Annotated in this window: 48 protein-coding genes and 1 pseudogene (1 of these 49 running past the window's edge); 26 read left to right on the forward strand and 23 right to left on the reverse strand. The window is 72.2% G+C overall.

Translation table 11 applies throughout. The features are described from left to right. Positions 1–140 precede the first annotated feature (140 nt). The 5 genes from ACIRPK_RS10785 to ACIRPK_RS10805 all read right to left on the reverse strand — a co-directional run bounded on the left by ACIRPK_RS10785 (position 141) and on the right by ACIRPK_RS10805 (position 7,416). Positions 141–2,267, reverse strand: coding sequence for a 3-hydroxyacyl-CoA dehydrogenase NAD-binding domain-containing protein (locus ACIRPK_RS10785; protein ID WP_403035984.1), 2,127 nt, complete (start codon positions 2,265–2,267; stop codon positions 141–143). A gap of 2 nt (positions 2,268–2,269) precedes the next feature. Next, positions 2,270–3,487, reverse strand: a complete 1,218-nt coding sequence (locus tag ACIRPK_RS10790) for a thiolase family protein (RefSeq protein ID WP_403035987.1) — start codon at positions 3,485–3,487, stop codon at positions 2,270–2,272. A gap of 254 nt (positions 3,488–3,741) precedes the next feature. Then, complete coding sequence (locus ACIRPK_RS10795) at positions 3,742–4,992, reverse strand: ribonuclease D (protein ID WP_403035989.1); 1,251 nt, start codon at positions 4,990–4,992, stop codon at positions 3,742–3,744. Positions 4,993–5,717: 725 nt separating this feature from the next. Continuing rightward, a complete protein-coding gene (locus ACIRPK_RS10800) occupies positions 5,718–6,434 on the reverse strand; it encodes a response regulator transcription factor (RefSeq protein ID WP_057229902.1) in 717 nt (238 codons plus the stop codon). 331 nt (positions 6,435–6,765) lie between these two features. Continuing rightward, positions 6,766–7,416: a DUF3000 domain-containing protein gene (locus ACIRPK_RS10805; RefSeq protein ID WP_403035992.1), complete on the reverse strand. Its 651-nt coding sequence runs from the start codon at positions 7,414–7,416 to the stop codon at positions 6,766–6,768. A 206-nt stretch (positions 7,417–7,622) separates the two neighbouring features. Between ACIRPK_RS10805 and hemE the strand changes: the two genes are divergently transcribed. Then, complete coding sequence (gene hemE / locus ACIRPK_RS10810; RefSeq protein ID WP_403035994.1) at positions 7,623–8,711, forward strand: uroporphyrinogen decarboxylase; 1,089 nt, start codon at positions 7,623–7,625, stop codon at positions 8,709–8,711. 55 nt (positions 8,712–8,766) lie between these two features. On the opposite strand, the gene ACIRPK_RS10815 is transcribed toward hemE, so the two are convergent. Together ACIRPK_RS10815 and ACIRPK_RS10820 are read right to left on the reverse strand one after the other, a co-directional pair. Then, complete coding sequence (locus tag ACIRPK_RS10815; protein WP_403035996.1) at positions 8,767–9,789, reverse strand: DUF4349 domain-containing protein; 1,023 nt, start codon at positions 9,787–9,789, stop codon at positions 8,767–8,769. Positions 9,790–9,987: 198 nt separating this feature from the next. Next, complete coding sequence (locus ACIRPK_RS10820; protein WP_403035999.1) at positions 9,988–10,611, reverse strand: SDR family oxidoreductase; 624 nt, start codon at positions 10,609–10,611, stop codon at positions 9,988–9,990. Positions 10,612–10,766: 155 nt separating this feature from the next. Between ACIRPK_RS10820 and ACIRPK_RS10825 the strand changes: the two genes are divergently transcribed. Genes ACIRPK_RS10825 through hemQ form a run of 3 tightly spaced genes read left to right on the forward strand, consistent with a single transcriptional unit; the run spans position 10,767 to position 13,499 of the window. After that, positions 10,767–11,354: a Uma2 family endonuclease gene (locus ACIRPK_RS10825; RefSeq protein WP_403036002.1), complete on the forward strand. Its 588-nt coding sequence runs from the start codon at positions 10,767–10,769 to the stop codon at positions 11,352–11,354. A gap of 34 nt (positions 11,355–11,388) precedes the next feature. Further along, complete coding sequence (gene hemG / locus ACIRPK_RS10830) at positions 11,389–12,789, forward strand: protoporphyrinogen oxidase (RefSeq protein WP_403036004.1); 1,401 nt, start codon at positions 11,389–11,391, stop codon at positions 12,787–12,789. Further along, the gene (gene hemQ, locus ACIRPK_RS10835) at positions 12,786–13,499 is read left to right on the forward strand and encodes a hydrogen peroxide-dependent heme synthase (protein ID WP_403036006.1); all 714 of its coding nucleotides are present in this window, start codon (positions 12,786–12,788) and stop codon (positions 13,497–13,499) included. The genes hemG and hemQ overlap by 4 nt, the downstream gene beginning before the upstream one ends. Before the next feature lie 55 nt (positions 13,500–13,554). On the opposite strand, the gene ACIRPK_RS10840 is transcribed toward hemQ, so the two are convergent. From ACIRPK_RS10840 to ACIRPK_RS10860, 5 genes and pseudogenes are all read right to left on the reverse strand, one after another. Next, positions 13,555–14,670, reverse strand: coding sequence for a hypothetical protein (locus tag ACIRPK_RS10840; protein ID WP_403036008.1), 1,116 nt, complete (start codon positions 14,668–14,670; stop codon positions 13,555–13,557). Positions 14,671–15,284: 614 nt separating this feature from the next. Continuing rightward, complete coding sequence (locus ACIRPK_RS10845; RefSeq protein WP_403036010.1) at positions 15,285–16,082, reverse strand: TIGR04222 domain-containing membrane protein; 798 nt, start codon at positions 16,080–16,082, stop codon at positions 15,285–15,287. Positions 16,083–16,174: 92 nt separating this feature from the next. Next, on the reverse strand, positions 16,175–17,104 hold the full coding sequence (locus tag ACIRPK_RS10850) for a TIGR04222 domain-containing membrane protein (protein ID WP_403036012.1): 930 nt from the start codon (positions 17,102–17,104) through the stop codon (positions 16,175–16,177). Positions 17,105–17,126: 22 nt separating this feature from the next. Then, positions 17,127–18,158 (reverse strand): TIGR04222 domain-containing membrane protein, encoded by a 1,032-nt coding sequence (locus ACIRPK_RS10855; protein WP_403036015.1) that lies wholly within the window; start codon positions 18,156–18,158, stop codon positions 17,127–17,129. A 290-nt stretch (positions 18,159–18,448) separates the two neighbouring features. Then, positions 18,449–19,697, reverse strand: a pseudogene (locus tag ACIRPK_RS10860) (DUF692 family multinuclear iron-containing protein). A gap of 221 nt (positions 19,698–19,918) precedes the next feature. On the opposite strand from ACIRPK_RS10860, the gene ACIRPK_RS10865 reads away from it, so the two are divergent. Then, a complete protein-coding gene (locus tag ACIRPK_RS10865; RefSeq protein WP_403036018.1) occupies positions 19,919–20,830 on the forward strand; it encodes a GNAT family N-acetyltransferase in 912 nt (303 codons plus the stop codon). A 21-nt stretch (positions 20,831–20,851) separates the two neighbouring features. Here the strand turns inward: ACIRPK_RS10865 and ACIRPK_RS10870 are convergent, their stop codons facing one another. The 5 genes from ACIRPK_RS10870 to ACIRPK_RS10890 form a co-directional block, all read right to left on the reverse strand. Continuing rightward, positions 20,852–23,062: a restriction endonuclease gene (locus ACIRPK_RS10870; protein ID WP_403036021.1), complete on the reverse strand. Its 2,211-nt coding sequence runs from the start codon at positions 23,060–23,062 to the stop codon at positions 20,852–20,854. Positions 23,063–23,483: 421 nt separating this feature from the next. Beyond that, on the reverse strand, positions 23,484–23,888 hold the full coding sequence (msrB, locus tag ACIRPK_RS10875; RefSeq protein ID WP_403036024.1) for a peptide-methionine (R)-S-oxide reductase MsrB: 405 nt from the start codon (positions 23,886–23,888) through the stop codon (positions 23,484–23,486). A gap of 19 nt (positions 23,889–23,907) precedes the next feature. Continuing rightward, positions 23,908–25,290 (reverse strand): UDP-N-acetylmuramate--L-alanine ligase, encoded by a 1,383-nt coding sequence (gene murC / locus ACIRPK_RS10880; RefSeq protein WP_403036356.1) that lies wholly within the window; start codon positions 25,288–25,290, stop codon positions 23,908–23,910. A 113-nt stretch (positions 25,291–25,403) separates the two neighbouring features. Further along, entirely contained in the window at positions 25,404–25,862 is a 459-nt protein-coding gene (locus ACIRPK_RS10885; protein ID WP_403036027.1) for an indole-3-glycerol phosphate synthase, read from the reverse strand. A gap of 111 nt (positions 25,863–25,973) precedes the next feature. After that, positions 25,974–26,756, reverse strand: coding sequence for a pyrimidine reductase family protein (locus tag ACIRPK_RS10890; RefSeq protein WP_403036029.1), 783 nt, complete (start codon positions 26,754–26,756; stop codon positions 25,974–25,976). On the opposite strand from ACIRPK_RS10890, the gene zapE reads away from it, so the two are divergent. The 9 genes from zapE to ACIRPK_RS10935 all read left to right on the forward strand — a co-directional run bounded on the left by zapE (position 26,755) and on the right by ACIRPK_RS10935 (position 36,944). Beyond that, positions 26,755–27,861 carry a cell division protein ZapE gene (zapE, locus tag ACIRPK_RS10895; RefSeq protein WP_403036032.1) on the forward strand — a complete coding sequence of 369 codons (1,107 nt, stop codon included), beginning with the start codon at positions 26,755–26,757 and terminating at the stop codon, positions 27,859–27,861. The two genes, ACIRPK_RS10890 and zapE, sit on opposite strands and share 2 nt — an antisense overlap. A gap of 317 nt (positions 27,862–28,178) precedes the next feature. Continuing rightward, positions 28,179–28,778, forward strand: a complete 600-nt coding sequence (locus ACIRPK_RS10900; protein WP_403036035.1) for an RNA polymerase sigma factor — start codon at positions 28,179–28,181, stop codon at positions 28,776–28,778. Continuing rightward, positions 28,775–29,602, forward strand: coding sequence for a zf-HC2 domain-containing protein (locus ACIRPK_RS10905; protein WP_403036038.1), 828 nt, complete (start codon positions 28,775–28,777; stop codon positions 29,600–29,602). Before ACIRPK_RS10900 ends, ACIRPK_RS10905 begins: the two co-directional genes overlap by 4 nt. A 20-nt stretch (positions 29,603–29,622) precedes the next feature. Then, positions 29,623–30,432, forward strand: a complete 810-nt coding sequence (locus tag ACIRPK_RS10910) for an ABC transporter ATP-binding protein (RefSeq protein WP_403036041.1) — start codon at positions 29,623–29,625, stop codon at positions 30,430–30,432. Continuing rightward, a complete protein-coding gene (locus ACIRPK_RS10915) occupies positions 30,429–31,829 on the forward strand; it encodes a hypothetical protein (RefSeq protein WP_403036043.1) in 1,401 nt (466 codons plus the stop codon). Before ACIRPK_RS10910 ends, ACIRPK_RS10915 begins: the two co-directional genes overlap by 4 nt. Beyond that, on the forward strand, positions 31,826–32,401 hold the full coding sequence (locus tag ACIRPK_RS10920) for a hypothetical protein (RefSeq protein WP_403036046.1): 576 nt from the start codon (positions 31,826–31,828) through the stop codon (positions 32,399–32,401). Before ACIRPK_RS10915 ends, ACIRPK_RS10920 begins: the two co-directional genes overlap by 4 nt. Positions 32,402–32,819: 418 nt before the next feature. Then, positions 32,820–34,910 carry an excinuclease ABC subunit UvrB gene (gene uvrB / locus ACIRPK_RS10925; protein WP_403036049.1) on the forward strand — a complete coding sequence of 697 codons (2,091 nt, stop codon included), beginning with the start codon at positions 32,820–32,822 and terminating at the stop codon, positions 34,908–34,910. A gap of 226 nt (positions 34,911–35,136) precedes the next feature. Then, positions 35,137–35,715: a TerD family protein gene (locus ACIRPK_RS10930; protein ID WP_403036052.1), complete on the forward strand. Its 579-nt coding sequence runs from the start codon at positions 35,137–35,139 to the stop codon at positions 35,713–35,715. Between the two features lie 233 nt (positions 35,716–35,948). Beyond that, positions 35,949–36,944, forward strand: a complete 996-nt coding sequence (locus ACIRPK_RS10935) for a TerC family protein (protein WP_403036055.1) — start codon at positions 35,949–35,951, stop codon at positions 36,942–36,944. A gap of 62 nt (positions 36,945–37,006) precedes the next feature. On the opposite strand, the gene ACIRPK_RS10940 is transcribed toward ACIRPK_RS10935, so the two are convergent. From ACIRPK_RS10940 to ACIRPK_RS10950, 3 genes are all read right to left on the reverse strand, one after another. Next, positions 37,007–37,966, reverse strand: coding sequence for a TauD/TfdA dioxygenase family protein (locus tag ACIRPK_RS10940; protein WP_403036057.1), 960 nt, complete (start codon positions 37,964–37,966; stop codon positions 37,007–37,009). A gap of 298 nt (positions 37,967–38,264) precedes the next feature. Next, positions 38,265–38,915: an MBL fold metallo-hydrolase gene (locus ACIRPK_RS10945; protein ID WP_403036060.1), complete on the reverse strand. Its 651-nt coding sequence runs from the start codon at positions 38,913–38,915 to the stop codon at positions 38,265–38,267. A 50-nt stretch (positions 38,916–38,965) separates the two neighbouring features. Then, positions 38,966–39,745, reverse strand: coding sequence for a maleylpyruvate isomerase family mycothiol-dependent enzyme (locus ACIRPK_RS10950; RefSeq protein ID WP_403036061.1), 780 nt, complete (start codon positions 39,743–39,745; stop codon positions 38,966–38,968). Positions 39,746–40,049: 304 nt separating this feature from the next. On the opposite strand from ACIRPK_RS10950, the gene uvrA reads away from it, so the two are divergent. The 12 genes from uvrA to ACIRPK_RS11010 all read left to right on the forward strand — a co-directional run bounded on the left by uvrA (position 40,050) and on the right by ACIRPK_RS11010 (position 54,268). Beyond that, positions 40,050–42,959: an excinuclease ABC subunit UvrA gene (gene uvrA / locus ACIRPK_RS10955; protein WP_403036063.1), complete on the forward strand. Its 2,910-nt coding sequence runs from the start codon at positions 40,050–40,052 to the stop codon at positions 42,957–42,959. 119 nt (positions 42,960–43,078) lie between these two features. Beyond that, positions 43,079–43,528: a Rieske (2Fe-2S) protein gene (locus tag ACIRPK_RS10960; RefSeq protein WP_403036066.1), complete on the forward strand. Its 450-nt coding sequence runs from the start codon at positions 43,079–43,081 to the stop codon at positions 43,526–43,528. A 147-nt stretch (positions 43,529–43,675) separates the two neighbouring features. Next, a complete protein-coding gene (locus ACIRPK_RS10965) occupies positions 43,676–44,704 on the forward strand; it encodes an ArsR/SmtB family transcription factor (RefSeq protein WP_403036068.1) in 1,029 nt (342 codons plus the stop codon). Between the two features lie 151 nt (positions 44,705–44,855). Beyond that, entirely contained in the window at positions 44,856–46,838 is a 1,983-nt protein-coding gene (gene uvrC / locus ACIRPK_RS10970) for an excinuclease ABC subunit UvrC (RefSeq protein ID WP_403036070.1), read from the forward strand. A gap of 56 nt (positions 46,839–46,894) precedes the next feature. Continuing rightward, positions 46,895–47,779, forward strand: a complete 885-nt coding sequence (rapZ, locus tag ACIRPK_RS10975; protein WP_403036073.1) for an RNase adapter RapZ — start codon at positions 46,895–46,897, stop codon at positions 47,777–47,779. Positions 47,780–47,971: 192 nt separating this feature from the next. Then, positions 47,972–48,949 carry a uridine diphosphate-N-acetylglucosamine-binding protein YvcK gene (yvcK, locus tag ACIRPK_RS10980; protein WP_403036359.1) on the forward strand — a complete coding sequence of 326 codons (978 nt, stop codon included), beginning with the start codon at positions 47,972–47,974 and terminating at the stop codon, positions 48,947–48,949. Further along, positions 48,940–49,920 (forward strand): DNA-binding protein WhiA, encoded by a 981-nt coding sequence (gene whiA, locus ACIRPK_RS10985; protein WP_057240357.1) that lies wholly within the window; start codon positions 48,940–48,942, stop codon positions 49,918–49,920. The genes yvcK and whiA overlap by 10 nt, the downstream gene beginning before the upstream one ends. A gap of 287 nt (positions 49,921–50,207) precedes the next feature. Next, positions 50,208–51,212, forward strand: coding sequence for a type I glyceraldehyde-3-phosphate dehydrogenase (gene gap, locus ACIRPK_RS10990; protein ID WP_057240355.1), 1,005 nt, complete (start codon positions 50,208–50,210; stop codon positions 51,210–51,212). Positions 51,213–51,350: 138 nt separating this feature from the next. Next, positions 51,351–52,556, forward strand: a complete 1,206-nt coding sequence (locus ACIRPK_RS10995) for a phosphoglycerate kinase (RefSeq protein WP_403036077.1) — start codon at positions 51,351–51,353, stop codon at positions 52,554–52,556. A gap of 4 nt (positions 52,557–52,560) precedes the next feature. After that, entirely contained in the window at positions 52,561–53,346 is a 786-nt protein-coding gene (gene tpiA / locus ACIRPK_RS11000) for a triose-phosphate isomerase (protein WP_403036080.1), read from the forward strand. Positions 53,347–53,432: 86 nt separating this feature from the next. Further along, positions 53,433–53,669: a preprotein translocase subunit SecG gene (secG, locus tag ACIRPK_RS11005; protein WP_403036083.1), complete on the forward strand. Its 237-nt coding sequence runs from the start codon at positions 53,433–53,435 to the stop codon at positions 53,667–53,669. Between the two features lie 263 nt (positions 53,670–53,932). Beyond that, on the forward strand, positions 53,933–54,268 hold the full coding sequence (locus ACIRPK_RS11010; RefSeq protein WP_082598926.1) for an RNA polymerase-binding protein RbpA: 336 nt from the start codon (positions 53,933–53,935) through the stop codon (positions 54,266–54,268). Between the two features lie 123 nt (positions 54,269–54,391). On the opposite strand, the gene pgl is transcribed toward ACIRPK_RS11010, so the two are convergent. The 3 genes in view from pgl to zwf are tightly spaced (each overlapping or abutting the next) and all read right to left on the reverse strand, a layout consistent with a single transcriptional unit that may run on beyond the window. Next, positions 54,392–55,168, reverse strand: a complete 777-nt coding sequence (gene pgl, locus ACIRPK_RS11015) for a 6-phosphogluconolactonase (RefSeq protein WP_403036086.1) — start codon at positions 55,166–55,168, stop codon at positions 54,392–54,394. Then, the gene (opcA, locus tag ACIRPK_RS11020) at positions 55,165–56,283 is read right to left on the reverse strand and encodes a glucose-6-phosphate dehydrogenase assembly protein OpcA (RefSeq protein ID WP_403036089.1); all 1,119 of its coding nucleotides are present in this window, start codon (positions 56,281–56,283) and stop codon (positions 55,165–55,167) included. Before opcA ends, pgl begins: the two co-directional genes overlap by 4 nt. Continuing rightward, on the reverse strand, positions 56,280–57,671 hold the 3' portion of the coding sequence (zwf, locus tag ACIRPK_RS11025) for a glucose-6-phosphate dehydrogenase (protein ID WP_403036092.1). It continues 174 nt past the right edge of the window; only the last 1,392 of its 1,566 coding nucleotides appear in the window; its start codon lies off the right edge, out of view — the gene reads right to left on this strand; the stop codon is at positions 56,280–56,282. The genes opcA and zwf overlap by 4 nt, the downstream gene beginning before the upstream one ends.

Here is a 57,671-nt window from a genome sequence, read left to right on the forward strand (position 1 = left end):
CGTGGGTGGGGGGGGGGGCCCCCCGCCCCCCGTGGTGTCCCCGGCTCCACTCCCCGGGGCCCGCGGGGGGGCGGGGGGGGGGGGGCGCCCCCCCCCCGGGGGGGGGGCCGGGCCCCCGGCCCTTCCGGCTGACGGTCCGACTACTCCGGGACGGAGGCCAGGCCGGGAGCCAGGAACTTCTTGCCGTTCACCCGCTCCGAGACGCCCGCCCGGTCCAGGTACGGGGTGATCCCGCCGAGGTGGAAGGGCCAGCCCGCGCCGGTGATCATGCAGAGGTCGATGTCCTGGGCCTCGCCCACGACGCCCTCGGCCAGCATCAGGCCGATCTCCTGGGCCACCGCGTCGAGCGAGCGGTCCAGCACCTGCTGCTCGGTCAGCACGCTGTCGCCGAAGGTCAGCAGCGCCAGCACCTCGGGGTCGAGGACCTGCTGGCCGTCCACCCAGACGTAGAAGCCGCGCTTGCCGGCCTTGACCACCTTGCCGAGGTTCTCGGAGACGCCGAAGCGCTCCGGGAAGGCCCGGTTCAGGGTCTCCGAGACGTGCTGCGCGATGGCCGGGCCGACCAGTTCGAGCAGGACGATCGGGGACATCGGCAGGCCGAGCGGCAGCACGCCCTTCTCGACCGTCTCGATCGGGGTGCCCTCGTCGATGATCGCCTGGATCTCGCCCATGAAGCGGGTCAGGATCCGGTTGACCACGAACGCCGGGGCGTCCTTGACCAGCACGGCGGTCTTCTTGAGCTTCTTGGCCACGCCGAAGGCGGTGGCCAGCGAGGCGTCGTCGGTCTGCTCGCCGCGGACGATCTCCAGCAGCGGCAGGATGGCGACCGGGTTGAAGAAGTGGAAGCCGACGACCCGCTCGGGGTGCTGGAGCTTCGAGGCCATCTCGGTGACCGAGAGGGAGGAGGTGTTGGTCGCCAGCACGCAGGTCGGCGAGACCACGGCCTCCAGGTCCGCGAAGACGGTCTGCTTGACGCCCATCTCCTCGAACACCGCCTCGATCACGAAGTCGGCGTCGCCGAAGGCCGCGGCCTTGTCCAGCGAGCCGGTGACCAGGGCCTTCAGGCGGTTGGCGTTGTCCGGGTTGACCCGGCCCTTGGCCAGCAGCTTGTCGATCTCGGCGTGCACGTAGCCGACGCCCTTGTCGATCCGCTCCTGGTCGATGTCGGTGAGCACCACCGGCACCTGGAGCCGACGGGCGAACAGCAGCGCCAGCTGGGAGGCCATCAGGCCGGCACCCACGACGCCGACCTTGGTGACCGGACGGGCCAGCGCCTTGTCCGGCGCACCGAACGGACGCTTGGCCCGGCGCTGCACCAGGTTGAAGGCGTACAGGCCCGCGCGCAGCTCGCCGGTCATGATCAGGTCGGCCAGCGCCACGTCCTCGGCGTCGAAGCCCGCCTGGAGGTCCTGGTCCTTGACCTGCTCGATGATGTCGAGCGCCTTGTACGCGGCCGGAGCGGCCCCGTGCACCTTGGCGTCGGCGACCAACCGGCCCCAGGCGACGGCGTCGTCCCAGGCCTTGCCCCGGTCGATCTCCTCGCGCTCCACCACGGTCGCGCCGGTGAGCACCTTGGCGGCCCACAGGATCGACTGCTCCAGGAAGTCGGCCGGCTCGAAGATCGCGTCGGCGATCCCCAGGTCGAACACCTCCTGGCCCTTGAGCTGCTTGTTCTGGCTCATCGAGTTCTCGATGATGACCTTGATCGCCTTCGAGGGGCCGATCAGGTTCGGCAGCAGGGTGCAGCCGCCCCAGCCGGGGACCAGGCCGAGGAAGACCTCGGGCAGCGAGAAGGCCGGGACACCGGAACTGACGGTGCGGTAGCTCGCGTGCAGGCCGACCTCGACGCCGCCGCCCATCGCCGCGCCGTTGTAGAAGGCGAAGGTCGGGACGGGCAGCGCGGCGATCCGCTTGAAGACGTCGTGGCCGCCCTTGCCGATGGCCAGCGCGTCGCTGTGCTCCTTGAGCACCTCGACGCCCTTGAGGTCGGCGCCGACCGCGAAGATGAACGGCTTGCCGGTGATCGCGGCGGCGACGATGTCACCGGCGGCGGCCTCGGCCTCGACCTGGTCCAGCGCCTCGGACAGCTTGGCCAGCGAACCCGGGCCGAAGGTGGTCGGCTTGGTGTGGTCGAAGCCGTTGTCCAGGGTGATCAGCGCCAGCCGGCCGGCGCCGAGCGGCAGGTCCAGATGACGGACGTGCGCGGTGGTGACCACCTCGCCCGGGAACAGCTCGGCCGCGCGCTTCAGCAGCTCAGTGGTGCTCATGGTCACTTACCACCCTCGAAGTGCGGGTTCTCCCAGATGACGGTCGCGCCCATGCCGAAGCCGACGCACATGGTGGTCAGGCCGTAGCGGACGTCCGTGCGCTGCTCGAAGCTGCGGGCCAGCTGGTTCATCAGGCGCACGCCCGAGGAGGCCAGCGGGTGGCCGAAGGCGATCGCGCCACCGTACGGGTTGACCCGCGGGTCGTCGTCGGCGATGCCGTAGTGGTCGAGGAACGCGAGCACCTGGACCGCGAACGCCTCATTGACCTCGAAGGCCTGGATGTCGTCGATCGTCAGACCGGCCTTGGCCAGCGCCTTCTCGGTCGCCGGCACCGGGCCGATGCCCATCACCTCGGGCTCGACACCCGCGAAGGCGTAACTGACCAGACGCATCTTGACCGGGAGACCGAGCTCCACGGCGACGTCCTCGGCGGCGAGCAGCGAGGCGGTCGCACCGTCGTTCAGACCGGCCGAGTTGCCCGCGGTGATGTTGCCGTGCGGGCGGAACGGGGTCTTCAGACCGGCCAGCGACTCCATCGAGGTGCCCGGGCGCATCGGCTCGTCCGAGGTGGCCAGGCCCCAGCCGGTCTCGCCGGCCTCGGGGTTGGTGTTGCGGATCGTGATCGGCACCAGGTCCGGCTGGATGTCGCCGTTGGCGTACGCCTTGGCGGCCTTCTCCTGCGAGCGGACCGCGTACGCGTCGCAGCGCTCCTTGGTGATGTGCGGGAACCGGTCGTGCAGGTTCTCCGCGGTCATCCCCATGAACAGGGCGGACTCGTCGACCAGCTTCTCCGAGACGAAGCGCGGGTTCGGGTCCACGCCCTCGCCCATCGGGTGCCGGCCCATGTGCTCGACGCCACCGGCGACCACGACGTCGTACGCGCCGAAGGCGATGCCGCCCGCGGTCGCGGTGACGGCGGTCAGCGCACCGGCACACATCCGGTCGATGGAGTAGCCGGGGACGGACTTCGGCAGACCGGCCAGCAGGGCGGCGGTCCGGCCGATCGTCAGGCCCTGGTCGCCGATCTGGGTCGTGGCCGCGATGGCGACCTCGTCGATCCGGTCGGTCGGCAGGCTCGGGTTGCGGCGCACCAGTTCACGGATGCACTTGACGACCAGGTCGTCGGCGCGGGTCTCGTGGTAGATGCCCTTCGGGCCGGCCTTGCCGAACGGGGTGCGGACGCCGTCAACGAAGACGACGTCCCTCGAGGTACGAGGCACGGGGGCTCTCCTCCCAGGGGACATGACGTTGGGTGGCAGACCACGTCCCATGACGGAGCGGCTCTGCTTCACCGCCATGCTACCCGCCGGTAACTACCTTGCCCAGACTCGCCACCCCATGTGTCCCAGGGCACATGATGCGGAAGACAGGGGCTCGGGGAGACGGCGACGCCGAGCTCGGCAGGGTCACGTGACCCGCTTCCCTCCGGGGACGCTCCCGAGCTCGGCGTCGCCGTCTCCCCGAGCCCCTGGTCTCAGGTGGTTTCGACCGAGGGGACCTTCGCGTTGACGAAGGCGTCCGCGATCACCGGGGCGACCAGGTCGACCTGCCACTGGCGGGCGCCGAGCTTGCGCAGGGCGGCTCCGACCGACTCGGCGTCGGGCTCGGCCGGCGGCTCCCAGGAGACCCGGCGGACCAGGTCGGGGGTGATCAGGTTCTCGGCCGGCACGTTGTGCTGCTCGGCGAGCTCGGAGACGGCCGCCCGCGCGCCGGAGAGCCGGGCCGCCGCGATCGGGTCCTTCTCGGCCCAGGCGCGCGGCGGCGGCGGACCCTCGTGCGGCGCGGTGGACGGCGGCAGCTCGGCCTCCGGGATCTCCCGGGCCCGCTGCAACGCGGCCATCCACTGGTCGAGCTGACGGCGGTTCACCCGGGGCCCGAAGCCCTGGACGGCCTGCAGCGCGGGGACGTTCAACGGCATCGCCAGCGCGGCGTTCACGATCGCCACGTCGGAGAGCACCCGCCCGGGCGAGACGTCCCGCTCGCGGGCGATCCGGTCCCGGGCCAGCCAGAGCTCGCGGACCGCGGCCAGCTGCCGGCGGCGGCGGACCTTGTGCAGCTGGGAGGTCCGGCGCCACGGGTCGGTCCTGGGCGCGGGCTTGGGTGCCGCGACGATCGACGCGAACTCCTCCTTCGCCCAGCCGAGCTTGCCCTGGGCGTCCAGCTCCTGCTCGAGTGCGTCGCGCAGCTCGACCAGCACCTCGACGTCCAGGGCCGCGTAGCGCAGCCACGGCTCGGGCAGCGGGCGGGTGGACCAGTCCACCGCGGAGTGCTCCTTGGCCAGCGAGAGGCCGAGCACGTTCTCGGTCATCGGGCCCAGGCCGACCCGGGGGAAGCCCGCGATCCGCCCGGCCAGCTCGGTGTCGAACAGCTCCCGGGGCTTCATCCCCACCTCGGCCAGGCAGGGCAGGTCCTGCGACGCGGCGTGCACCACCCACTCGGCGTCGGCCAGTGCCTCGCCGAGCTCGGAGAGGTCCGGGCACGCGATCGGGTCGATCAGGGCGGTGCCCGCACCGGCCCTTCGGAGCTGGATGAGATAGGCCCGCTGGCCGTAGCGGTAGCCGGAGGCCCGCTCGGCGTCGACAGCGACCGGGCCGCTGCCCGCCGCGAAGGCGGCGATGGTCGCGGCGAGCGCGGTCTCGTCCACCACGACGGGCGGGAGCCCCTCCCTCGGTTCGAGGAGCGGGACCGGGGCTGTCTCTTCTGGAATGGCTACGGCGTCGGTCACCCACCAAGGGTACGACGGTACCCGCACACCGGAAGGTCCGCGGACTGGTCAGCACCGCTCCCGACATATGCCACCCCTGGCCGGGCACCTCTACTCGGGCTCCGCCAGGCACCATCAGGGGCTCGGGGCTGTGCTGTTGTGCGGCTCCGCCGCGTGGGCGAGGCCGACTTTTTGCAGGTGCTCAGCCCGCTACGGAGCCAGGGGCTCGGGGCTGTGCTGTTGTGCAGCTCCGCCGCGTGGGCGACGCCGGCTTTTTGGCAGGTGGTCAGCCCGCTGCGGAGTCCGGGGCTCGGGGCTGTGCTGTTGTGCGGCTCCGCCGCGTGGGCGACGCCGACTTTTTGCAGGTGCTCAGCCAGCTACGGTCCAGGGGCTCGGGGAACTGCGACGCCGGCCTCGGTAAAGGTGATCGTCGCGTGGGTGGTCAGGGACTTTCGCAGTGACCCGAACGCCAGATCTCCTCGCAGTTCCCCGAGCCCCTGGGTAGTCGACCGCTGAGCGCCTGCCAAAAGTGCAGCCCCGAGCCCCTGGGGAGTGCAACCGGACGCCCTGCCAATGGCGCAGTCCCGAGCCTCTGGGTAGTGCGACTGAACGCCCTGCCGAAAGTGCAGCCCCGGGCCCCTGAGCGGGTGCGAAAGGCAGGGGCCCGGAGGAAACGTTCCTCCGGGCCGCCACCTGCGGTGCTTCCGGGCCGTGGATCGGCTGACGGAGTGTCGGCTGACCAGGGATCAGTGGATGATGCCGGTCCGCAGCGCGACCGCCACCATGCCGGCCCGGTCGCCGGTGCCCAGCTTGCGGGCGATCCGGGCCAGGTGGCTCTTCACGGTGAGTGCGGAGAGGCCCATGGCCACGCCGATGGCCTTGTTGGACTGGCCCTCGGCCACCAGGCGGAGCACCTCGACCTCGCGGCCGGAGAGCTCCCGGTAGGTGGTGGGCTGGACGCCCGGGGCCCCGGGGGCACCGGGAGCGCCCGGAGCACCGGCCGCACCGGGCATCCCCGGCATGCCGGGACGCCGCATCCGGCCGGCCAGGCCACCGGCGCCGATCGGCAGACCGGGGCGGCCGGGCATGGCCACGTTGGTCCGGGTGCCGGTGACCACGTAGCCCTTGACGCCGCCGGCCAGTGCACTGCGCACCGCGCCGATGTCGTCGGCGGCCGACAGGGCCAGGCCGTTGGGCCAGCCCGCGGCCCGGGTCTCGGCCAGGATGGTCAGGCCGGAGCCGTCCGGGAGGTGGACGTCGGCGACGCAGATGTCACGCGGGGTCGAGACCCGGGGGCGGGCCTCGGCGATGGAGGAGACCTCGATGACGTCCCGGACACCGAGCGCCCAGAGGTGCCGGGTGACGGTGTTTCGGACGCGGGGATCAGCGATGACCACCATGGCGGTGGGCTTCGTCGGACGGTAGGCGACCACGCTTGCGGGGTGTTCGAGAAGGACCGACACCGTGCCTCCTGGGGGAGTGGCGGACGGAACCCCGATGGGGGCGGTCGGAGCGTTCCGCGTTTGGAAAGGGTCACAGACACCTTCGGCATCATCAGTGCCCGGCTTTAGCGAATGATCACGATCTGGTGAGTAACAATACGGACAAATCGCGCAGGTGACTGATACGACATGCCCTGGAATCGAACGAAATCGGTCGCGTTCGGAGTCGGAACGACCAGCTCCTGCCGATCAATTGACAGTGCGGGCAGTGCAGGTCACGCCCTGTCAGTCCTGGGGGTGGTGTTCGGCCCGCTCGCGGACGAAACACTCCTGGAGGGGAGAGCGCGAGGTGTCAGTGGGAGCGCGGACGGCGCCGCGCGGGCATCGGGACCACTCCGCCGAGTGACGGCGCGTCGGCCAGCGAGAGCGGTGCCGGCGTGGTCGGCGGCAGTCCGGCGCAGACGCAGAGCAGGTCGGCCCAGGCGGCCAGGTGCCGGTCGAACCGGCCGTCGGCGGGGGTCCAGGAGGCCCGGATCTCGATCTCGGTGGACGGCTCCCGGTCGCCGAGGCCGCCGAAGTACTGCGAGGCGCACCTGGTCACGGTGCCGCTCGGCTCGGCGTACCCGGCGCCGTGCGCGCCCAGCGCGTCGGTCAGCCAGGCCCAGCCGACGTCCGAGAGCATCGGGTCGCCCGCCATCTCCGGCTCCAGCTCGGCCCGGGTCATCGAGACCAGCCGGAACTCGCCGTTCCAGGCGTCCTGCCCGGCCGGGTCGTAGAGCAGCACCAGCCGGCCGTCGGCCAGCTCCTCGCCGTCCACCTCGACCGTCGCGGTGAGCGCGTACGTGAAGGGGGCCATCCGCCGGGGTGCCGGAGCGGGGGAGAGCTCGATCTCGGGACGCAGCCGCGCCCCCGCCAGCGCCTCGACCGCATCGCGGAACTCGATCGGCGCCGACTCCTTGCCTGTTCCGCCACCTTGTGCGGGGTGCCCGCCGACCGCTGCCATGACCGAGAGCCTAGGTCGGCCGGGCCCGCAATCCGAGTGATTTCGGCCGGTGTGGCGTGACGGTTGTCCGATCGTGCCTTGGACCGCCCGGTAGTTGGGGCCGGCGAAGGGGGTCGAGGACGGCTCCGCCGGTGCCCGTCCGGTCCTGGAGGAACCCACGAGCGGTTGGTGACGGCCGGGCCGGGGGCGCGTGCGAAGATTTGGGCGTGAGTGAGACAACCGCAGCCCAGTCCGGTCAGCAGCCCGCCGCGCGCCGTGGCGCCGCGCACGACTCCGCGTTCCTGCGCGCCGCCCGCCGGGAGCCGGTGCCGCACACCCCGGTCTGGTTCATGCGCCAGGCCGGCCGCTCCCTCCCCGAGTACCTCAAGGTGCGCGAGGGCATCCCGATGCTCGACTCCTGCATGCGGCCCGAGCTGGTCAAGGAGATCACCCTGCAGCCGGTCCGCCGGCACAAGGTGGACGCCGCGATCTTCTTCAGCGACATCGTGGTGCCGCTCAAGGCGGTCGGCATCGACGTGGACATCAAGCCCGGCGTCGGCCCGGTGATCGCGGACCCGATCCGCAGCTTCGCGGACCTGGAGCGGCTGCGACCGCTGGAGCCGTCCGACATGCCGTACATCACCGAGGCGGTCGGCCTGCTGGTGGACGAGCTCGGCTCGACCCCGCTGATCGGCTTCGCCGGGGCCCCGTTCACGCTGGCCAGCTACCTGGTCGAGGGCGGCCCGTCGAAGAGCCACGAGAAGACCAAGGCGATGATGTACGGCGCCCCCGAGCTGTGGGCCGCGCTGGTCGACCGGCTCGCCGACATCACCTCGATGTTCCTGAAGATCCAGATCGAGGCGGGTGCCTCGGCGGTCCAGCTGTTCGACTCCTGGGTCGGCGCGCTCGCCCCGGCGGACTACCGCCGCTCGGTGATGCCCGCCAGCACCAAGGTGTTCGACGCGGTCGCCGGGTACGGCGTGCCCCGGATCCACTTCGGGGTCGGCACCGGTGAGCTGCTCGGCCTGCTCGGCGAGGCGGGCGCGGACGTGGTCGGCGTGGACTGGCGGGTGCCGCTGGACGTGGCCGCCGAGCGGGTCGGCCCCGGCAGGGCGCTGCAGGGCAACCTCGACCCGGCGGTGCTGTACGCGCCGACCGAGGTGGTGGAGGCCAAGGCCCGCGAGGTGCTGGACGCCGCCGCCGCAGTGGGCGACACCGGCCACATCTTCAACCTCGGCCACGGCGTGATGCCGAGCATGGACCCGGACGCGCTGAGCCGGCTGGTCGACTTCGTGCACCGCAGCTCCGCCCGCTGAGCCACCGGCCCGGCCGACGGTCCGTCACCTCGACGGACCGTCGGTCGGGCCGCGCTCACTCCGCCGGGTCCCGGTCCGGCCGCTCCGGGACGACCGGCGCCTCGGCCGCGGGTGCGGCCGACGAGGCCGGCCCGGCCTGGCTGCGGCGGCGCAGCCACCAGAGCAGTGCCCCGACCGGCCCCAGCACCAGCAGGAACGGCGCGACCGCCGCGACCGCCATCAGCAGGCCGCGGACGACCGCCACCAGCACGTGCCAGCCACCGCTCAGCGCGCCGCCGACCGACGCCCAGAAGCCGTCCTTCCGCTCCGCCGCCTTCGGCGCCGGGCCGGACTCGGCGAACACCTGGAGCGTGATGGTGGACAGCGAGGTCCGGGCCGTGAGCCCCTGCCGACGCTGCTGCAACGACTCCAACTCGGCCTCGCGGCGGCTCAGTTCGCTCTCCAGCGAGACCACCTCGGTCAGCGTTTTGGCCTCCGCCATCAGCTTCCGGACCCGGTCCACGCTGGCCTGCTGGGTCTTCAGTCGGCTCTCCACGTCGGCCACCTGCTCGGTCAGGTCGTCCGCCTGGCTGCTCCGGGAGAGCACCTCGCCCATCCCGGCCAGCCGGTCCAGGCTCTGCTGGTAGGTCGCCGAGGGCACCTTGAGGGTCAGCCGGGCGTCGGTCGTCGCACCGTCCCCGCCCTTGCCGCCGAGCTGCTCGCCCGCGACGTAGCCACCGGCCGCCGTGGCCAGGTCCCGGGCCTCTCCCAGCGTCCTGGCCACCTCCTTGCTGCGCAGCGTGAGCTGGGCGGTGTACGCGATCAGCCGCGGCGCCACCGGGGCCTCGGTGGCCCCCGCCGGGGCGGCGGAAGCCGCGGCCGCCCCCGACTTGGCGTCGCCCGCGGTGGCGGGCGCCCCCGCGGCCGGTGCCGCGCCCTCGGCCATCTTCTGGGTCTGCGCCTGCGGCGCGGCGGCCGCGTCCGAGGAGTTCCGGCTGCCCCCGTCCGCCCCGCACCCACTGAGCAGGACCGTCACGGCGGTGGCCGCCCCCGCCACCGCCAGCCCGGCCCGCCGTCTTCCGTACCCCGTGCCCGCCATGGTCCGAATCCCTCCCTGGAACGACTCCGTCCCGCCTTGGACGCGGCCCGCCCCGACCGGGATCCGCCCCGGCGATCGCAAGTCGGTCACGGCCCGGTCGCGTTGCGGTCAGGCATCGGCGAGCCGTGTCCGCTCAGCGGGCCACCTCGGCCGCCAGGCACTCCTCCCAGCTCCGCACCCCGTCCGCGTTCGGTGTGGTCAGCGCGCGGCTGCGGAAGCCGGCCCCGGCCCGTCCCGCACCCGGACGGCCGGCACCCGCCGCCGCTTCCCGGCCGCCGCCAGCCAGCTCCCGGCCAGCCGCTCGGCCGGGTACACCGTCGGCCCGCCCAGTTCGGGCGCCTGTCCGACCGGCGCCCCCTGCGCCAACTCGGCCAGCCGCTCGGCCACTTCGCGCTGGTCCACCGGCTGGCAGACCGTGCCGCTCGGCACCAGCAGCAGCCCCGGCAGCCTGGACGGCACCCCGAACGCGGAGTCCAGCAGGGTCGGGAACTGGGTGGCCCGCAGATTGCTCCAGCCGATCCCGGAGTCCGCGAGCAGCCGCTCACCGGCGAGCTTGATCCGGTAGTAGAAGTACGGGATCCGGTCCACCCCGACGATCGAGATGTTCACGACGTGGCCCACCCCGGCGGTCCGGGCCGCCGCGAGCAGCCGCTCGATGCCCGGCAGGTCGTTCTTCGGGTGCCGGATGTCGGTCGCGCAGTGGATCACCGCCCGCACCCCGGCGAACGCCGTCGCCAGCCCGTCCCCGCTCAGCAGGTCCCCCCGCACCCACTCCAAGCCCTCACCCACCGGCAGCTCCGCCCGCCGGGTCAGCGCCCGCACCGGCATCCCCCCGCCCGCGCCCGTGCCACCACCTCCCGCCCCAGCACCCCGGTCGCCCCGGTCAGCAGCACCACGTCCGCCATGACAGTCTCCCTCGATCGACACTTCTGCGAGGAGGAAGGGGACAGCCCACGGGTTTGTGACAGGCTTGAGTCATGAGCGTGCTGCCCGACTGGATGTACCCACCGCGTGAAGAGGGTTGGTTCGCGGAGGACCTCGACAGCCTGACCGAGGCGCCTCGGCACACCGAACTGATCGACGGAGCACTGATCTTCATGATGTCTCCCCAGCGCGCCTGGCACAGTCGGGTGGTCTCCGGTCTGACCTTCGAGCTGCAGCTCCAGGCGCCTGACGGGATTGATGTCGAGCGGGAGATGACGATCCGGCTCGATCCGCGCAATCGGCCTGAACCGGACCTGCTGGTGGTCGATGCGGAGTACCGAAGGAGCCGGACCTGGTTCGCGCCCGATGAGGTGTTGCTGGTCGTCGAGGTCGTCTCGCCGGAATCCGAGCACCGGGACCGGACGGTCAAGCATCGGAAGTACGCGGAGGCGGGTATTCCCCACTACTGGCGGATCGAGGAAGAGGGGGACGGGGTGGTGGCGCACGTCTACGAGCTGGACCTGGCCACCGCCACCTACTTCACGGTGGGAATCTTCCGGGGAAAGCTCGAACGGCCCGTCCCTTTCCCGGTCACGCTGGATCTGGACACGCTGGAGCGAAGCCGCCGGCGTCCTGATTGATGGGTTTTGCGGCGGCTCTGCGAGACTGCGGGACATGGCAGAGACGCGGGTCGTGGTGATCGGTGGCGGTATCGCGGGGCTGACCGCGGCGTGGCTGGCGAGCGGGGCGGCGCAGGTCACCTTGCTGGAGGCGAGCGGGCGGTTCGGCGGGAAGCTGTGGGGCGGTGAGGTCGGCGGGGTCCGGGTGGACCTCGGGGCCGAGTCGATGCTCGCGCGGCGTCCTGAGGCGGTGGAGCTGGCCCGGGAGGTCGGGCTGGCGGAGGAGTTGGAGCCGCCGAGTACGGCGAAGGCGGCGATCTGGACCAGAGGGGCGCTGCGGCCGCTGCCGGGCGGGCAGTTGATGGGTGTGCCGGGGGATCTGACGGCGCTGGCGGCGTCCGGGGTGCTCACCGCCGAGGGGGTGGCGCGGGCCGGGCAGGAGGGTGCGGCCGAGGTCGGGGCGGACGTCTCGATCGGGTCGTACGTGGCCGCGAAGCTGGGCCGGGAGGTGGTGGACCGGCTGGTGGAGCCGCTGCTCGGCGGGGTGTACGCGGGGCACGCGGACGAGATCTCGCTGCGCGCGGCCGTCCCGGCGCTGCTGCCGATCGCGCAGCGGGGCGGTTCGCTGGCCGCCGGGGTGCGGGAGCTGATCGCCCGGCCGAGCAACGGCGGACCGGTGTTCCAGGGGCTGCGCGGCGGTCTCGGCACCTTCCCGGAGGCGGTCGCCGCGGCCTGCCGGAAGAACGGGGCCGAGCTGCGTACCGACAGCCCGGTGCAGGAGCTGCGCCGCACGCCCGAGGGCTGGCGGGTCGTCAGCAACGGCGAGGTGCTGCACGCCGACGCGGTGGTGCTGGCGGTGCCGGCCCCGCAGGCGGCGGCGCTGCTGGCGGCCGACGTCCCCGGTGCGGCGGCCGAGTTGACCACGGTGGAGTACGCCGGCATGGCGCTGGTGACGATGGCGTTCCGGCGGGCCGACCTGGACGCGGCGCCGGCCGGCAGCGGCTTCCTGGTGCCGCCGGTGGACGGCCGGCAGATCAAGGCGTCCACCTTCTCCTCCAACAAGTGGGGCTGGCTGGAACGTTCGGCGCCCGACAGCTTCCTGCTCCGCACCTCGCTCGGCCGGCACCGGGAGGAGGCCGCGCTCGGCCGGTCGGACCAGGAGCTGGTGGCCCGCTCGCTGGCCGACCTGGCCGAGGCGGTCGGCCTGCGGGCGAAGCCGTACGACACCGCGGTGACCCGCTGGGCCGGCGGGCTGCCGCAGTACCCGGTCGGGCACCTGGACCGGGTGGCCCGGATCCGGTCGGCGGTGGCGGGGGTCGGCGGCCTGGCGGTGTGCGGGGCCGCGTACGACGGGGTGGGCATCCCGGCCTGTGTGGCCAGTGCCCGGCGCGCCGTCAACGAGGTGTTGACCCCGGGCGCCGGTGCGCCCGTCACGGAAGGGAGAATGGGCGCATGACTGAGTCCACTGAACAGCAGCCCGCGAAGAAGAAGGCCCGCGACCTCAACCAGGTCATCCGCTACACCATGTGGTCGGTGTTCAAGCTCAAGACCGAGCTGCCCGAGGACCGGACCGCGCTGGCCGCCGAGGTCGACGAGCTGTTCGCCCAGCTCGCCGCCAAGGACGTCACGGTGCGCGGCAGCTACGACGTCTCCGGCCTGCGGGCCGACGCGGACCTGATGATCTGGTGGCACGCCGAGGACTCGGACGACCTGCAGGAGGCGTACAACCGCTTCCGCCGCACCGCCCTGGGCCGCCGGCTGGAGCCGGTCTGGTCGAACATGGCGCTGCACCGCCCGGCCGAGTTCAACAAGTCGCACATCCCGGCGTTCCTCGCCGACGAGGAGCCGCGCGAGTACGTCTGCGTGTACCCGTTCGTGCGCTCCTACGAGTGGTACCTGCTGCCGGACGAGGAGCGCCGCGCGATGCTCGCCGAGCACGGCAAGATGGCCCGGGGTTACCCGGACGTGCGGGCCAACACGGTGGCCTCGTTCGCGCTCGGCGACTACGAGTGGCTGCTCGCCTTCGAGGCGGACGAGCTGCACCGGATCGTCGACCTGATGCGCGACCTGCGCCCGTCCCGGGCCCGGCTGCACGTCCGCGAGGAGGTCCCGTTCTACACCGGCCGTCGCAAGCCGATCGCGGACCTGCTCAACGGCCTGGCCTGACCGGTGCGAGCCGGGCCCGGGTGACCGGGCCCGGCTCACGGTGCGTCAGAACGCCTCAGAAGGCCGAGGTGTAGGCGGTCAGGAACGGGGACGCGACCGGCGAGCCGGCGGTGCTGAAGCAGATCGTCGAGAGCTTCACGGTGCCCGCGCTCCGGGTCCACGGCGTGGTGAGCCCGCACCAGCCCGGGCCGGCGCCGTACGCGGTGGCCTGCGCGGTGTCCGGGACGACGGCCACCCCGGGCAGGGTGACGGTGTACGGCGACGAGCCGGCCAGCGTGTTCACCGCACCGCTGGAGTTGAAGTTGGTCGCCGCGGGCACCCCGCCGTTGAACCACAGGTAGCCGAAGGACTTCGGCGGGAACGCCGGTCCGTGCACCGCCCGCTGGAGCGAGTAGCTCAGCGTCCACTGGGTGTCGTACGGGGCGTTGACCGCGTTGAAGCAGGTCACCACCACGGTCTGTCCGGTCGACCCGGGCACCCAGTCGGCCACCTTGCAGCGTGCGCCCTGCACCGGGTCCATCGCGGTGACCTCGATGTTGCCGGCCTGGGTGGACAGCCCGAGGCCGGGCAGCCAGGCCTTCCAGATCCCGGTCGAGCCGTGGCTGACCGAGTTGACCCCGCCGGCCGAGTTGTACTGGGCGAGCACCGCGCCGCTGACCGCCGAGTAGGTGTAGCCGTAGCTGCCACCGGCCGGCGCGGGCACCCCGCTGCTGGTCGTGTAGAGCACGGTGAACAGGCTGTTCACGGGGGCGCCGCCGAGCTTGTGGCAGTTCACCGCGACGTCCTGCCCGGTGCCCGCGGTGGACCAGCCCTTGATCTGGCACCAGTCACCGGTGCGGCCGACCGCGGTCACGTGGGCGATGCCGCCCGGCCCGGCGATCAGCGGGAAGTGCACCACGTACTTGCCGACCGCGAGCTGGTCCACCTTGACCGGGTTGGCGGCGGGGGAGGGCCAACTGCCCCACTGCCTGGTCAGGTCGGGGACGTACCCCGGCGGCGGGGTCGGGTTGTCCAGGAACGCGAAGCCCCAGCGGTCCGGCACGGTGGCCCGGGCCACCCCCGCCGTGGGCAGGGCGGCGGCCAGCAGCGCGGCCAGCATGGCCAAGACGAGCAGGACGGCGCGGACGGGTCTGACGGAGCGTACGGACGGTGCGACGGTGCGGCCGGGCATGGGCGTACTCCCTGGGGTGGTGAGGACGGGTGTGCGGCTCGCGCGGCCTGACGGCGCCTCACATCATAGGAGCGCACATCCGTTCGGCCCAGGCCACCGGCAGGATCCGGTGGGCGGTTGTCGGCCTTTGCGGAACCCGTCCCACCGCCCCTGCGGGGACCCACCGGCCCCTCGGGCACCGCCGCCCGCCCGTCCTCCGTCCCCGCCCGCCCCGGCGCTCGTCCGCCGCCCCTGCACTCCCCGACCCGGGGTGCCGGACGATGGCCGGAACCCAACTTCCGTCTCTGCTCAAGGAACTCGACGGCGCTGGTGCCGCCTCCGTAGCGGCTCAGCCGGCGCAGCCGGGCGCCGTCGAGGTACGAGATGCCGGTCGAGCTGTGGTACCCGTACCGTCGCCTGGCCCGGACCTTGCCGGGGCCCAGGTCCAGCAGGGTCACCCGGGGTGGGCGTCCCGGGTACGTGCGGCGAACCGGGTTCCTGGGGTGTGGGCACGCAGGAGTGGAGTGCCGGCACCGAGTCGCCCGCCGGCCGCAGGCCGAGCAGCTCCCGGTCCGACAGGTCGGCGAGCGGCGGGGCGGTCTCCACGGGGTCCTGTCGGGAGGGGCGGGGGCCGGTCAGTTCCGCAGGGCGGCCCGGAGGCGGGCGTCCGGGAGTGCGGCCGGGCCCACCACGGCGACGGCGGTGAGGAGTTCGCGCTCGGCCGCGTCGGGCAGGCCCGGGGGCGGCTCGTCGGGGGCGCCGGCCTGGTGCGGGAGGCGGGCGGCGGTCAGCAGCTCCTGGCCGGCCGGGGTGGCCCAGCGGGTGTACGGGTGGACGTCCACCCGGGCCATCAGCAGGGTGCCGCTGGTCAGGATGATCGGCAGCGAGAACCAGGCCACCGCCGACCCGGCGTCACCGGTGCCGGGGGCCGCCACGGCCAGCGCGGCGCCGAGCAGGGCCACCGACAGCAGCAGCGCCTGCCGGACCTGACGGACCGCCAGCGAGGTGCTCTCGCGGACCGTCCGGGGGGTGGCCAGCCCGGCCTGGACCAGACGGCCGCCGATCTCCAGCACGATCGGGTGGCTCGCCAGCCGGTCCCGGAGCTCGCCGGTGCGGCACTGGCCCTCGGGGCCGATCGCGGCGATCAGCGCGCGCTCCAGCCGGCTCCGGCCGTGCGGGTCGACCACCGAGGTCCACCCGGTGTGGGCCAGGTGCAGCCGCCCCCGGCCGGTCATCAGCACCAGGGCCAGTTCGACCACCCGGACCGGTCCGCCGGCCAGGTAGGCCGTCTCGTAGAGGCCCACCCCCACCGGCTCCACGGGGTGCGACCGGGCCGGTCCGGCCAGCGAGTCCGCAGTGGCCGCGGCCCGGACCAGCCGCAGGCAGGAGAGTACGGCCGCGAGCAGGGCAGGGACGAGCAGGAGCAACCACATGGCCTTGTTCTAGACCGCTACCTGCGCCGAGGGAAAGGGTTCCCGGACTGCGGTACCGAACTGTGACTGTCCGTCCGGTCCCGGCGGTGGGGTCAGTCGCCGCCCCCGCCGGAACCGCAGCTCGAACCGCAGCCGTCGCCGCCGCCCGCGTACGCCGCCCCGCCGTCGCCGTAGGCCGTCCCGCCGGAGTCCGCCGACCAGTCGGCGGGGTCCTCGGCCAGCGTGCCGTAGAGGACCAGCTCGGCGATGGCCGAGCCGTGCTGCTCCCCGGAGTTCGGTGCCGAACCCAGTGTCGGGGTGCTGGGCCGGGCGGCCCGGAGACGGGCCGCGGACGGCACGGCGGCGGCCCGGTCGGAGCCCGGGCGGGCGGTGCCGGTGCGCAGGTGCTCCAGCTGCTCCCGGCCGGCCCGGGTCAGCCGTCCCCGGCCCGGGGCGGTCCGGTGCCGGTGCAGCAGCCCGGCCGGCAGCAGGACCAGGAAGGCGAGCAGCGGCAGCAGGCCCTCGCCGGGCGCGAGCAGCCGCCGGACCACGGCGGTCACCGCGAGCGCGGCCGCCAGACCGAGCGCGCCGATCAGCAGCCGGTGCGCCCGGCGGGCGGCCCGCAGCCGCCGGGGCTCGTGAAGCAGGCCCCGGTCGGTCAGCCGCCGGTCGATCCGGCCCAGCTGATGGCTGGTCAGCACCGCCCGCCGCAGGGTGGCCGGGTGCGCCCGACCGCTCGGGCCGACCACCCGGATCAGGTCGGCCTCGACCGGGTCGTGCGAGGTGCGGTCGGTCAGGGTGGCCTGGCCGAAGCGGGGGACGATCAGGCGCCCCTCCTGCTCCATCCGGGCCAGCACGGTGTCCGCGACCCGGACCGGCCCGCCGGCCAGGTAGGCCACCTCCAGCAGCGGCAGCCCGTTCTGCGGGGTGCGCTGCCGGTTCCTCGGGTGCTTCAGCCGTCGGTCGGCGACCGCGGCCCAGAGTCCCGTGGCAGCCAACAGGCTGATGGCGGTGACGAGTTCGGCGTACTGCATGTGGATCATCCCCCGATCGGTCGGCCCTGGGTCAGCTGCCGCAGCTGCTTCCACCACAGCTGCTCGACGAGCCGCAGCTGGACGAGCTGGACGAGCCACAGCTGGAGGAGCTCGACGAACCGCAGCTGGACGAGCTGGAGGAACCGCAGCTGCTGGACGAGCCGCAGCCGGAGCCGCCGGAACCACAGCTGGACGAGTCGCCGGAGCTGCCCGGGTCACCCGAGGAGCACCAGGTGGTCGACCCGCTCGAGTCCGAGGAGCCGTTGGAGCCGGTGGTGGAGGCCGCGCGGGCCGCCATGGCCGCCCGCAGCTCCTCGTCCTCCAGGGCGCCCACGCCCTCCAGCGCCAGCGCGCCGACCACCACGGCGCCACCGACCATCGCCAGGTCGTGCGGCTGCCACGGGCGGGCGCCGGTCCGCATCAGCTCCAGCTGCCGCACCCCGGCCGGGGTAATCCGGCTCCGCTCGGGCCGGGTGGCGGCCAGCCAGAACAGGCCGACCAGCAGCAGGCCGAGGAACGGGAAGAACGGTGCGACCTCGGTGCCCTGCTCCAGCAGGGACGTCCCGAACCACTGCACCGCGGCCACCACCCCGAGGGCGAACACCAGGAAGGTGGCGAACCGGAGCAGGTTCCGGGCGGCCATCGCCTTCCGGTACAGCTCGGGGCGCCGCATCAGCCCCCGGGCGGCCAGGCCGTCGCCGATCCGCTGGACGTGCTCACTGCGGCTCACCGTCCGGCGCAGCGAGGACAGTTCGGCCCGGCCTGACCCACCGGCGGCGGCGATCAGCACCGCCTCGACGGCGTCCCGGGCGCTCCGGTCGGTCAGCGTGACCTGACCCGACCGCGAGACGATCAGCCGGCCCTCCTGCTGCATCCGGACCACCACGGTGTCGACCACCCGGGCCGGACCCCCCGACAGGAACGCGGTCTCCAGCAACGGCAGCCCCCGCCCCGGCAGCCCCTGGGGCTGCGGGACGTGGCGCAGACGGCGCAGGGCGCGGGACGCGTTGACGCCCGCCAACAGCACGGCGCCTGCGGCGACGGCGTATTCGGTGTACCACATGGACTTTCCCCCGTGTCTTCGGTTCTCTGCTGCTCAACTTTTGACGGACGCTTCGGACGGCAGGCGCTCGGCCCGCTACGGTCCAGGGGCTCGGGGAACTGCGACGCCGGCCTCGGAACAGGTGATCCGTTCCGGGGTGGTCAGGCACTTTCGTAGTGACCCGAACGCCAGATCTCCTCGCAGTTCCCCGAGCCCCTGGGTCGTAGATGGGTGAGCGCCTGCCTACGGCGCAGCCCCGAGCCCTGGGTAGTGCGACTGAGCGCCCTGCAAAGGGTGCGCCCCGGCGCGGTTCAGCTGCGGTGCCACCAGCGTTGGGACGGGCCCTTCGGGCGGAGGTGGCGTTCCAGGGCGGGACGCCAGGTCGCGGTGGGTTCGGCGGTGAGGGCCCACTCCGCGAAGGCGCGGGCGTCGGTGCGGTAGCCCCCGGCCATCGGGTGGGCTGTGGCGTACCGCAGGAAGAGCGGGCCGTACTCGTGACCGAGGATCAGTTCCAGGGTGGGATCGACCCGGGAGACGGTGTCGCGCCGCTTCGCGGCCAGGCCGTGGATCTGGACCCGGACCCGCTGCTCGTCGAAGCCGGCCGGGACCGGTCCGCCGGCCACCAGTGCTGTGAGCAACTCGCCCTGGCGACGGGCAAGTTCGGCGCGGGCCAGCACCAGCTCCGGATCGCCGGTCCTGATCAGGTACTCGTCGTGCTCAGACATGGTGCGGCGCCCCTTCCAGGACCCGGCGGATCGCGTCCAGCTCACCCGCCAGCTCGGCGGGCGGCGGGAAGTTGTCGTCCCGCTCCAGCAGTACGCCGGGCGGTACCGCCCGGGCGCGGAGTTCGGCCAGTACGGCCAGCACCGGTTCGGTGACCGGGTGGGCGTGGGTGTCGTGCCAGACGCCGTCCCGTTCGACGCCGCCCGCGACGTGCACGTAGGCGAGCGCCTCCAGCGGGAGGCGGTCCAGTTCGGCGGCCACGTCCAGGCCGAGGTTGACCCGGTTGGTGTGCAGGTTGGCCACGTCGATCAGCAGCCGTACGCCGGTCCGTTCGACCAGCTCGGCCAGGAACTCGCCCTCGGTCAGCTCGTCCTCGGGCCAGCCGAAGTGGGCCGCGATGTTCTCCAGGGCGAGCGGCACCGGCAGCTCCTGCTGGGCGATCCTGATGTTCTCGGCGATCACCCGCAGCGCGTCCCGCGAGCGCGGGACGGGCAGCAGGTGCCCGGCCTCCAGGCCGCCGGCCCGGACGAACGCCAGGTGCTCGGTGACCAGCGGTGCGCCGAGCGCGGTGGCGGTCACCGCGAGTCGCTCCAGCCGGGCCCGGTCCGGGAGTTCGGCTCCGCCGAGGCCGAGCGCGACCCCGTGCGGGACCACCTGGACGCCGCGCTCGCGCAGCACCCGCAGCGACTCGGGCAGCAGGCCGGCCCGGAGCTCGTCCGGGCAGAGGTTCTCGGCGACCACCTCGACCCAGTCCAGGCCGGGCAGCCGCTCGACCAGGGTGTCGATCTCGGAGCGCCAGCCGAGGCCGACCCCGAGTGCGAGTGCGGTTGAAGTCATCCGACGCCCCCTTCGGAGGGCTCGCCGGAGAGTCCGGCGGAGTGTGGTCTTCGGGCGGAACCGGCGGCGTCCTCGCGCGCCGTCCCGTTGCTAGAGGGTGTATCCCCGGGGGCTCGGTGCCAACCCGGGAACGGCATTCTCAGAGCTGAACTTGAGCTTTCTTCAGCCCAGCGGAATATTCAGTGGCCGGGGGGCGGACGGCACCTTACGGTGAGCGTCCCATGACGCTGATCATCCGTGATTTCCGCCCCTCCGACGCCGAGGCCGCAGCGGCCTCCTACAGCGCCGGCCGCCCGCACCTGATGGTCACCCCGGCGGCCGTCCGCCACCAGGTCGCCAGTGCCGCGCCCGAGCAGCACTACCGTTTGCTGGTGGGCGAGTTGGACGGTGCGGTGGTCGGCTCCGGGCGGGTCGGCGTGCACGCGTCCAGCGGTGCCGAGGGGCTGGGCTTCGCCAATCTGAGCGTCCTGCCGGCGGCCCGGCGCAAGGGCGTCGCGACGGCCCTGCTGGCCGTCGCCGAGGAGCACCTGGCCGGGCACGGGGCGACCCGGATCCGGGCCTGGGTGGACGACGAGCCGACCGCCGTGGCCTTCGCCGAGAAGCACGGCTTCGAGCGCGGCCGCTGCGCCCACTTCGCCCACCTGGACCTGACCGCGCCACTGCCCCCGGTGCCGGAGCCGCCCGCGGTCGAACTGCGCACCGCCGCCGACTACCTCGACGACCCGCGCCCGCTCTACCTGGTCGACATCGAGGGCTCCCAGGACGAGCCGGGTGACGTCGACCTGTCGGACCTGAGCTACGAGGAGTGGGTCGCCGAGGTCTGGGAGCACCCGGACCTGGACCGCGAGCTCACCACCGTCGTGGTGGCGGACGGCCGGGCGGTCGCCTTCAGCGCGGTGCACAGCGACGGCGGCACCCGGTACTGGTCCGCCTTCACCACCGCCTCGGCCGGGTACCGGGGCCGGGGCCTGGCCAAGCTGGCCAAGACCGACTCGCTGCACCGGGCCCGGGCCCGTGGGCACACCGACGCGTACACCAACAACGACGCCACCAACGCGCCGATGCTGGCCATCAACGACTGGCTCGGCTACCGGCGTTGCGCGAGCGAGTGGGTGTACCTCAAGCAGCTCTGAGCCGAGCAGCTCGAAGGCGGGTCAGCCGACGTCCACCCCGTGGGCGCGGGCCAGGCCCGCCAGGCCGTCCGACCAGCCCTGGCCGACCGCGCGGAGCTTCCAGCCGCCCCGGTGCCGGTAGAACTCGGCGACCAGCATCGCCGACACCTCCGGGTCGGCCGGCGGCCGGAAGGTCCAGGCCGAGCCGTCCGCCGCGCTCACCGACAGCCGGGCCGCCCGGAGTTCGCCGCAGGTCGCCGAACCGTCGGTGTCCATGGTGACCGAGACCGCCACCCGCTCGACCGCCGTGGGCAGCGCCGTCAACCGCACCGTGGCGCTCTCGCCGTGCCCGTCCGGCCCGTCCAGCTCCTTCGGACCGAGCGTCACCGCGCCGTCGGCGGCGGACGGTTGGTGGTAGAAGACGAAATCCTGGTCGTCCCGCACGGTGCCGGCCGCGGTGAGCAGCAGCAGGGTCAGGTCGGTCTCGGGCCCGGCGGCGTCGAAGCGCACCGAGAGCTCGGCCGCCGCCGGCTCCGGCAGTGACGCGTTCTGTCCGGGCAGCAGCTCGACCGGCTCCGGTCGGGGGAGCAGGACGGTCGGCTCCTGGCCCGGCAGTCCGAGCTCCTCCCGCGGCAGCAGCACGGTCGGGGCGGCCGGCCCCGCGCCCGGGGTGCCGCCGAGCCGGCCGGCCAGGCCGTGCTCCCGGAGCAGCCCGACCAGCATCGGCCCGTCCACCAGGGTCAGCGGTTTGCCCTCGACCCAGCGGTACGAGTCGGGGCCGAACCCGGAGGTGGTGACCAAGATGCCCTTGGTGGCGCCGTGGTGGACCCGAGTGGCGTCCAGATCGCGCACGGCGGTCGGGTCGACCGTCCGGCGGTAGCGCTTCGCCTGGATGACGATCTGACCACCCGTCACCGGATCCGGGTCCTCGGCGATCACGTCGACGCCCTGGTCCCCGCTCCGGGCGGTGGTCCTGGTGCGGAAGCCGCGCCGCCGGAACAGCTCGGCGATCAGCTCCTCGAAGGCGATCGGGTCCAGCTCGAACAGATCGGGGTCGTCCTCGGCGTCCTGCCGGTGGTCGGCGTACCCGCCGGTGTCGGCGGCCAGCCGGTCGGTGGGCACCGGCTCCAGCTTCTCCGGCCGGGCCGACAGCCGGCCGCGCAGCCCGTCCAGCAGGCAGTCGACCGGGGCCACCCGGTCCAGCGCGACCGCCCGGAACTCCTCCCGACGGACCGTCACCGCGACCAGGTACCGCTGCTCGTCCCGCCCGCTGGCCGGATCGGTGCCCTCGACGTAGCCGTTCAGGACCACCGAGGCGAGCAGTTCACCCTGATCCGCCCGGAACAGCTCGGCGAGCACCCGCAGCGCGCACTGGGCCAGCAGCTCGCGGTAGAGCGCCTTGCGCTCACCGGCGGGCCTGGCGACCTCCGCCTCGCGGTCGTCGCTCTTCACGTAGCGCACCCGGGCGACCGCAGGGACGCAGTCGGGCCCCGGCAGCTCCCAGTCCACCACCAGCTGCCGGGCGGACGGGTCCCAGCCGAGCGCGCCGTCGCAGGGGAACTCCTCCGGCCAGTTCTCCCGGGCCCGCAGCACCGTCTCGAACAGCTCCACCACCGCGTCGGGCGCCCCGGCGGCCAGGTCGGCGGTGAGCCGGGCGGCCTGCCGGGACCGGTCGGCGGCCAGCCGGTGGTTCTCCGCCACCCAGGCGTCGTACTGCGCCCGGTAGTCCGCCAGCCGGCGCAGCCGCTCGTCCTCGGCCTGCCTGGCGCCGTACCAGTCCTGCTCGAACCGCGCCCTGGCCTGGGCGGCCTGCTGGTCGTACTGCTGCCGGGCGACCGGGTTCAGCGCCTGCAGACCGGTCGGCTGGGGCACCAGGTAGTGGCCCTGGTCCGGCATCGCCACCGGGCGGCCGAGCGGCCCGGGGTCGAACGGCGGGGGCCGGAACGCGACCTGTGGCTCCGTCAGCCGGAACGGCCGGCCGGCCAGACCGGTGGCCAGCACCGACCGCAGCCGGGCCACCTGCTCGTCCAGCTCCGCCGTCCGCCGGGCGGCGTCGCCCTCCCGGCCCTGCTGGTACGCCCGCAGCGCCGCACGCTCGCCCTGCGCGGCGGCGCGCTGCGCCTCCCGCTGGGCCCGCTCGTACTGGCGCTGCGCGGCGGCCGCGGCCCGGTGCCTGGCCTCCTGCTCGCGGGCCTGTTGGCGCTGCGCCTCGGCGATCATGGCCAGTACCCCGTGGCTCCGCTGCCTGGCCATGACCGTCCCTTCCCCACCTGACTGTTGATCAAGTCTGGCACGGGCGGCGGACACGCAGAAGGCCCGGGGCGGTGCTGTTGTGCGGCTCCGCCGCGTGGGCGACGCCGCACTTTTTGGCAGGTGGTCAGCCGGCTACGGAGTCAGGGGCTCGGGGTTGCGCTGTTGTGCGGCTCCGCCGCCGTCCTTTTGGCAGGTGCTTCGGCATCTACGGTCCAGGGGCTCGGGGAACTGCGACGCCGGCCTCGGAAAAGGTCACCGTTGCAGAGGCGGTCAGGCACTTTCGCAGTGACCCGCACGCCAGATCTCCTCGCCCACGCGGCGGAGCCGCACGTCAGCAGAGCCCCGAGCCCCTGACCGGTAGCTGCCCGGGCGCCTGCCTACAGCGCAGCCCCGAGCACCTGGGCAGTGCCTGCCTACAGGGCTACTCCGTCGGACGGAGCGTCAGCGAGATGCTGTTGATGCAGTACCGCTGATCGGTCGGGGTGTCGTAGCCCTCGCCCTCGAAGACGTGGCCCAGGTGACCGCCGCAGCGGGCGCACCGGACCTCGACCCGGCGGGTGCCGAGCGTGTTGTCCTCGATGTACTGGACCCGGTCCTCGGCCAGCGGTGAGTAGTAGGACGGCCAGCCGCAGTGGCTGTCGAACTTGGTCTCGCTGCTGAACAGCTCGGCCCCGCAGGCCCGGCAGCCGTACACGCCGACGGTCTTGGTGTCGGTGTACTCGCCGACGTACGGACGCTCCGTCCCGGCCTCGCGCAGTACGTGGTACTCGGCGGGGCTGAGCTGCTCGCGCCACTCGGCGTCGGTCTTCTCGATCTCGTAGCTCACGGTCGCTCCTCCAGATGGGTCAGGCAGAGGGTGCAACGCCCGCGAGGCACGCCACGATTTCCGGCCCCAGGTTGGTCACGTCGCCGGCACCCATGGTGAGCAGCAGATCGCCGGGGCGGGCCAGTCCGGCGAGCACCCCGGGGGCGGCGGCGAAGATGTGCTCGGCCCGCACGTCGGCGCCGGCCCGGCGGGCCGCGTCGATGATCAGCTCGCTGGTGACGCCGGGGACCGGGTCCTCCCGGGCGGGGTAGATGTCCAGCACCACCGAGGCGTCGGCCAGCGCCAGCGCCTGCCCCATCTCCTCGGCCAGCTGCTGGGTCCGGCTGAACAGGTGCGGCTGGAAGACCACCAGCACCCGCCCCTCGGTGGCCTCCCGGATCGCCTCCAGGTCGGCCACCATCTCGGTCGGGTGGTGCGCGTAGGAGTCGATCACCTGGACCCCGCCGGCCTCGCCCTTGAGCTGCAGCCGCCGCCGGACCCCGGTGTACGCGCCGAGTGCCTTGGCCAGCTCGGCGGCCGGGACGCCCAGGGCGACCCCGGCGGCCAGCGCGGCCACCGCGTTGTGCGCGTAGTGCCGGCCCGGCACCGAGACGGTGAAGGTCAGTTCGGCACCGTCGATCAGCACGGTGACCTCGCTGGTCATCCCGTGCGGACGGACCGCGAGCACCCGGACGTCGGCGTCCTCGGCCGCGCCGTAGGTCACCACCCGGAGCCCGCCCAGCCCGCGCACCCGGCCGGTCAGCTCCCGGGCGCCCTCCTGGTCGGCCGAGACCACCAGGGTGCCGCCGGGCACGATCCGGCCGACGAAGGTCTCGAACGACTCGTGGATCTCGTCCATCGAGGCGTAGTTGGCGTGGTGGTCCAGCTCCACGTTGAGGATGATCGCCACCTCGGGCGCGTACTTGTGGAAGCTGCGGTCGCTCTCGTCCGCCTCCGCCACGAAGATCTCGCCGGCCCCGTGGTGGGCGTTCGAGCCCGGCGCGTCCAGGTCGCCGCCGATCGCGTACGAGGGCTCCAGGCCCAGTTCGGCCAGGCTGACCGCGAGCATCGAGGTGGTGGTGGTCTTGCCGTGCGTCCCGGCCACCGCGAGCGCCCGGCGGCCGCCCATCAGCGCGGCCAGCGCGTCCGAGCGGTGCACCACCGGGATGCCGCGCTCGCGGGCGGCGGCCAGCTCCGGGTTGTCGGCCCGGATCGCGCTGGAGACCACCACGCTGCTCACCCCGGCCGGGACGTTCTCGGCCGCGTGGCCGACCGCGACCCGGGCGCCGAGCTCCCGCAGCGCGAGCACGGTCTCGGACTCCTTGGCGTCGCTGCCGGAGACCCGGGCGCCGCGCACCGCGAGGATCTTCGCCAGTCCGGACATGCCCGCGCCACCGATGCCGATGAAGTGCGGGGCGTGCAGGTCGTGGGCGGCGTCGTTCAAGGAGGTCTCCGTACCTGGGGGGATTCGGGGCAAGGACGAATCGTCCTCGCGGGCGTTCCGCAAGGACGATTCTGCACTACCGACGGTGCGGCTCAGGAGTCGCTGGCGAACAGCTTGAGCACCGGGACGCCCACCTTGTGCCGGGCCCGGGAGGCCCAGTCGCGGTGGAAGAACTCCTCCACGAAGTGCGGCGAGGTCAGCACCAGCACCTCGTCCGCCCCGGTCTCCTCGACCACGGCGCGCACCTTGTCCAGCGGGTGCTCCGCGACCACCTCGCCGACCGCCTCGGCGCCCGCCGCCCGCAGGTGGCGCAGGCTGTGCTCCAGTGACTCGCCTGCCAGGGTGGGGTGTTCGCTCTCGTCGTGCTCGTGCACCGCCTTGTCGAGATGGCCGAGTGCCACGTCGTCGAGTGCGCGGAGCAGTTCGTCCTGCTTGCCGCGCGGTTGCATCAGGACGACGAAGGAGACCTTCTCCTCGCCGTGGAGCGTGGTGACCAGCTCCACGTCGGCGTCGGAGAGCGCCTTTTCGATCATCAGTACGGTCTTGAACACGTGAGTCCCTTCGCAGTTGCAGGCCCCCGGGTCCGGTGTCCCTTCCCATAGTGCCCGGAGGATGCTTTCCTCACGCTGCGCACGCGCCACATGGGCCACGTGCGAGTCGGATCACAGGGAAGAGCGGGATGGTCCGGTCGGCCGCAGGTAACGGGTGAAGAGGAAACCTTTCTGCTCGATCAATGAGACCAGCCGCATCGACTGCGTGTCAGACATTTCCGCATTGTGGAGGATTCGTGGTGCCTCGCCCCCCGTGAGCAACGGGGCCAGCGAGAGACACAGCTCGTCCAGCAGCCCGGCCGCGGTGAGCTGCCCCAGCAGCCGGGGCCCACCCTCCGTCAACTGTCTGGTCCAGCCCCGCTCGGCGAGCGCCGCCAGTGCGGTCGGCAGGTCCACCGACTCCTCGCCCGCGACGATCAGGTCGGCCACCTTCGCCACCTCGCGGCGGGCCTCGGCGGGGGAGTCCTCGGTGGTGATCACCACCGTCCGGACCACCGGCTCGGTGAACAACGGCGTGCTCAGGGCCAGTCCGAGGCTCCGGCTGACCACCGCGATCGCCGGCGCGGGCCGCTGCCCGGCCGCCGCCCTCGCCGCCGCGAACCCGGCCCGCGCCCGCGCGGGCCGGTACCCCTCGGCCCGGACCGTCTCGGCCCCCACCAGCACCACGTCGCTGAGCGCCCGGAGCACCCCGAAGATCCGCTTGTCGGCATCCCCCGACAGCCCCTCGGAGAGCCCCTCCAGCCGGGCCCCGCCGTCCAGCCCGGACACCATGTTCGCCCGCAGCCACGGCAGCCCGTGGTTCACCTGGTCGGGGTACGCGTAGACCTCGGCGAGCGCCTCCAGGGAGTGGAGATCGTCACGCGGGTTGCCGGTGGGACTGATCAGCTGCTGCATGAGTTCGAGTCTTCCACGGGCAGTACCCTCTACTAACGTGCCCGCTGCCTCCCGCCCCGATGCCATAACGACCGCGACGTCGTCCGCGAACCCGATCGCGCTCACCGACCGCCGACCGGTGGTCCCGGCCGAGCGCCTGGTCGCCGAGATGGTTCCGCCGCCGCGTTTCGCCGGTGTCAGTTTCGGCAGCTACCTGCCCGACCCGACCCAGCCCAGCCAGTACGAGGCGGTCCAGGTCCTGGAGGAGTTCGCGGCCGGCATCTCGGCCGCCGCCACCCCGGCCAAGAAGGGCTGGTTCCGCCGGGCGGCCCCCGCCCCGGCCGGCCCCGCCGGGGTCTACCTGGACGGCGGCTACGGCGTCGGCAAGACCCACCTGCTCGCCTCGCTCTGGCACGCCACCCCCGGGCCGAAGGCGTTCGGCACCTTCGTCGAGCTGACCAACCTGGTCGGTGCGCTCGGCTTCCAGCAGGCGGTCCAGACCCTCTCGGGCCACCGGCTGCTCTGCATCGACGAGTTCGAGCTCGACGACCCGGGCGACACCGTGCTGGTCTCCACCCTGCTCGGCCGCCTGGTGGAGAACGGCGTCAAGCTCTGCGCCACCTCCAACACGCTGCCCGAGAAGCTCGGCGAGGGCCGGTTCGCCTCCGCCGACTTCCTGCGCGAGATCCAGGGCCTGTCGGCCCACTTCCGCCCGCTCCGGATCGACGGCCAGGACTACCGCCACCGCGGCCTCCCCGCCGCCCCGCCGCCGTACACCGACGAGACCGTCACCGAGCGCGCCGCCGGCACCCCGGGGGCCTCTCTCGACGACTTCGACGCGCTGCTGGAGCACCTGAAGGCCGTCCACCCCAGCCGCTACGGTGCCCTGCTCGACGACGTCGGGGCGGTCTTCCTGCGCGGCGTCCACCAGGTCGACGACCAGTCCACCGCGCTGCGCCTGGTGGTGCTCGCCGACCGGATGTACGACCGCGAGCTGCCGATCACCGCCTCCGGCCTGCCGTTCGACCAGGTCTTCCCGCCCGAACTGCTCAAGGGCGGCTACCGCAAGAAGTACCTCCGGGCGATCTCCCGCCTGGTCGCGCTGGCCCGCGACAGCGCCGCCTAGAGCCCTCCGGGCGGGTGGTCGGCAGGTGGTTCGGGAGAGTCAGGGGCTCGGGGAACTGCGACGCCGGCCTCGTTCAAGGTGATCGCTGCGTGGGTGGTCAGGGACTTTCGCAGTGACCCGAGCGCCAGATCTCCTCGCAGTTCCCCGAGCCCCTGGGTAGTAGACGGCTGAGCGCCTGCCTACAGTGCAGCCCCGAGCCCCTGGGTAGTCGACGGCTGAGCGCCTGCCGAGGGCGCAGCCCCCGAGCCCCTGGGTGGTCGACCGTTGAGCGCCTGCCTACGGCGCAGCCCCGAGCCCCTGTGACGCAGGTCACCCCGATGGAAGAACCCGCAGGCAGGATCGGGCGTCTGGCTGGTGTGAGAACACGCAGGAGAGCACTGGACGAGCTGGACGAGGAACGCCTCCTCCGGCTGGTCGCGAAAGGCGACCGAGCGGCGTTCGACGAGCTGTACCGGCGCACGTCCCCCTGGCTCGCCGTGCGGCTGCGCCGCCGCTGCGCGGACGAGCAGATCGTCGCCGAGGTGATGCAGGAGACCTACCTGGCGGTCTGGCGCGCGGCCGGCGCGTTCGCCGGAAGCGCGGTCGGCGGCTCCGCCGTCGGCTGGCTGTGGACGATCGCGGCCCGCCGCCTCGTCGACGCGTTCCGGCGCCGCGCCCACCACGCCGAACCGCCGGTCGCCGCCGCCGAGCGGGCCGTGGTGCCCGCGGCCGAGGACGAGGTGCTCGACGGGACCGTCGGCGGTGACGTCGGTGACGCCCTGCGGCGGCTGGCGCCGGAACTCCGGCAGGTACTCCAGGCCACCGTGCTCGACGGGCTCTCCGTCCGGGAGACCGCCGTCCTGCTCAGACTGCCCGAAGGCACGGTCAAGACCCGTGCCCGCCGGGCCCGGATCGCTATGCGGGAGGCACTGGCATGAGCGCGGAGCATGCGTCGAAGCGCTTGATCGACGACTACGCGGGTGGGCGGACGGAACTGCCCGCGGACACGCTGTGGGCGCTGGAGGCCCATCTGGAGGGGTGCCCGGAGTGCCGGGGCCGCCTGGCGGCCTCGGTGGCCACCGAGGCCCCCGGCCTGGCCGCCCTGGTCGACACCGTCCGGGCCGGGCTCGAACCGCAGCTGGTCGCGGTCGCCCGGGCACCGGCCTGGCGTCGGCGTCCGAGGTGGGTGTCGGCCTGGCTGACACCGGCGATGGCTCCGTGGCTGGCGATGACCGTCGCAGTCACGCTGGTCGCGCTGCTGCTGGACGAGGCCGGGCCGCTGGACTTCTTCGGCGGCACCCCGTTGCTGTCGCTGGTCGCCCCCGTGCTGCCGCTGTGCGCGGTCGCCGCCTCGTGGTCGCGTGCCCTGGACCCGGCGCACGAACTGACCGCCTCCACCGCCCGAGCCGGCCTGCCGCTGCTGCTCAGACGGACCGTCTCGGTCCTGGTGGTGGTCCTCCCGCTGCTCCTGGCGGTGGGCCGGCTGACCGGGACCATGACGGCCGCTCAGTGGCTGCTGCCCGCCCTGGCGTTCACGTCCGCGGCCCTGGCGCTGGGCAGCGTGATCGGGGTGACCCGGGCCGCCGCCGCGCTGGTGGCCGGCTGGGGCGCCGTGATCGCGGTGTCCACCTGGGCCACCGACGGCTCACCGCTCGTCCTGCGGTCCGGACAACTGCCCCTGTGGGGGCTGGTCCTCGCGCTCGGCTGCGGCGCCGTGATCGCCCGAAGAGGCGCGTACGCGGTGCCGCGCAACCATCGTTGACCCTCGAAAGGGACCCTCGCATGACACGCACGACGGGCGCGACCGACCTCGCGCCGAGGACCTACGCCTGGCAGATCCGGGCCGCCGGCCTGCAGGTACGGGCCGGACGGACCAAGATGGCCGTCGACGGGCTCGACCTCTCGCTCGGCATCGGTGCCCACGGCCTGCTGGGCCCGAACGGGGCCGGCAAGACCACCCTGATCCGCGCCCTGGCCACCGTGCTGCGCCCGGCGGGCGGTGAGCTCGAACTGCTCGGCCACCCCATGGGCGGGCTGGGCGACCTCCGGGCGCTGCGCCGCCGGATCGGGTACCTGCCGCAGGAGTTCGGCTACTACAAGCGCTTCACGGTGCGTGAGTTCGTCGAGTACATGGCCTGGTTGAAGGAGGTCCCGAAGCGGGAGATCCCCGGAGCCGTCCAGCGCGCCGTCGAACGGGTCGGGCTGGCGGACTGCGCCGACCACCGGATGAAGACCCTGTCCGGCGGCATGGTCCGCCGGGCCGGCATCGCCCAGGCCATCGTCAACGACCCCGACCTGCTGCTGCTGGACGAGCCGACGGCCGGGCTGGACCCGGCCCAGCGGATGCGCTTCCGCGAGCTGCTCCAGGAGCTGGGCCGGGAGGCCTGCGTGGTGGTCTCCACCCACCTGGTCGAGGACGTCGCGGCCGCCTGCTCCGACGTGGTGCTGTTCGCCGACGGGCGCCTGGTCTACCAGGGCACCCCGGAGGTGCTGGCCGCGGCCGGCGGCCCCGAACACCCCGGCGACAGCCCGCTCGAGCGCGGCTACTCGGCGCTGCTCAGCCACTCCGAGCAGCCGGGAGGCTCCTGGTGAACGGACGTGTGCTGGGCATCGAACTGCGGCGCTCCGCCGCCCCGTGGGCCGGGATCCTGGTCCTGGCCGGCAGTCTGGCGATCTTCTGCCTGATCGACGCCGTCTGGTGGCGGGGTACCGCCGGCTGGACGGCCCAGTGGACCTCGATGGCCCTGTGGACCAGGAGCCTGCTGAGCTTCTGGTGGCCGCTGGTGGTGGGCCTCGGGGCGCTGTACGGGCTGCGCGACGCGCGCTCCCGGACGAGCGAACTGCTGACCACCACCCCGCGACCGGCCTGGCAACGGGCGGCGCTGCCGGCCGGTGCGACGGCGCTCGCGCTGGCGGTGGGCTTCGGCCTGCTGGTCCTGGTCGGCGGGATCCTGGTGGCCGTCAAGGGCACCGGGTACCTGCCGCTCGGCTGGCTGCCGATCTCACTGGTGGCGGCGCTGGGCCTGGTGGCCGGTGCCCTGTTCGGGATGGGCGTGGCGCGGGTGCTGCCCTCCGTCCTCACCCCGCCGGCCCTGGCCGTGGGTGTCCTCGCGCTGACGGCCATGTTCCTGCGGCAGAACGCCGAGGGGGAGGTGCCGACTGGCCCGGGGCCGAACCGGCTCGCCCAGCTGTCACCGGCGACCGTGGCCCCCCGGGAGATGCTGCTGACCCTGTCCGGCTCGGTGCACCTCGGCCAGACGGTCTGGCTGCTCGGCCTGCTCGCCACCGGCTTCGCGCTGCTGGCGGCCGCGTCCCGCCGGGCCAGGCTGCTCGCGCTGACCCCCGTCCTGGCCGGTGCCGCACTGGCCCTGCTGGTCCTGCCGAGCGACCCGCGCGACACCTACGTGATCGACCGGACCGCCGCGAGCCTGGTCTGTGACGGCCCGGTCTGCGTGACCGAGGCGAACCGGTACCGCCTCGCCGAGCTCGCCCCCCGCGGCAAGGAGGCGCTGGCCGTGCTGCGGAACGTCCTGGGCGACCGGGCACCCGACGCGGTGCGGGAGGACACCGCGCTGCGCGCGCTCGGCGAGGACCGGCCCGTCACCGCCGGCGTGGTGCTGGTCGACTTCGACGAGACGGTGATCGCCAAGGCCACCGGCAAGGACCTGACCAGGGCCCTGATCGCCCAGGGCCTGGCGCCGAACTGCCACGGTCACAGCCCCTGGGAGGGCGGTGGCACGGAGGACGTCGCCATCCAGGGCCTCGCCGCCAGCTGGGCGCTCGGCGAGCCCCGCCCCGTCCCGCTGGAGCAGCCGGGCGACGACGAGTACGCCCGCCGGACCTGGTCCGAGGCCGAGGCCGCCTGGACGAAGCTGACGGCCGCGCCGTCCGCCGAGCAGCGCACCCGGATCGTCCGGGTGCGGGACGCCGCCGTCTCCTGCGAGCGGAACCTGCTGCTGCCGGTGCTGGCCGGGGAGGCGACCCGATGAGGTGGCTGACCCTGTACGCGCGCTCCCGCCAACTGCCGCTCTCGGCCGCCCTGGTCCTGTTCGGCGCCCTGCTGGCCCGGGTCCTCGCCGACGGCGGCGACGACGGCACGGGGGACGTGCCGCTCGCCATCCTGCTCCTCACCGCGAACGTGACGGCCGCCACCATCGGTCTGGCCGGGCAGGACGCCGCGCTCGACCGCACGGCCGCGATCCGCTGGGTCCTCCGGCGGGCGGTGCACGTGCTGCTGATCGGGGCGTTCGCCGCCGCGGTGCTGCTGGCGGTCCAGGCGGCCGGTCCGGAACTCGCCGCCACCACCCTGGTGGTCCGGGATGCCGCAGGTCTGGTCGGCCTGGCCGCACTCGGCGCGACGGCGTTCGGCGCCGTCTACGCCTGGATCCCGCCAACCTGCTGGCTGGCCTTCACCTACCTCGTCCCGACGCTGCCCGGCGTCGCGGGCGAGGTGGGCAACTGGATGCTCCTGTCCCCGGCCACCACGGTCTCCGCCGGGACCCCCTGGGCCCTCCTGGCGGCCGGCACCCTCCTGTACGCCCTGGTCGGCCCGCGCCGCTGACCTTTTTTGAAGGGCGTTCGGCAGCTACGGTCAGGGGCTCGGGCTCTGCTGGTGTGCGGCTCCGCCGCGTGGGCGGCGCCGGCCTTTTGCAGGTGGCTCGGGCAGCTACGGTCAGGGGCTCGGGGAACTGCGACGCCGGCCTCGGAAGAGGTCACGCGTGCGTAGGTGGTCAGGCACTTTCGCAGTGACCCGAGCGCCAGATCTCCTCGCAGTTCCCCGAGCCCCTGACCGTAGATGCTCGGGCGCCTGCCTACAGCGCAGCCCCGAGCCCCTGACCGCAGCTGCCCGAGCGCCTGCCTAGAACGCAGCCCCGAGCCCCTGACCGTAGCTGCTCGGGCGCCTGCCCAGAACGCAGCCCCGAGCGCCCGCACAGGCAACTGCGAGTCAGTTGTCGGTGCGGAGTCGTACCGTGGACTGCGTGCGTCCCATCACGAGTATCGAGCGGTCCGTGGCGCCCTTCGAGGTCGTCAGCCCCTACCAGCCCAGCGGTGACCAGCCGGCGGCCATCGCCGAGCTGGAGCGCCGCATCCGCGCAGGCGAGAAGGACGTCGTCCTGCTCGGTGCCACCGGCACCGGCAAGTCGGCGACCACCGCCTGGATGATCGAGAAGTTGCAACGCCCCACCCTGGTGATGGCGCCGAACAAGACGCTGGCCGCCCAGCTCGCCAACGAGTTCCGCGAACTGCTGCCGAACAACGCGGTCGAGTACTTCGTCTCGTACTACGACTACTACCAGCCCGAGGCGTACGTCCCGCAGACGGACACCTACATCGAGAAGGACTCCTCGATCAACGAGGAGGTCGAGCGGCTGCGCCACTCCGCGACCAACAGCCTGCTCACCCGCCGCGACGTGATCGTGGTCGCCTCGGTCTCCTGCATCTACGGCCTCGGCACCCCGCAGGAGTACGTCGACCGGATGACCCAGCTGCACGTCGGCGAGGAGGTCGACCGGGACGCGCTGCTGCGTCGGTTCGTGGACATGCAGTACACCCGCAACGACATCGCGTTCAGCCGGGGCACCTTCCGGGTCCGGGGCGACACCATCGAGATCTTCCCGGTCTACGAGGAGCTCGCGGTCCGGATCGAGATGTTCGGCGACGAGATCGAGGCGCTCTACACGCTGCACCCGCTGACCGGCGAGATCATCAGCCAGGACCAGTCGATGTACGTCTTCCCGGCCTCGCACTACGTGGCCGGCCCGGAGCGGCTGGAGCGCTCGGTCAACGACATCGAGAAGGAGCTGGAGGAGCGGCTGGCCGTGCTGGAGAAGCAGGGCAAGCTGCTGGAGGCCCAGCGGCTGCGCATGCGCACCACGTACGACCTGGAGATGCTCCGGCAGATCGGCAGCTGCTCCGGCATCGAGAACTACTCGATGCACTTCGACGGCCGCTCGCCCGGCTCCCCGCCGAACACGCTGATGGACTACTTCCCGGAGGACTTCCTCCTGGTGATCGACGAGTCGCACGTGACGGTCCCGCAGATCGGCGCGATGTACGAGGGCGACGCCTCCCGCAAGCGCTCGCTGGTGGACCACGGCTTCCGGCTGCCGTCCGCGCTGGACAACCGCCCGCTCAAGTGGGAGGAGTTCCTGGAGCGGGTCGGGCAGACGGTCTACCTGTCGGCCACCCCCGGCAAGTTCGAGCTGGCACGGGGCGAGGGCACGGTGCAGCAGATCATCCGTCCGACCGGCCTGATCGACCCCGAGGTGATCGTCAAGCCGACGGAGGGTCAGATCGACGACCTGGTGCACGAGATCCGCAAGCGGATCGAGAAGGACGAGCGGATCCTGGTCACCACCCTCACCAAGAAGATGTCCGAGGACCTGACCGACTACCTGCTCGGCCTGGACATCAAGGTCCAGTACCTGCACAGCGATGTGGACACGCTGCGCCGGATCGAGCTGCTGCGCGAGCTGCGGGCGGGCAAGTTCGACGTGCTGGTCGGCATCAACCTGCTCCGCGAGGGCCTCGACCTGCCCGAGGTCTCGCTGGTGGCGATCCTGGACGCGGACAAGGAGGGCTTCCTGCGCTCCGGCACCTCGCTGATCCAGACCATCGGCCGTGCGGCCCGTAACGTCTCCGGCCAGGTGCACATGTACGCGGACCGGATCACGCCCTCGATGGAGCTGGCGATCGGCGAGACCAACCGGCGCCGGATCGTGCAGCAGGAGTACAACACCAAGCACGGGATCGACCCGCAGCCGCTCCGGAAGAAGATCGGCGACATCCTGGACACCCTCTCCCGGGAGGACCTGGACACCGAGGAGCTGCTCGCCACCGGGTACCGGCAGGGCGGCAAGGGCAAGGCCGCGGTGCCGGCGCTCGGCGCCGGCCGCAAGCCGGCCAAGAGCCTGCCCGCCGCCGAGCTGGCCGATCTGATCCAGCAGTTCACCGACCGGATGCACGCGGCTGCCGCCGACCTCCAGTTCGAGCTCGCGGCCCGGCTGCGGGACGAGATCGGCGAGCTCAAGAAGGAACTCCGGCAGATGCGCGAGGCCGGGATGGCCTAGCCGAGGGCACCCCTCAGACAGCCCCTGGCACAGCGCCTGCTACCCCGTGGCCCGAGTCGTGATCCGCGCCACGGGGTAGTCCTTTGCAGGGGGCCGGTGCCCGCAGGCTCTAGGGTGGTCCGTGGGCAAAGCCCGTGCAGGGGGCCTCGGCCGGGGGACGGCAAGGGGGTGTTCCGCCGTTGCGTCGGTCCGGGTGTGGCCGGGGCTGAGGAGAGAGGGCAGTTTCGTGTCGGTGCATCTGACCAAGGGACAGCGGGTCAGTCTTCAGAAGAGTTCGGGGGAGTCGCTCACGGTCGTCCGGATGGGGCTGGGGTGGAAGGCCGCGCCCAAGCGCGGGCTGTTCGGCTCCCGGACCAGGCAGATCGACCTGGATGCCTCGGCCCTGTTGTACGCCGAGCGCACCCCGTCCGACGTGGTGTTCTTCCAGCACCTGAACAGCAACGACGGCTCGGTCCGGCACACCGGGGACAACCTGGTCGGCGGGGCGGGCTCGGAGGACGACGAGTCGATCCTGGTCGACCTGGCCCAGGTGCCGGCCCACATCACCCAGGTGGTGTTCACCGTCAGCTCGTACACCGGGCAGAGCTTCGCCGAGGTCCAGCAGGCGCACTGCCGGCTGGTGGACGAGAGCACCGACCAGGAGCTGGCCCGCTACGAGCTGACCGGCGGCGGTCCGCACACCGGGCAGATCATGGCCAAGGTCTACCGGGACGGCACCGGAGGCTGGGGCATGCAGGCGATCGGTGCTCCGGCGAAGGCACGGACGTTCCAGGACATGCTGCCCGCGATCGAGCCGTACCTCTGAACCTCCGACCAGCGGCTCAGGGGTCGCTCTTTACCTTCTTTACCTTCTCTTGGGTTTTCTGTTAGGCTCGGCGGCAGCGGAGGGGAGTATTCCCCCGCAGCGTTCCCGTCATCACGGTCGCCGTCGTCGGCGCCCCGGGGCGCTGGTCCGATCCGGCCGAGCGTGGCCGACGGGCGGAAGAGACCTCCGGCAGTGACGATGTGTGTCTCGCCTACCTGCCGGAGGAGCAGCTAGTGGACGTTTCCGTAGGTCTTTGGGTCGGCACGATCGGGGTCCTGATCGCCCTGGTCGTCGCCGACTTCTTCATCGGTGGCCGAAAGCCGCACGAGGTCTCCATCAAGGAGGCCGGGGTCTGGACCACGGTCTGGGTCGCCCTGGCCGTGATCTTCGGCGGGTTCCTCTGGTGGTACGGCGGCTCGCAGCCCGCCGGTGAGTTCTTCGCCGGGTACATCACCGAGAAGTCGTTGAGCGTCGACAACCTCTTCGTCTTCATCCTGATCATGGGCAAGTTCGCGGTGCCCCGGATCTACCAGCAGCGCGTGCTGATGGTCGGCGTGATCATCGCGCTGGTGCTCCGCGCGGTCTTCATCGCCGGTGGTGCCGCGCTGGTCTCCGAGTTCTCCTGGGTCTTCTACATCTTCGGAGCCTTCCTGATCTGGACGGCGTACAAGCTGGTCGCGGAGGCGATGGGGGACGACGAGGAGGAGGAGTTCGAGGAGAACCGCCTGCTCAAGTCGATCGAGAAGCGCTTCCCGTCGACGGACAAGTACCACGGCACCAAGCTGACGATCAAGCAGAACGGCAAGCGGCTGATGACGCCGATGCTGATCGTGATGCTCGCGATCGGCACCACCGACGTGCTGTTCGCGCTGGACTCGATCCCGGCGATCTTCGGCCTGACCCAGGACCCGTACATCGTGTTCACCGCCAACGCCTTCGCGCTGATGGGTCTGCGCCAGCTGTACTTCCTGATCGGCGGTCTGCTGAAGAAGCTGGTGCACCTCAGCTACGGCCTGTCGGTGATCCTCGGCTTCATCGGCGTGAAGCTGGTGCTGCACGCGCTGCACGAGAGCGGCGTGCACGTCCCCGAGATCGGCATCCCGCTCTCGCTCGGCGTCATCGGCGGCGTGCTGGTGATCACCACCATCACCAGCCTGATGGCCTCCCGCAAGCAGGAGGCGGCCGAGGCCGCGGCCCAGAAGGACGAGAGGGACGAGATCGACGCCTGACGTCCGATCACGAACGGGGCGCCCCCGGACCGACCGGTCCGGGGGCGCCCCTGTTCGCGTGCTCAGCCGTTCAGCGCCGCCGCCTCCAGCTGCTCGGCCGGCACCAGACCGGCCACGGCCGGGGGCTCGGTCGGCTCGAGCAGCCGGCTCGGGGTGCCGTCCACGCCGACCGGCAGGTCGCCGTCCAGGGTGATCCGGCGGACCAGCCGGGGCTGGTCGCCGTAGTCGTTGACGGCGTAGTGCTGGGTGGCCCGGTTGTCCCAGATCACCACGTCGCCGACCTGCCAGTCCCAGCGGACGGTGTTCTCCAGCCGCTCCACGTAGCGCTGGAACAGCTCCAGCAGCGCCCGGCTGTCGGCGCCCGAGACACCCACGATGCGCTGCGCGAAGGCGCCCAGCAGCAGGCTCTTCTCGCCGGTCACCGGGTGCACCCGGACCACCGGGTGCTCGGTCTTGAACGCGGTGGAGACGAAGACCTGCCGGAACAGCGCGGCGATCTCCTTGTTGTCGGCCAGCTCGGGGGTGAGCGCCAGCGAGGCCGCGTAGTCGTAGTCGTTGGTGTGCACCGCCCGCAGGCTCTCGGCCAGCGCCTTGAGCGGCGCGGGCAGGTCGGCGTACGCGGCGGCGGTGTTGGCCCAGACCGTGGAGCCACCGGCCTCCGGCAGCTCCAGCGACCGCAGGACGGACGCCTTCGGGTAGGACGGCACGAAGGTCACGTCGGTGTGCCAGTTGTTGGCGCGGACGCCCTTGGTGGCGTCCAGCTCGAAGATGTACCGGCCGTCCGCGCTCGGCACCGTCGGGTGCCCCACCGGGTGGCCGAGCAACCGGGCGAACGCCTCGTGCCCGGCGTCGTCCAGGTGCCGCTGGCCCCGGAAGAACAGCACCTTGTGCCGGTACAGCGCGCTCTTGATCGCGGCCACGGTCTCCGGGTCGAGCGATCCGCTCAGCTCGAGGTCGTGCACGACGGCACCGATCCGGCCGGCGGCGGGAGTGAGACGAAGGTCGATGGCGGCGGTGGTCATGGCTGTCCTCCAGAACAGGGTGCGGAACAACTCCCGCCCCGGGCAGCCGAATCGGGCCCGGGCGGGTGGGGGAGAAGAACGAATGCGAGGTCAGACGGCGAACGGACTGCGGCGACAACAGCAGCCGGTACGGGGAAGCGGACAGCGGCGGGTCATCGTCTTCCCCTCTCGTCAGGCGGTTCGAATTGCGTTCATCGTTCCGCACCCGTCTGGCAGCGGTGTTGCGGCGGTATGAAAATCTCCCGGCCGATGCGGAAGGCCCGCTCCCCGGTGGGGGAACGGGCCTTCCGCATCGGGGTCACCAGCCGCGTTCGCGCCACTCCGGCAGGTGGGGGCGCTCGGTGCCGAGCGTGGTGTCGTTGCCGTGGCCCGGGTAGACCCAGGTCTCGTCCGGGAGCACGAAGAGCTTCTCGGTGACGTCCCGGTACAGGCTGTCGAAGGCCGCCGGGTCCTTCCAGGTGTTGCCCACCCCGCCGGGGAACAGGCAGTCCCCGGTGAACAGGTGCGGGTGGCCCTGCGGGTCGTCGTAGACCAGCACGATCGCGCCGGGGGTGTGCCCGACCAGGTGACGGACGGTCAGCTCGACCTGGCCGACCCGGACGGTGTCGCCGTCGTCCAGCAGCCGGTCGGTCGGGACCGCGATGCCGGGCGCGTCGATCCGGCCGGCCGCCGTCCGGGCACCGGTGGCGGCGACCACCTCGGCCAGCGCGCCCCAGTGGTCGCCGTGCTGGTGGGTGGTGACCACGGTGGCCAGCTGCGCGCCGACCGACTCCAGCAGCACCGGGGCGTCCGCCGCCGCGTCGATCAGCAGCTGCTCGTCGGTGGCGCGGCAGCGCAGCAGGTAGGCGTTGTTCTCGTACGGGCCGACCGCGATCTTGGTGATGATCAGATGGGCCAGCTCCCGCACGTCCGGCGGGCCGCCGACCTTCACCGCTCCGTGGTACGTCATCGCGCCGCTGCTCCTCGCTCGTACTTGTCCTGAAGCGCCATCATCTCCCCTCAGCCCATCGGCGGGAGCTCCGGCAGGGCGGAGTGGTCCAGCTTGGCGCCGTCGCGGCGGACCACCAGGCCGGTGCCGTCCGAGCGACCGGACAGCCAGGCGGTCAGCCCCCGGACCGGGCCCTCGACGGCGAGCTGCGCCGGGCCGTCGCCCAGGGTGGCCCGCCGGTCGGTGTCGGTGGCCGTCAGGGTGAGCGTCGGCAGGCCCTCGACCTTGGCGAACTGCTCAGCCAGCCGGGCGAGTTCCTGCTCGGCGAAGCCGGTCGGCCACTGCCGGGGGGTGTAGTCGGCGCCGAGGTCGACCAGGTGGTACTCGATCTCCATCTGCCGCTTCGTCGGCAGCTCGTGGGCCGGGAAGAGGTAGCCGGAGCGGTGCCGGATCTGCACCGTCCAGGCCTCGTCGGGCAGCAGCGCGGCGGCCGCGACGAAGCGCTCGTGGCTGGCCGCGAGGTCGGCCAGCTGCTCGGCCAGCGGGCGCGGCGCGCCGAGCGCGATTTCCTCGTCCCGGGCGGTGGGGGAGGCGTACTGCGGGATCTCCCGGCCGGTCCGGGCGCCGGTCAGCAGGTTGACCAGCGAGTCGGCGTTCCGGGCCAGGTGGGTCAGCACGTGCCCCTTGGTCCAGCCGGGCAGCGCGGACGGCTCGCCGACCGCCTCGGGGGTGAGGCCGCCGGTCTCCCGCAGCAGGGTCGCGGTGGACTCCTCGACGGAGCGCAGCCCGGCGGCCGCGAGCGCCGCCGCGCGGTCGGCGGCAGTGCCGGAGTCGGTGGTGGAGTCGGTCATGTTGCGGCCTCCGAATCGGTGTGCTGTCGGGCGTTGCCCCGAGGGGGCGTGGCTCGTTGACATCGTGACGGTACCGGGCTGCCCGGCGCTGAACAGGGGGTTTTCCGGCTGGATTCGGGCCGGGGCCCGGGCGGCCGTCACCCGATCGGGTGGACTCGGCTGGACAGGCTCGATATTCGAACGCCTGAGCTAGTAGGCTGACTGGCGCACACTGGAAGAATTCACCCGATTGCGCTTGTTGGTCCCAGCAGTGGGCCACGCAGCCCTTCCCAGCCACCTCCCCCGGAGAAAGGCGCCAGAAGCAGTGGCCGACCGCCTCATCATCCGCGGTGCTCGCGAGCACAACCTCAAGAACGTCTCGCTGGACCTGCCGCGGGATTCCCTCATCGTCTTCACCGGCCTCTCCGGCTCCGGCAAGTCCTCGCTCGCCTTCGACACGATCTTCGCGGAGGGCCAGCGCCGCTACGTCGAGTCGCTCTCCTCCTACGCTCGCCAGTTCCTCGGCCAGATGGACAAGCCCGACGTCGACTTCATCGAGGGCCTCTCCCCGGCCGTCTCGATCGACCAGAAGTCCACCAACCGCAATCCGCGCTCGACCGTCGGCACCATCACCGAGGTCTACGACTACCTCCGGCTGCTGTTCGCCCGGATCGGCAAGCCGCACTGCCCGCACTGCGCCCGCCCGATCGCCAAGCAGTCCCCGCAGGCGATCGTCGACCGGGTGCTGGAGCTCAAGGAGGGCACCCGGTTCCAGGTGCTCAGCCCGGTGGTCCGGGAGCGCAAGGGCGAGTTCGTCGACCTCTTCGCCGACCTCCAGTCCAAGGGGTACGCGCGCGCCCGGGTGGACGGCGTCACCGTCCAGCTGACCGAGCCGCCGACGCTGAAGAAGCAGGAGAAGCACACCATCGAGGTGGTCATCGACCGCCTGACGGTCAAGGAGAGCGCCAAGCGCCGCCTGACCGACTCGGTGGAGACCGCGCTCAAGCTGGCCGGCGGCATGGTGGTGCTCGACTTCGTCGACCTCCCCGAGGAGGATCCGGAGCGCGAGCGGATGTACTCCGAGCACCTCTACTGCCCGTACGACGACGTCTCCTTCGAGGAGCTGGAGCCGCGCTCGTTCTCCTTCAACTCCCCCTTCGGCGCCTGCCCCGACTGCTCGGGCCTGGGCAACCGGATGGAGGTCGACCCGGAGCTGGTGATCCCGGACGAGGAGAAGTCGCTCGACGAGGGCGCCATCCACCCGTGGTCCCAGGGCCACACCAAGGAGTACTTCCAGCGCCTCACCGACGCGCTCTCCGGCGAGCTGGGCTTCCGCACCGACATCCCCTGGGCCGGGCTGCCGCAGCGCGCCAAGAAGGCGTTGCTGTACGGGCACAAGACCCAGGTCGAGGTCCGCTACAACAACCGCTACGGGCGCGAGCGTTCGTACACCGCGCCGTTCGAGGGCGCGATCCCGTTCGTGACCCGGCGGCACTCCGAGTCGGAGAGCGACAGCAGCCGGGAGCGCTTCGAGGGCTACATGCGCGAGGTGCCCTGCCCGACCTGCCGGGGCACCCGGCTCAAGCCGGTGATCCTGGCGGTCACCGTCCTCGACAAGTCGATCGCCGACGTCTCCGCGATGTCGATCGCCGACTGCGCCGAGTTCCTCGGCGCGATGAAGCTCAACGCGCGGGACAAGCAGATCGCCGAGCGGGTGCTCAAGGAGGTCAACGAGCGGCTCCGCTTCCTGGTCGACGTCGGTCTCGACTACCTCTCGCTGAACCGCGCGGCCGGCACCCTGTCCGGCGGCGAGGCCCAGCGGATCCGGCTGGCCACCCAGATCGGCTCCGGCCTGGTCGGCGTGCTCTACGTGCTGGACGAGCCCTCGATCGGTCTGCACCAGCGGGACAACCACCGGCTGATCGAGACTCTGGTCCGGCTCCGCGACATCGGCAACACGCTGATCGTGGTCGAGCACGACGAGGACACCATCAAGACCGCGGACTGGGTGGTCGACATCGGCCCCGGCGCCGGTGAGCACGGCGGCAAGGTGGTGCACTCCGGTTCGCTCAAGGAGCTGCTCACCAACGAGGAGTCGATCACCGGCCAGTACCTCTCCGGCCGGCGCGCGATCCCGACCCCCGAGATCCGCCGCCCGCGCGACAAGAAGCGGCAGATCATCGTGCACGGCGCCCGCGAGCACAACCTGCGGGACGTCACGGTGGCCTTCCCGCTGGGCACCTTCACGGCGATCACCGGGGTGTCGGGCTCGGGCAAGTCGACGCTCGTCAACGACATCCTCTACACCCACCTGGCCCGGGAGTTGAACGGGGCGCGCAGCGTCCCCGGCCGGCACACCCGGGTCACCGGCACCGACCTGGTCGACAAGGTCGTGCACGTGGACCAGTCGCCGATCGGCCGCACCCCGCGCTCCAACCCCGCGACGTACACCGGCGTCTTCGACAACGTCCGCAAGCTGTTCGCGGAGACCCAGGAGGCCAAGGTCCGGGGCTACCTGCCCGGCCGGTTCTCCTTCAACGTCAAGGGCGGCCGCTGCGAGCACTGCTCCGGTGACGGCACCATCAAGATCGAGATGAACTTCCTGCCCGACGTCTACGTCCCCTGCGAGGTCTGCCACGGCGCCCGCTACAACCGGGAGACGCTGGAGGTGCACTACAAGGGTAAGTCCATCGCCGAGGTGCTGGACATGCCGATCGAGGAGGGCATGCACTTCTTCGAGGCGGTCCCCGCGATCCACCGTCACCTGCGCACGCTGAACGACGTCGGCCTCGGGTACGTCCGGCTCGGCCAGTCCGCACCGACGCTTTCCGGCGGTGAGGCGCAGCGCGTCAAGCTCGCCTCCGAGCTGCAGAAGCGTTCCACCGGGCGGACGGTCTACGTGCTCGACGAGCCCACCACCGGCCTGCACTTCGAGGACATCAGCAAGCTGATCAAGGTGCTGGACGGTCTGGTCGAGAAGGGCAACACGGTCATCGTCATCGAGCACAACCTCGATGTGATCAAGACCGCCGACTGGGTCGTCGACATGGGCCCCGAGGGCGGCAGCGGCGGCGGCATGGTGGTCGCCGAGGGCACCCCGGAGGAGGTGGCCGCCGTCCCGGCGAGCCACACCGGCAAGTTCCTCCGCGAGATCCTGGCGGGCCGGGTCTCGGACGCGGCGGCCCCGGCTCCGGCCAAGGCCCCGCGGAAGCGGGCTGCCGCGAAGAAGAAGTAGCACCACTCCGGCGGGAGCCGTCGTACCGGGTCACCCCGGTACGACGGCTCCCTCGGTTTCCCCGCATAGACTGCGGCCGGTTCCGCCCGTACCGTCCACCTGCTGAGGGAGCGTCACCGATGACCGAGTCCACCCCCGCACCCACCCGCCGGACCGTGCTCTGCGGCGCGGCCGCCGTCCTGGCCGCCGGCGGGGGCGCCGTCGCGGTGACCGGCTGCGGTTCGTCCGCCTCCTCCGACGGCGGGTCCGGCGGCGGGTCCGGCGGTGCCGCGGCCGCCCCGGTGACGGTCGGTGCCGCGGCCGACGTGCCGGTCGGCGGCGGCAAGGTCTACCGGGACGCCAAGATCGTCATCACCCAGCCGACCGAGGGCCAGTACAAGGCGTTCAGTGCCAAGTGCACCCACGCCGGCTGCATCGTGGACCAGGTCAAGGACGCCCAGATCCAGTGCCCCTGCCACGCCAGCCACTTCGCGGTCGCGGACGGCGCGGTCACCGCGGGGCCGGCCCCGAGCCCGCTGCCGGCCTACCAGGTGACCCTGAAGGACGGTGCCTTCCAGGTGACCAAGTAGGCCGCGCGCGAACGGGCGGTTCCCCGGTGCCCGGACCCCCGTACCGGGCACCGGCACCTGAGGATCATCCTGCGGGGTGGATCCGGGTGGGGGACAGGGTTTCAGGGGTGCCTTAAAGGTGCAGCCTGAAACGGACGGGGGGAAGCCGTGTTACGTGTCCATCTGACCACCGACGATCTGCTCCGGGTCCGGGTCGCGCCTTCGGTCGGGCCGCTGGCCGAGGCTTACCACAGCCTGGAGGCGCTGACCGGGCCGGGCGGCTGGGCCCAGTTCAGGCCCTGGCGGCAGAAGTTCGGCGGCAGCCGGCTGGTCGAGACGATCCGCCCGCTGGCCTCGCTGATCCCCGGCCCCGGCCCCTGCTTCGACCTGGGGGCGCTGACCGGCACCGGCTCCTCCGTCGAGCAGGGCATCGAGCAACTGCTCGGCGCTCCGGACGAGCTGGTCCGGCTGGAGCTGGGCAACATCTCGGCCCCGCAGGCCGACCCGCGCTGGATCCGGTCCCTCATGGAGGGTGACCTGACCGCCCGTCGGCAGCTGGCCGACGCGGTGGCGGCCTGCCACCGCTTCACCGTCGGTCCGTACTGGGGCCGGATCCAGGCCCACTTGGACGCCGTCCGGGCCGACCTGGCCCGCACGCTGCTGAGCGGCGGGGTGGAGCAGCTGCTCGGCACCTTCTGCGCCCCGACCATCCGCTGGCGGTCACCGGTGCTGGAGATCCGGTACCCGGAGGCGGTGGAGGTGCACCTCGGCGGCCGGGGGCTGGTGCTGGCCCCGATGGTCTTCCTGGCCGATCCGCCGGTGCTGCTGACCGACTCGCTGGACAAGGACGCCCCGGCGGTGCTGGCCTTCCCCACCCTCCGGGACCCGCTGGTCGGCGCCCGGCTGTGGAGCGAGGACCCGGCCGCCCGCCAGTCGCTCACCGCGCTGCTCGGCCGAACCAGGGCGGCCGCCCTGGAGATCGTCACCGAGGGCTGCACCACCACCGAGCTGGCCCGCCGCCTCAACGTCTCCCCGGCCTCGGCCAGCCAGCACGCCACGGTGCTGCGCAACGCCAACCTGATCACCACTCAGCGCCGGGGCGGCGCGGTGCTGCACACCGTCACCCCGCTCGGCGTCGAGCTGCTCAACCGGACGGTCGGCGGCCCGGCCCCGGCGGCCGCCCGGTTCAGCGCCTAGGGCCTGTGGTCGAACTCCCGTCGTCGCCCGAAGGGCGGCCGTGGGGCAGGCGGGAGTCCGACGACCGGCCCTGGCGCGGACCGAGCCGGACATACCGCGCGCAGCTGACACGGCGGCCCCGGCTGTCGGGCGTGATCGGTACGGTAGGGGCATGGCAGACCCTTCCACCTACCGGCCCGCACCCGGGGCCATCCCGACCTCGCCCGGGGTCTACAAGTTCCGCGACGCGCACGGGCGGGTCATCTACGTGGGGAAGGCGAAGAGCCTGCGGCCCCGGCTGTCCTCGTACTTCCAGGACGTGGCCAACCTGCACCCGCGCACCGCGACCATGGTGACCACGGCCGCCGCCGTGGAGTGGACGGTGGTGGCCACCGAGGTCGAGGCGCTGCAGCTGGAGTACTCCTGGATCAAGGAGTTCGACCCCCGGTTCAACGTCAAGTACCGCGACGACAAGAGCTATCCGGAGCTGGCGGTCACCCTCAACGAGGAGTACCCCCGGGTCCAGGTGATGCGCGGTGCGCACAAGAAGGGCGTGCGCTACTTCGGCCCGTACGGCCACGCCTGGGCGATCCGCGAGACGGTGGACCTGATGCTCCGGGTGTTCCCGGTCCGGACGTGCTCCAACGGGGTGTTCAAGCGGGCCCGGCAGATCGGCCGGCCCTGCCTGCTCGGGTACATCGGCAAGTGCGCCGCGCCCTGCGTCGGCAAGATCTCGGCGGCCGAGCACGTCGAACTGGCCGAGGAGTTCTGCGACTTCATGGCCGGGCGGACGGGCAACCACCTGCGCCGGCTGGAGCAGGAGATGCAGCAGGCCGCCGCCGACCTGGAGTACGAGAAGGCCGCCCGGCTGCGCGACGACCTCGGCGCGCTCCGCCGCGCGATGGAGAAGAACGCGGTGGTGCTCGGCGACGGCACCGACGCCGACCTGTTCGCCCTCGCCGAGGACGAGTTGGAGGCGGCCGTGCAGATCTTCCACGTCCGCGGCGGCCGGGTGCGCGGCCAGCGCGGCTGGGTCACCGACAAGGTCGAGGACGTGGACACCGCCGGGCTGGTCGAGCACGCGCTCCAACAGCTGTACGGCGGCGGCACCGAGAGCGTCCCGCGCGAGGTGCTGGTGCCCGCGCTGCCCGAGCCGCTGGCCCCCGTGCAGGAGTGGCTGACCGGCCTGCGCGGCGCCCAGGTGGACCTGCGGGTGCCCCAGCGCGGGGACAAGAAGGACCTGATGACCACGGTCCAGCGGAACGCGCAGCAGTCGCTGGTGCTGCACAAGACCAAGCGCGCCTCCGACCTGACCACCCGGAGCCGGGCGCTCCAGGAGATCGCCGAGGCGCTGGAGCTGGACTCGGTGCCGCTGCGGATCGAGTGCTTCGACATCTCGCACCTGCAGGGCGAGGACGTGGTGGCCTCGATGGTGGTGTTCGAGGACGGGCTGGCCAGGAAGAGCGAGTACCGCCGGTTCCAGATCAAGGGCTTCGCCGGGCAGGACGACGTCCGGTCGATGCACGAGGTGATCACCCGTCGGTTCCGCCGCTACCTCCAGGAGCGCGAGCAGACCGGCGAGTGGGCGGTGGAGGAGGAGGCGGAGCAGCAGGGCGCCCGCGACGACGACGGCCGCCCGAAGCGGTTCGCCTACCCGCCGCAGCTGCTGGTGGTCGACGGCGGCCAGCCGCAGGTCGCCGCCGCCCGCCGCGCGCTGGACGAGCTCGGCATCGACGACGTCGCACTCTGCGGGCTGGCCAAGCGACTTGAGGAGGTCTGGCTGCCCGGCAGCAGCGACCCGGTGGTGCTGCCGCGCTCCAGCGAGGGCCTCTACCTGCTCCAGCGGGTCCGCGACGAGGCGCACCGGTTCGCCATCGCGTACCAGCGCAGCAAGCGGGCCAAACGGCTCACGGCGGGGGAGCTGGACTCGGTCCCCGGGCTCGGCGAGACTCGCCGCCAGGCGCTGCTCAAGCACTTCGGTTCGCTGAAGAAGCTGCGGGCGGCCACGGTGGCGGAGATCTGCGAGGTGCCCGGGATCGGTCTGCGCACGGCGGAGACTGTTGTCGCGGCGTTGGCTGCCCGTACACCGGCCGCCCCCGCCGTGAACACCGCCACCGGCGAGATCATTGAGGACAGTACCGAGGAGACGCCGTGACGGCCGACGCCGCCCGTCCGACGCTCCGGCAGAATCACCGAGAACGGGGATCAGAAGTGACAGTGGCCGATGTGGGAGACAGCGCCCCGGAGCTGGTGATCATCTCCGGCATGTCCGGAGCGGGCCGCAGCACGGCGGCCAAGTGCCTGGAGGACCTGGGCTGGTTCGTGGTGGACAACCTGCCGCCCGCCCTGATCCCGACCATGGTCGACCTCGGCGCCCGCTCGCAGGGCGCGGTGCCCCGGATCGGGGTGGTGGTCGACGTCCGCGGCCGGAAGTTCTTCGACGACCTGCTGACCTCGCTGGAGGAGCTGGCGAAGCGCGGGGTCCGGCTCCGGGTGGTCTTCCTGGAGTCCTCGGACGACGCCCTGGTGCGCCGCTTCGAGTCGGTCCGCCGTCCGCACCCGCTGCAGGCCGACGGCCGGATCGTGGACGGCATCGAGCGCGAGCGCGACCTGCTCCGCGAGCTGCGCGGCGAGGCCGACCTGGTGATCGACACCTCCGACCTGAACGTCCATCAGCTCCGGGCCAAGCTGGACGCCGCGTTCGCCGACAACGACGAGCCCGAGCTGCGCGCCACCGTGATGTCCTTCGGCTTCAAGTACGGCCTGCCGGTCGACGCCGACCTGGTGGTGGACTGCCGCTTCCTGCCCAACCCGCACTGGGTCCCCGAGCTGCGGGCCCGCACCGGCACCGACCCCGACGTGGCCGGTTACGTCTTCGAGCAGCCGGGTGCGAACGAGTTCCTGGACGGTTACGCGGAGCTGCTCCGGATCATCACCGAGGGTTACCGTCGGGAGGGCAAGCGGTACATGACGCTTGCCGTAGGCTGCACCGGTGGGAAGCACCGCAGCGTAGCGATGTCGGAGCGGCTGACGAAGCGTCTGATCGCGGACGGCGTCGAGACGGTGCTGGTCCACCGCGACATGGGCCGGGAGTGACCCCGGGGGAGTGACGGTGGCGCTCCGGCGGTCGCTCTAACAGACACAAGGGGCGCCGCCGCCACCAGGCGGCGCCGATGAACAGAACGTGGGGTCGGTGTGACGGCATACTCGCCAACGCGGCAGCACAAGACCGTCGACCGGGCCCAGAGCGCAACGGGCCGGACCAGAGGCGCCCCGCGGTCCAAGCCCATCAGTGTGGTCGCGCTCGGCGGCGGCCAGGGCCTGTCCGCCTCGCTCTCCGCACTGCGCCGGCTGACCACCGAGCTGACCGCCGTGGTGACCGTCGCCGACGACGGCGGCTCCAGCGGCCGGCTCCGCGCCGAGCTGGGCGTCCTGCCGCCCGGTGACCTGCGCAAGGCGCTGGCCGCGCTGTGCGGGGACGACGACTGGGGCCGGACCTGGTCCGAGGTGCTCCAGCTGCGCTTCACCGGCGACGGCGAGCTCGGCGGCCACGCGGTCGGCAACCTGCTGATCGTGGCGCTCTGGGAGAAGCTCGGCGACCCGGTGGAGGCGCTGAACTGGGTCGGCCGACTGCTCAACGTGCACGGCCGGGTGCTGCCGATGTCGGCCGTCCCGCTGGACATCGAGGCCGTGGTCCGGGGCCACGACCCCCTGCTGCCGGGCGAGTTGAGCTCGGTCCGGGGGCAGGCGAACGTGGCCGTCACACCCGGCACGGTGCAGTCCATCCGGCTGCTGCCGGAGCAGCCGCCGGCCGTCCCGGAGGCCGTCGAGGCGGTCCTGGAGGCGGACTGGGTGGTGCTCGGCCCCGGCTCCTGGTTCACCAGCGTGCTGCCGCACCTGCTGGTCCCCGAGCTGGCCGACGCCCTGGTGCGGACCAGGGCGCGCCGGCTGCTCACCCTCAACCTGGCCCCGCAGCCGGGCGAGACCGAGGGCTTCACCCCGCAGCGCCACCTGGAAGTGGTCGCCGACCACGCTCCGGAGCTCGCGGTGGATGCGATCCTGGTGGACGAGCGCGCCGTCACCGGCGGCGCCTTCGGCCAGGCGGACCTGGCCGGGCTGGAGAAGGCCGCCGAGCGGATGGGTGCCGCACTGGTGCTCGACCGGGTCGCCGCCGCGGACGGCACGCCGCGACACGACCGGGAGCTTCTGGCGGCTGCGTACGACCGGATTTTCCGGACACATGGAAGGATCGGCCCATGGCGATGACGGCAGCGGTGAAGGACGAAATCAGCCGGCTCCCCGTCACCCGGGCCTGCTGCCGCAAGGCCGAGGTTTCGGCGATCCTCCGATTCGCGGGCGGGCTGCACATTGTGAGCGGCCGCATCGTGATCGAAGCGGAGCTGGACACCGGCATTGCGGCCCGGCGGCTGCGCAAGGACCTGCTGGAGATCTTCGGACACTCCTCGGATCTGGTGGTGATGGCCCCCGGCGGGCTGCGACGCGGCAGCCGGTACGTGGTGCGGGTGGTGAAGGACGGCGAGTTGCTGGCCCGGCAGACCGGGCTGGTGGACGGACGTGGGCGGCCGATCAGGGGCCTGCCCCCGGCCGTGGTCTCGGGCGCGACCTGCGACGCGGAGGCCGCCTGGCGCGGGGCCTTCCTGGCGCACGGTTCGCTCACCGAGCCGGGGCGGTCCTCCTCCCTGGAGATCACCTGCCCGGGCTCCGAGGCGGCGCTCGCCCTGGTCGGCGCGGCCCGCAGGCTGGGCATCCCGGCCAAGGCCCGCGAGGTCCGCGGGGTGGACCGGGTGGTGATCCGGGACGGCGACGCGATCGGCGCGCTGCTCACCCGGCTCGGCGCGCACGAGTCGGTGCTGGCCTGGGAGGAGCGCCGGATGCGGCGCGAGGTCCGGGCCACCGCCAACCGGCTGGCCAACTTCGACGACGCGAACCTGCGCCGTTCGGCCCGCGCGGCGGTCGCGGCCGGCGCCCGGGTGCAGCGGGCGCTGGAGATCCTCGGCGAGGAGGTGCCGGAGCACCTGGCGGCGGCCGGCCAGCTCCGGATGCAGCACAAGCAGGCCTCGCTGGAGGAGCTGGGCGCGCTCGCCGACCCGCCGCTCACCAAGGACGCGGTGGCCGGCCGGATCAGGCGCCTGCTGGCGATGGCCGACAAGCGCGCCTCCGAGCTCGGCCTGCCGAGCACCGAGGCCAACCTGACCGACGAGATGGCGATGAGCTGACGCAGTCTCATCTTCCGAACGGCCGGTGCCCGCGATGCGGACACCGGCCGTTCCGCGTTCGAACCGCCCGGCGGATCGCCACTGGGCCGTTCGGGCAGCAGGACCAACTGCCCTGCGGCACAGGGACCGAAGCCCTGAATAGTGGTGTTCGAGCCCCCGGGAGGGGCCGGAGACGGTGAGGCGATGTGCCCCGGCCACCTTGGGAGAGGTAGGGTCATGGGTGGTCGGGGACATCCCATTTCCACCCCGTCGGCACAGTCCGGCGCACCTAACGAGGAGATCGGTTCGTGACGATCCGGGTAGGCATCAACGGATTCGGCCGCATTGGCCGCAACTTCTTCCGTGCGGTTAAGTCCCAGGGCGCGGACATCGAGATCGTCGGTGTCAACGACCTGACCGACACCAAGACCCTGGCTCACCTGCTCAAGTACGACTCGATCCTGGGCACCCTCCAGGGCGAGGTCAGCCACACCGCCGACAGCATCACCGTCGACGGCCACACCTTCAAGGTGATCGCCGAGCGCGACCCGGCCAACCTGCCCTGGGGCGAGCTGGGCGTGGACATCGTGATCGAGTCCACCGGCATCTTCACCAAGGCCGACGCTGCGAAGAAGCACGTCACCGCCGGTGCCAAGAAGGTCATCATCTCGGCCCCCGCGACCGACGAAGACGTCACCATCGTGATGGGCGTCAACGACGAGAAGTACGACGCGGCGAACCACACGGTCATCTCCAACGCCTCCTGCACCACCAACTGCGTGGCGCCGATGGCCAAGGTTCTCCAGGAGAATTTCGGCATCGTCAAGGGCCTGATGACCACGGTGCACGCGTTCACCAACGACCAGGTCACCCTGGACTTCCCGCACAAGGACCTGCGCCGTGCGCGCGCCGCGTCCATCAACATCATCCCGACCTCGACCGGTGCCGCCAAGGCCACCGCGCTGGTCCTGCCGGAGCTCAAGGGCAAGCTGGACGGCACCTCGCTGCGCGTCCCGGTCCCGACCGGTTCGATCACCGACCTGGTCGTCACCCTCGAGCGCGAGGTCACCGTCGAGGAGGTCAACGCCGCCTTCCAGAAGGCGTCCGAGGGCTCCCTCAAGGGCATCCTGCAGTACACCGAGGACCCGATCGTCTCCTCCGACATCGTGAACTCGCCGTTCTCCACGATCTTCGACTCGCTGATGACCATGGTGCAGGGCAACCAGGTCAAGATCTTCGGCTGGTACGACAACGAGTGGGGCTACTCCAACCGCCTGGTGAACCTGACCACCCTCGTCGGTGGCCAGCTCTGAATCCAGCGGAAGCTGACGTGATGTGAGGGAGGGCCCGGACGTAGACCGTTCGGGCCCTCGCTCTGCGTTCCCTCTCGCTTCATCGGTGGCCCGCCGCAGTGCCTCCGCCACTTTTTCTCCCCAGGAGATTCGAAGACCGTGAAGACCATCGAAGACCTCCAGGTCGACGGCCAGCGGGTGTTCGTCCGCGCCGACCTGAACGTGCCGCTTTCGGACGGCCGGATCACCGACGACGGCCGGATCCGCGCCGTCGCCCCGACCATCGCCAAGCTGGTCGCGGCCGGCGCCAAGGTGATCGTCGCCTCCCACCTGGGCCGCCCCAAGGGTGCGCCCGACCCCCAGTACTCGCTCGCCCCCGTCGCGGTCCGCCTCGGCGAGATCCTCGGCCAGTCCGTCGCCTTCGCGACCGACACGGTCGGCGAGAGCGCGAAGGCCACCGTCGCCGCCCTGGCGAACGGCGAGGTCACGCTGCTGGAGAACCTGCGCTTCAACGCCGGCGAGACCGCCAAGGACGACGCCGAGCGCGGCGCCTTCGCCGATCAGCTGGCCGAGCTGGCCGACCTCTACGTCGGCGACGGCTTCGGTGCGGTGCACCGCAAGCACGCCTCGGTCTTCGACCTCCCGGCCCGGCTGCCGCACGCGGTCGGCGACCTGATCGCCACCGAGGTCGGCGTGCTCAAGCGCCTGACCGACGAGGTCGAGCGCCCGTACGTGGTGGTGCTCGGCGGCTCCAAGGTCTCCGACAAGGTCGGCGTGATCGACAACCTGCTGGGCAAGGCCGACCGCATCCTGATCGGCGGCGGCATGGCCTACACCTTCCTCGCGGCCCTGGGCCACGAGGTCGGCATCTCGCTGCTGCAGAAGGACCAGATCCCGGTCGTCCTGGAGTACCTGGAGCGCGGCAAGGCCAACGGCGTCGAGTTCGTCATCCCGGTGGACGTCGCGATCTCCGCGAGCTTCCCCGACACCAGGACGCACGCGCCGGTCACCGACTTCGAGGTGGTCGACGCGGACAAGATCCCCGCGGACAAGGAGGGCCTGGACATCGGCCCGAAGACCCGGGAGCTGTTCGCCGCGAAGCTGGCCGACGCGAAGACCGTGTTCTGGAACGGTCCGGTCGGCGTCTTCGAGCACCCGACCTTCGCCGAGGGCACCAAGGCCGTCGCGCAGGCGCTGCTCGACAGCGACGCGTTCACCGTGGTCGGTGGCGGCGACTCCGCCGCGGCCGTCCGCATCCTGGGCTTCGACGAGAAGAAGTTCGGGCACATCTCGACCGGCGGTGGCGCGAGCCTCGAGTACCTCGAGGGCAAGACCCTCCCCGGTCTCGCCGCCCTGGAAGGCTGAGCACATGACCGAGCGTCTCCCGCTGATGGCGGGCAACTGGAAGATGAACCTCAACCACCTCGAGGCCATCCAGCACACCCAGAAGCTGGCCTTCGCGCTGGCCGACAAGGACTACGAGGCCGTCGAGGTCGCCGTCCTGGTCCCGTTCACCGACCTGCGCTCCGTGCAGACCCTGGTGGACGGCGACAAGCTGAAGATCAAGTACGGCGCCCAGGACCTCTCGGCGCAGGACTCCGGTGCCTACACCGGTGAGATCTCCGGCCCGATGCTCGCCAAGCTGAAGTGCACCTTCGTGGCGATCGGCCACTCGGAGCGCCGGCAGTACCACGGCGAGGACGAGGACATCGTCAACGCCAAGGTGAAGGCCGCCTACCGGAACGGGATCACCCCGATCCTGTGCGTCGGCGAGCCGCTGGAGGTCCGCAAGGCGGGCACCCACGTCGAGCACACCCTGGCCCAGCTCGACGGCGCGCTCCGCGAGGTCTCGGCCGAGCAGGCCGAGACCATCGTGGTCGCGTACGAGCCGGTCTGGGCGATCGGCACCGGCGAGGTGGCCACCCCCGAGGACGCGCAGGAGGTCTGCGCCGCGATCCGGGTCCGGCTCGGCGAGCTGTACTCGGCCGAGCTGGCCGGCAAGGTCCGGGTCCTGTACGGCGGTTCGGTCAAGTCCTCCAGCGCGGCCGGCCTGATGGCCAAGCCCGACGTGGACGGTGCGCTGATCGGCGGTGCCTCGCTGGACGCCGACGAGTTCGTCAAGATCGTGCGCTACCGTGAGCAGGCAGTAGGCTAACGCCACCCTGGCAACGTAGGCTTTGGGGCCGGACCGCTTCGAGCGGCCCGGCCCCTTCGCCGAAGATACGAGAGATTGGTCCCGCTGTGGTTCTCGGGTTCACGATTGCGCTGATCGTCTTCAGCATGCTGATGATCCTCCTGGTGCTGCTGCACAAGGGGAAGGGCGGCGGTCTCTCCGACATGTTCGGTGGCGGCGCGATGTCCACCGGCGGCGGCTCGGCCGTGGCCGAGCGCAACCTCGACCGCATCACCATCATCGTCGCGCTCGGCTGGTTCGCCTGCATCGTGGTGCTCGGTCTGGTGCTCAAGTACAAGAGCTGAGCCCGGCCTTCGGTCAAGCTTTCGCACACATCTGACGCTCCGTCGATCCGCGGCTTATGCTCGGAACGGTGAAGTGCCGGAGGTGGTGCGGACAGATCCTTAACCGCTGCTTACACTAGGACGACTTCGCCACCGTCCGCCGGCCTCGGCCGGGCGGCAGTGGATATCGGCTGCCGTCCTGTCGCCGACACCGGGCACGGGTGAACGGCCCTCTCCGGGCAGCGGCCGAGATCGCATCGCACCAGCACGCAGGGAGTCAGACCGTGGCAAGTGGCAACGCCATTCGTGGCAGCAGAGTCGGCGCCGGCCCGATGGGTGAGGCGGAGCGCGGCGAGTCCGCCCCCCGAAACCGGATCTCCTTCTGGTGTGCCAACAAGCACGAGACCAAGCCGAGTTTCGCCGCCGAGGCGGTCATCCCGGACACCTGGGACTGCCCCCGCTGCGGTTTCCCGGCCGGACAGGACGAGCACAACCCGCCCGCCCCGTCCCGGAACGAGCCCTACAAGACCCACCTCGCGTACGTCCGCGAGCGCCGCACCGACGCCGACGGCGAGGCGATCCTGGCCGAGGCGCTCGCCAAGCTCCGCGGCGAGATCTGAGAACCACCCGACGGGGTCGGGCCGTTGTGGCGGCCCGGCTCCGTTCGTGCTGTCCGGGCGAAGGACGAGGGACGGGAAGGGCCCGGCTCCGCGAGGCGGAGCCGGGCCCTTCCTGACGCCGCCTCAGGCGGAGGCGGGCGGGTAGAGCTGCGACGGGATCTTGGCCGCCGCCGTGCGGTCGAGCAGCCAGAGCGTGCGGCGGGTGCCGTACGCGCCGGAGGCGGGGGCCTGGATCTCGCCGGGACCGGTGAGGGCCAGCGCGACCGCGTCGGCCTTGTCCTCGCCCGCCGCCAGCAGCCAGACCTCGCGGGCCGCCCGGATCGCCGGGAGGGTGAGCGAGATCCGGACCGGCGGGGGCTTCGGGGCACCCCGGACGCCGACCACGCTCAACTCGGTCTCCCGGACGCCGGGGTGACCGGGGAACAGCGAGGCGACGTGGGTGTCCGGGCCGACCCCGAGCAGCAGCACGTCGAAGGCGGGCACCGGCCCGCGCTCGGCGGCCTTCGCCAACTCCCCGGCGTAGCGGGCCGCGGCGGCCTCCACGTCGGAGCCGTCCACGCCGTCCGAGGCGGGCATCGCGTGCACCCGGGCCGGGTCGAGCGGGACGGCGTCCAGCAGTTCGGCCCTGGCCTGGACGGCGTTCCGGTCCGGGTGGTCGGCGGCGACGAAGCGCTCGTCGCCCCACCAGAGGTCGAGCCGCGCCCAGTCCACCGCGTCGCGCGCCGGGGAGGCGGCGATCGCGGCGAGCAGGGCGTTGCCGTTCCGACCACCCGTCAGCACCACCGAGGCGGTGCCGCGGGCGGCCTGGGCGTCCACGATCCGGGTGATCAGCCGGGCCGCGGCGGCCTGCGCCATCAGCTCCTTGTCCCGGTGGACGACGAGCTGCGGGACGGTGGTCACGAGCCCGCCTTCTTGGTGGCGCGCTTGGCCGGGGCCTTCCTCGCCACCGCCTTCTCGGCCGGCGCGGCCTTCTTGGCGGTGGTCCGCTTCGCGTTGGGCTTCCCGGCGGCCGGCACCTTGGCGGTGACCCGGGCCGGGGCGGCCACGGCCGCCTCGATCACCGGGGCGGGTGCGGCGGCCTCGGTGCCCGGCTCCTTGAGCGCGTCCACCGGGGTCCGCACCGCGGCCGCGTAGATGTCGTCCGGGTCGAGCCGGCGCAGCTCCTCGGCGATCAGCTCCGAGGTCTCCCGCCGCTTGAGCGCGACCTGACGGTCCGGCGCACCGGGCATCGAGAGCGTGCCCATCAGGCCGTCCGGACGGTCCAGGACGATGTCGCCGCCCTTGGTCCGCAGGGTGACCGAGGTGATGCCGGGGCCGCCGGTGACCACCCGTTCGACCGGGATGTGCAGGCGGTTCGTCAGCCAGAGGCCGAGCAGCTCGACACTCGGGTTGTACGACTCGCCCGCCACCACGGCCGAGGTGATCTCGACCGGGCGCTGGTCCAGGGCGGCGGCCAGCATCGAGCGCCAGCCGGTGATCCTGGTCCAGGCGAGGTCGGTGTCGCCGGGGGTGTAGCTGGCCGCCCGCTGGGCGAGCTGGCCGACCGGGGACTCGGCGGTGACCGCGTCGGTGATCCGGCGCTGGGCGATCGCGCCGAGCGGGTCCTGCGCCGGGTGCTGCGGGGCGTTCTCCGGCCACCAGACCACCACGGGGGCGTCCGGCAGCAGCAGCGGCAGCACCACCGACTGGGCGTGCGCGACGAGTTCGCCGTGCATCCGGAGGATGACGGTCTCGCCCGAGCCCGCGTCGGAGCCGACCAGGATCTCGGCGTCCAGCCGGGTCTCGGCCCGGGCCCGGGGCGAGCGCCCGGCCCGCTTGATGACGGCCAGGGTGCGCGAGGGGTGCTCGCGGGAGGCGTCGTTGGCGGCCTTGAGGGCGTCGTACGCGCTGCCCTCGTCGGTCACGATCACCAGGGTGAGCACCATGCCGGCCGCGGTCGAACCGCTGGCCCGGCGGGCGTCCATCAACGCAGCGTTGATCTTGCTGGACGTGGTGTCGGTCAGGTCGATCTTCATGGGCGCCGCCAGCTCCTGCCGTCTCGTGCCAGCATCTCGTCCGCCTCGGTCGGTCCCCAGGTGCCGGAGGGGTACTGGGCGGGCTTGCCGTGGGTGTCCCAGTACTGCTCGATCGGGTCGAGGATGTCCCAGGACAGCTCGACCTCCTGGTGACGGGGGAACAGGTTGGCGTCGCCGAGCAGCACGTCCAGGATGAGCCGCTCGTACGCCTCGGGGCTGGACTCGGTGAAGGACTCGCCGTAGGCGAAGTCCATCGTGACGTCCCGGACCTCGAAGGAGGTGCCCGGCACCTTGGAGCCGAACCGCACCGTGACGCCCTCGTCCGGCTGCACCCGGATCACCAGGGCGTTCTGCCCCAGCTCCTCGGTGGCGTAGGAGTCGAACGGCAGGTACGGGGCGCGCTGGAAGACCACCGCGATCTCGGTGACCCGGCGGCCCAGCCGCTTGCCGGTGCGCAGGTAGAACGGCACGCCCGCCCAGCGGCGGTTGTTGATCTCCAGCTTGATGGCCGCGTAGGTGTCGGTCTTGGAGTTGGGGTCGATGCCGTCCTCGTCCAGGTAGCCGACCACCTCCTCGCCGCCCTGCCAGCCGGCCGCGTACTGGCCGCGCACGGTGTGCTTGCCCAGGTCCTCGGGGAGCTGCACGGCGCTGAGCACCTTGAGCTTCTCGGCCACCAGCGCCTTGGGGTGGAACGACGCGGGCTCCTCGATGGCGGTCAGCGCCATCAGCTGGAGCAGGTGGTTCTGGATCACGTCGCGGGCGGAGCCGATGCCGTCGTAGTACCCGGCCCGGCCGCCGATCCCGATGTCCTCGGCCATGGTGATCTGCACGTGGTCGACGTACGACCGGTTCCAGATCGGTTCGAACATGGTGTTGGCGAAGCGGAGCGCCAGGATGTTCTGGACGGTCTCCTTGCCGAGGTAGTGGTCGATTCGGAAGACCTCGTCACGGGGGAAGACCTCGTGCACGATCCGGTTCAACTCCTGGGCGCTCTCCAGGTTGTGACCGAACGGCTTCTCGATCACCGCGCGGCGCCAGGAGCCCTGCGGCGGGTCGGCCAGGCCGTGCTTCTTCAGCTGCTGGACCACGTTGGGGAAGAACTTCGGCGGCACCGAGAGGTAGAAGGCGAAGTTGCCGCCCGTCCCCTGGGCCTGGTCGAGCTCCTCGATGGTCTTGCGCAGGGTGTCGAAGGCGTCGTCGTCGTCGAAGGTGCCCTGGACGAACCGCATGCCCTTGGCCAGTTGCTGCCAGACCTCCTCGCGGAAGGGGGTCCTGGCGTGCTGCTTGACCGCGTCGTGGACCTCCTTGGCGAAGTCCTCGTCCTCCCACTCGCGGCGGGCGAAACCGACCAGCGAGAAGCCCGGCGGCAGCAGGCCGCGGTTCGCCAG

This window comes from Kitasatospora sp. NPDC101801 (assembly GCF_044766665.1).
In the GTDB taxonomy this organism is placed as follows: domain Bacteria; phylum Actinomycetota; class Actinomycetes; order Streptomycetales; family Streptomycetaceae; genus Kitasatospora.

What these genes read in the sequence shown, in the direction of transcription:
- ACIRPK_RS10905 (WP_403036038.1), top strand. Translation starts at nt 28,775, where the DNA reads ATGAGCGCGGAGCATGCGTCGAAGCGCTTGATCGACGACTACGCGGGT.
- ACIRPK_RS10815 (WP_403035996.1), bottom strand. Translation starts at nt 9,789, where the DNA reads ATGGCGGGCACGGGGTACGGAAGACGGCGGGCCGGGCTGGCGGTGGCG.
- ACIRPK_RS10840 (WP_403036008.1), bottom strand. Translation starts at nt 14,670, where the DNA reads ATGCCCGGCCGCACCGTCGCACCGTCCGTACGCTCCGTCAGACCCGTC.
- ACIRPK_RS10785 (WP_403035984.1), bottom strand. Translation starts at nt 2,267, where the DNA reads ATGAGCACCACTGAGCTGCTGAAGCGCGCGGCCGAGCTGTTCCCGGGC.
- tpiA (WP_403036080.1), top strand. Translation starts at nt 52,561, where the DNA reads ATGACCGAGCGTCTCCCGCTGATGGCGGGCAACTGGAAGATGAACCTC.
- ACIRPK_RS10910 (WP_403036041.1), top strand. Translation starts at nt 29,623, where the DNA reads ATGACACGCACGACGGGCGCGACCGACCTCGCGCCGAGGACCTACGCC.
- ACIRPK_RS10865 (WP_403036018.1), top strand. Translation starts at nt 19,919, where the DNA reads ATGACGCTGATCATCCGTGATTTCCGCCCCTCCGACGCCGAGGCCGCA.
- whiA (WP_057240357.1), top strand. Translation starts at nt 48,940, where the DNA reads ATGGCGATGACGGCAGCGGTGAAGGACGAAATCAGCCGGCTCCCCGTC.
- ACIRPK_RS10845 (WP_403036010.1), bottom strand. Translation starts at nt 16,082, where the DNA reads ATGTGGTTGCTCCTGCTCGTCCCTGCCCTGCTCGCGGCCGTACTCTCC.
- ACIRPK_RS10960 (WP_403036066.1), top strand. Translation starts at nt 43,079, where the DNA reads ATGACCGAGTCCACCCCCGCACCCACCCGCCGGACCGTGCTCTGCGGC.
- ACIRPK_RS10950 (WP_403036061.1), bottom strand. Translation starts at nt 39,745, where the DNA reads ATGACCGACTCCACCACCGACTCCGGCACTGCCGCCGACCGCGCGGCG.
- hemG (WP_403036004.1), top strand. Translation starts at nt 11,389, where the DNA reads ATGGCAGAGACGCGGGTCGTGGTGATCGGTGGCGGTATCGCGGGGCTG.
- hemQ (WP_403036006.1), top strand. Translation starts at nt 12,786, where the DNA reads ATGACTGAGTCCACTGAACAGCAGCCCGCGAAGAAGAAGGCCCGCGAC.
- ACIRPK_RS10850 (WP_403036012.1), bottom strand. Translation starts at nt 17,104, where the DNA reads ATGATCCACATGCAGTACGCCGAACTCGTCACCGCCATCAGCCTGTTG.
- ACIRPK_RS10805 (WP_403035992.1), bottom strand. Translation starts at nt 7,416, where the DNA reads ATGGCAGCGGTCGGCGGGCACCCCGCACAAGGTGGCGGAACAGGCAAG.
- ACIRPK_RS10890 (WP_403036029.1), bottom strand. Translation starts at nt 26,756, where the DNA reads ATGCAGCAGCTGATCAGTCCCACCGGCAACCCGCGTGACGATCTCCAC.
- ACIRPK_RS10900 (WP_403036035.1), top strand. Translation starts at nt 28,179, where the DNA reads ATGGAAGAACCCGCAGGCAGGATCGGGCGTCTGGCTGGTGTGAGAACA.
- ACIRPK_RS10870 (WP_403036021.1), bottom strand. Translation starts at nt 23,062, where the DNA reads ATGGCCAGGCAGCGGAGCCACGGGGTACTGGCCATGATCGCCGAGGCG.
- ACIRPK_RS10940 (WP_403036057.1), bottom strand. Translation starts at nt 37,966, where the DNA reads ATGACCACCGCCGCCATCGACCTTCGTCTCACTCCCGCCGCCGGCCGG.
- ACIRPK_RS10825 (WP_403036002.1), top strand. Translation starts at nt 10,767, where the DNA reads ATGAGCGTGCTGCCCGACTGGATGTACCCACCGCGTGAAGAGGGTTGG.
- ACIRPK_RS10920 (WP_403036046.1), top strand. Translation starts at nt 31,826, where the DNA reads ATGAGGTGGCTGACCCTGTACGCGCGCTCCCGCCAACTGCCGCTCTCG.
- uvrC (WP_403036070.1), top strand. Translation starts at nt 44,856, where the DNA reads ATGGCAGACCCTTCCACCTACCGGCCCGCACCCGGGGCCATCCCGACC.
- ACIRPK_RS10855 (WP_403036015.1), bottom strand. Translation starts at nt 18,158, where the DNA reads ATGTGGTACACCGAATACGCCGTCGCCGCAGGCGCCGTGCTGTTGGCG.
- zapE (WP_403036032.1), top strand. Translation starts at nt 26,755, where the DNA reads ATGAGTTCGAGTCTTCCACGGGCAGTACCCTCTACTAACGTGCCCGCT.
- opcA (WP_403036089.1), bottom strand. Translation starts at nt 56,283, where the DNA reads ATGAAGATCGACCTGACCGACACCACGTCCAGCAAGATCAACGCTGCG.
- ACIRPK_RS10945 (WP_403036060.1), bottom strand. Translation starts at nt 38,915, where the DNA reads ATGACGTACCACGGAGCGGTGAAGGTCGGCGGCCCGCCGGACGTGCGG.